This is a genomic window from Nonomuraea sp. NPDC048882 (genome assembly GCF_040649755.1).
In the GTDB taxonomy this organism is placed as follows: domain Bacteria; phylum Actinomycetota; class Actinomycetes; order Streptosporangiales; family Streptosporangiaceae; genus Nonomuraea; species Nonomuraea maheshkhaliensis.
This window is the reverse complement of sequence record NZ_JBEZGB010000004.1, coordinates 56,245-111,882: the sequence shown is the minus strand read 5'-3', so window position 1 is coordinate 111,882 and position 55,638 is coordinate 56,245. Positions and strand designations below refer to the sequence as shown.

The 55,638-nt window shown below is 71.1% G+C and carries 54 protein-coding genes and 2 tRNA genes (1 of these 56 only partly in view); 14 read left to right on the top strand and 42 right to left on the bottom strand.

Annotation, left to right across the window (positions count from 1 at the left end):
* Positions 1-1,311 precede the first annotated feature (1,311 nt).
* From AB0C27_RS14975 to AB0C27_RS14955, 5 genes are all read right to left on the bottom strand, one after another.
* Positions 1,312-2,082, bottom strand: a complete 771-nt coding sequence (locus AB0C27_RS14975) for an EI24 domain-containing protein (RefSeq protein WP_357843384.1) — start codon at positions 2,080-2,082, stop codon at positions 1,312-1,314.
* 10 nt (positions 2,083-2,092) lie between these two features.
* On the bottom strand, positions 2,093-2,674 hold the full coding sequence (locus tag AB0C27_RS14970) for a nucleoside triphosphate pyrophosphatase (protein WP_357843381.1): 582 nt from the start codon (positions 2,672-2,674) through the stop codon (positions 2,093-2,095).
* A 16-nt stretch (positions 2,675-2,690) separates the two neighbouring features.
* Positions 2,691-3,428, bottom strand: coding sequence for a DUF937 domain-containing protein (locus tag AB0C27_RS14965; protein WP_357843378.1), 738 nt, complete (start codon positions 3,426-3,428; stop codon positions 2,691-2,693).
* 199 nt (positions 3,429-3,627) lie between these two features.
* Positions 3,628-5,748: an ATP-dependent zinc metalloprotease FtsH gene (gene ftsH, locus AB0C27_RS14960; protein WP_357843375.1), complete on the bottom strand. Its 2,121-nt coding sequence runs from the start codon at positions 5,746-5,748 to the stop codon at positions 3,628-3,630.
* Between the two features lie 36 nt (positions 5,749-5,784).
* A complete protein-coding gene (locus tag AB0C27_RS14955; protein ID WP_357843372.1) occupies positions 5,785-6,615 on the bottom strand; it encodes a hypothetical protein in 831 nt (276 codons plus the stop codon).
* Between the two features lie 179 nt (positions 6,616-6,794).
* Between AB0C27_RS14955 and AB0C27_RS14950 the strand changes: the two genes are divergently transcribed.
* Positions 6,795-7,769: a DUF3616 domain-containing protein gene (locus AB0C27_RS14950; RefSeq protein WP_357843369.1), complete on the top strand. Its 975-nt coding sequence runs from the start codon at positions 6,795-6,797 to the stop codon at positions 7,767-7,769.
* Between the two features lie 37 nt (positions 7,770-7,806).
* Here the strand turns inward: AB0C27_RS14950 and AB0C27_RS14945 are convergent, their stop codons facing one another.
* Positions 7,807-8,532, bottom strand: coding sequence for a peptidyl-tRNA hydrolase (locus tag AB0C27_RS14945; protein ID WP_357843366.1), 726 nt, complete (start codon positions 8,530-8,532; stop codon positions 7,807-7,809).
* Positions 8,529-9,791 (bottom strand): MFS transporter, encoded by a 1,263-nt coding sequence (locus AB0C27_RS14940; RefSeq protein WP_357843363.1) that lies wholly within the window; start codon positions 9,789-9,791, stop codon positions 8,529-8,531. The genes AB0C27_RS14945 and AB0C27_RS14940 overlap by 4 nt, the downstream gene beginning before the upstream one ends.
* Before the next feature lie 71 nt (positions 9,792-9,862).
* On the opposite strand from AB0C27_RS14940, the gene AB0C27_RS14935 reads away from it, so the two are divergent.
* The 5 genes from AB0C27_RS14935 (at position 9,863) to AB0C27_RS14915 (ending at position 13,750) form a co-directional block, all read left to right on the top strand.
* The gene (locus AB0C27_RS14935; RefSeq protein ID WP_357843360.1) at positions 9,863-10,813 is read left to right on the top strand and encodes a helix-turn-helix domain-containing protein; all 951 of its coding nucleotides are present in this window, start codon (positions 9,863-9,865) and stop codon (positions 10,811-10,813) included.
* Positions 10,814-10,897: 84 nt separating this feature from the next.
* Complete coding sequence (locus AB0C27_RS14930; protein WP_357843356.1) at positions 10,898-11,719, top strand: SAM-dependent methyltransferase; 822 nt, start codon at positions 10,898-10,900, stop codon at positions 11,717-11,719.
* Between the two features lie 72 nt (positions 11,720-11,791).
* Entirely contained in the window at positions 11,792-12,364 is a 573-nt protein-coding gene (locus tag AB0C27_RS14925; RefSeq protein ID WP_357843353.1) for an ABATE domain-containing protein, read from the top strand.
* Between the two features lie 85 nt (positions 12,365-12,449).
* Positions 12,450-12,893 carry a VOC family protein gene (locus AB0C27_RS14920; RefSeq protein ID WP_357843350.1) on the top strand — a complete coding sequence of 148 codons (444 nt, stop codon included), beginning with the start codon at positions 12,450-12,452 and terminating at the stop codon, positions 12,891-12,893.
* Positions 12,893-13,750 carry a pyridoxamine 5'-phosphate oxidase family protein gene (locus tag AB0C27_RS14915; protein WP_357843347.1) on the top strand — a complete coding sequence of 286 codons (858 nt, stop codon included), beginning with the start codon at positions 12,893-12,895 and terminating at the stop codon, positions 13,748-13,750. Before AB0C27_RS14920 ends, AB0C27_RS14915 begins: the two co-directional genes overlap by 1 nt.
* Positions 13,751-13,774: 24 nt before the next feature.
* Here AB0C27_RS14915 and AB0C27_RS14910 read toward each other — a convergent pair whose 3' ends face one another.
* From AB0C27_RS14910 to AB0C27_RS14895, 4 genes are all read right to left on the bottom strand, one after another.
* Complete coding sequence (locus AB0C27_RS14910; RefSeq protein WP_357843344.1) at positions 13,775-14,677, bottom strand: bifunctional helix-turn-helix transcriptional regulator/GNAT family N-acetyltransferase; 903 nt, start codon at positions 14,675-14,677, stop codon at positions 13,775-13,777.
* Between the two features lie 28 nt (positions 14,678-14,705).
* Positions 14,706-14,954, bottom strand: coding sequence for a hypothetical protein (locus tag AB0C27_RS14905; protein ID WP_357843341.1), 249 nt, complete (start codon positions 14,952-14,954; stop codon positions 14,706-14,708).
* A gap of 112 nt (positions 14,955-15,066) precedes the next feature.
* Positions 15,067-15,139: transfer RNA gene (locus AB0C27_RS14900), tRNA-Ala, on the bottom strand.
* Positions 15,140-15,268: 129 nt separating this feature from the next.
* Complete coding sequence (locus AB0C27_RS14895; protein WP_357843338.1) at positions 15,269-16,765, bottom strand: von Willebrand factor type A domain-containing protein; 1,497 nt, start codon at positions 16,763-16,765, stop codon at positions 15,269-15,271.
* Positions 16,766-16,988: 223 nt separating this feature from the next.
* Between AB0C27_RS14895 and AB0C27_RS14890 the strand changes: the two genes are divergently transcribed.
* On the top strand, positions 16,989-18,659 hold the full coding sequence (locus AB0C27_RS14890; protein WP_357843335.1) for an asparagine synthase-related protein: 1,671 nt from the start codon (positions 16,989-16,991) through the stop codon (positions 18,657-18,659).
* Here AB0C27_RS14890 and AB0C27_RS14885 read toward each other — a convergent pair.
* The 5 genes from AB0C27_RS14885 to AB0C27_RS14865 are packed head-to-tail and all read right to left on the bottom strand — an operon-like array spanning position 18,628 to position 22,574.
* A complete protein-coding gene (locus tag AB0C27_RS14885) occupies positions 18,628-19,173 on the bottom strand; it encodes a TIGR03086 family metal-binding protein (RefSeq protein ID WP_357843332.1) in 546 nt (181 codons plus the stop codon). The genes AB0C27_RS14890 and AB0C27_RS14885 overlap by 32 nt on opposite strands.
* Positions 19,170-19,682, bottom strand: coding sequence for an isoprenylcysteine carboxylmethyltransferase family protein (locus AB0C27_RS14880; protein WP_357843329.1), 513 nt, complete (start codon positions 19,680-19,682; stop codon positions 19,170-19,172). Before AB0C27_RS14880 ends, AB0C27_RS14885 begins: the two co-directional genes overlap by 4 nt.
* Positions 19,679-20,770, bottom strand: a complete 1,092-nt coding sequence (locus AB0C27_RS14875) for a 3-oxoacyl-[acyl-carrier-protein] synthase III C-terminal domain-containing protein (protein ID WP_357843327.1) — start codon at positions 20,768-20,770, stop codon at positions 19,679-19,681. The genes AB0C27_RS14880 and AB0C27_RS14875 overlap by 4 nt, the downstream gene beginning before the upstream one ends.
* Positions 20,771-20,802: 32 nt before the next feature.
* A complete protein-coding gene (locus tag AB0C27_RS14870; RefSeq protein ID WP_357843324.1) occupies positions 20,803-21,909 on the bottom strand; it encodes a class I SAM-dependent methyltransferase in 1,107 nt (368 codons plus the stop codon).
* A 26-nt stretch (positions 21,910-21,935) separates the two neighbouring features.
* A complete protein-coding gene (locus AB0C27_RS14865; protein WP_357843321.1) occupies positions 21,936-22,574 on the bottom strand; it encodes a TetR/AcrR family transcriptional regulator in 639 nt (212 codons plus the stop codon).
* A 22-nt stretch (positions 22,575-22,596) separates the two neighbouring features.
* Between AB0C27_RS14865 and AB0C27_RS14860 the strand changes: the two genes are divergently transcribed.
* Entirely contained in the window at positions 22,597-23,967 is a 1,371-nt protein-coding gene (locus AB0C27_RS14860; RefSeq protein ID WP_357843318.1) for an MFS transporter, read from the top strand.
* A 5-nt stretch (positions 23,968-23,972) separates the two neighbouring features.
* On the top strand, positions 23,973-24,755 hold the full coding sequence (locus tag AB0C27_RS14855; RefSeq protein WP_357843315.1) for a DUF2071 domain-containing protein: 783 nt from the start codon (positions 23,973-23,975) through the stop codon (positions 24,753-24,755).
* Here the strand turns inward: AB0C27_RS14855 and AB0C27_RS14850 are convergent.
* The 16 genes from AB0C27_RS14850 to AB0C27_RS14775 form a co-directional block, all read right to left on the bottom strand.
* On the bottom strand, positions 24,722-26,233 hold the full coding sequence (locus tag AB0C27_RS14850; protein WP_357843312.1) for an FAD-binding oxidoreductase: 1,512 nt from the start codon (positions 26,231-26,233) through the stop codon (positions 24,722-24,724). The two genes, AB0C27_RS14855 and AB0C27_RS14850, sit on opposite strands and share 34 nt — an antisense overlap.
* A gap of 31 nt (positions 26,234-26,264) precedes the next feature.
* The gene (locus AB0C27_RS14845; protein ID WP_357843309.1) at positions 26,265-26,657 is read right to left on the bottom strand and encodes a DUF3224 domain-containing protein; all 393 of its coding nucleotides are present in this window, start codon (positions 26,655-26,657) and stop codon (positions 26,265-26,267) included.
* Between the two features lie 35 nt (positions 26,658-26,692).
* Positions 26,693-27,475, bottom strand: coding sequence for an LLM class flavin-dependent oxidoreductase (locus tag AB0C27_RS14840; protein WP_357843306.1), 783 nt, complete (start codon positions 27,473-27,475; stop codon positions 26,693-26,695).
* 91 nt (positions 27,476-27,566) lie between these two features.
* Positions 27,567-28,775, bottom strand: coding sequence for an FAD-binding protein (locus tag AB0C27_RS14835; RefSeq protein ID WP_357843303.1), 1,209 nt, complete (start codon positions 28,773-28,775; stop codon positions 27,567-27,569).
* 60 nt (positions 28,776-28,835) lie between these two features.
* Positions 28,836-30,302: an L-arabinose isomerase gene (araA, locus tag AB0C27_RS14830; RefSeq protein WP_357843300.1), complete on the bottom strand. Its 1,467-nt coding sequence runs from the start codon at positions 30,300-30,302 to the stop codon at positions 28,836-28,838.
* Positions 30,299-30,946, bottom strand: coding sequence for an L-ribulose-5-phosphate 4-epimerase (locus AB0C27_RS14825; RefSeq protein ID WP_357845251.1), 648 nt, complete (start codon positions 30,944-30,946; stop codon positions 30,299-30,301). The genes araA and AB0C27_RS14825 overlap by 4 nt, the downstream gene beginning before the upstream one ends.
* A gap of 2 nt (positions 30,947-30,948) precedes the next feature.
* A complete protein-coding gene (araB, locus tag AB0C27_RS14820; RefSeq protein WP_357845249.1) occupies positions 30,949-32,568 on the bottom strand; it encodes a ribulokinase in 1,620 nt (539 codons plus the stop codon).
* Positions 32,569-32,619: 51 nt separating this feature from the next.
* Positions 32,620-33,636, bottom strand: coding sequence for a LacI family DNA-binding transcriptional regulator (locus AB0C27_RS14815; protein WP_357843297.1), 1,017 nt, complete (start codon positions 33,634-33,636; stop codon positions 32,620-32,622).
* 51 nt (positions 33,637-33,687) lie between these two features.
* Entirely contained in the window at positions 33,688-34,947 is a 1,260-nt protein-coding gene (gene mmsB, locus AB0C27_RS14810) for a multiple monosaccharide ABC transporter permease (protein WP_357843295.1), read from the bottom strand.
* A gap of 5 nt (positions 34,948-34,952) precedes the next feature.
* On the bottom strand, positions 34,953-36,482 hold the full coding sequence (gene mmsA, locus AB0C27_RS14805; RefSeq protein WP_357843292.1) for a multiple monosaccharide ABC transporter ATP-binding protein: 1,530 nt from the start codon (positions 36,480-36,482) through the stop codon (positions 34,953-34,955).
* Positions 36,483-36,539: 57 nt separating this feature from the next.
* A complete protein-coding gene (gene chvE, locus AB0C27_RS14800; protein ID WP_357843289.1) occupies positions 36,540-37,649 on the bottom strand; it encodes a multiple monosaccharide ABC transporter substrate-binding protein in 1,110 nt (369 codons plus the stop codon).
* 195 nt (positions 37,650-37,844) lie between these two features.
* Entirely contained in the window at positions 37,845-38,828 is a 984-nt protein-coding gene (yjfF, locus tag AB0C27_RS14795; RefSeq protein ID WP_357843286.1) for a galactofuranose ABC transporter, permease protein YjfF, read from the bottom strand.
* Positions 38,825-39,838 (bottom strand): ABC transporter permease, encoded by a 1,014-nt coding sequence (locus tag AB0C27_RS14790; protein ID WP_357843283.1) that lies wholly within the window; start codon positions 39,836-39,838, stop codon positions 38,825-38,827. The genes yjfF and AB0C27_RS14790 overlap by 4 nt, the downstream gene beginning before the upstream one ends.
* Complete coding sequence (locus tag AB0C27_RS14785) at positions 39,835-41,289, bottom strand: sugar ABC transporter ATP-binding protein (protein ID WP_357843280.1); 1,455 nt, start codon at positions 41,287-41,289, stop codon at positions 39,835-39,837. Before AB0C27_RS14785 ends, AB0C27_RS14790 begins: the two co-directional genes overlap by 4 nt.
* 79 nt (positions 41,290-41,368) lie before the next feature.
* Positions 41,369-42,355 (bottom strand): ABC transporter substrate-binding protein, encoded by a 987-nt coding sequence (locus AB0C27_RS14780; RefSeq protein ID WP_357843277.1) that lies wholly within the window; start codon positions 42,353-42,355, stop codon positions 41,369-41,371.
* 77 nt (positions 42,356-42,432) lie between these two features.
* A complete protein-coding gene (locus AB0C27_RS14775; RefSeq protein ID WP_357845246.1) occupies positions 42,433-43,413 on the bottom strand; it encodes a LacI family DNA-binding transcriptional regulator in 981 nt (326 codons plus the stop codon).
* Positions 43,414-43,643: 230 nt separating this feature from the next.
* Here AB0C27_RS14775 and AB0C27_RS14770 point away from each other — a divergent pair, with 230 nt between their 5' ends.
* Positions 43,644-47,108 carry an alpha-L-arabinofuranosidase C-terminal domain-containing protein gene (locus tag AB0C27_RS14770; protein WP_357843276.1) on the top strand — a complete coding sequence of 1,155 codons (3,465 nt, stop codon included), beginning with the start codon at positions 43,644-43,646 and terminating at the stop codon, positions 47,106-47,108.
* Between the two features lie 82 nt (positions 47,109-47,190).
* Here the strand turns inward: AB0C27_RS14770 and AB0C27_RS14765 are convergent, their stop codons facing one another.
* Entirely contained in the window at positions 47,191-47,961 is a 771-nt protein-coding gene (locus AB0C27_RS14765; protein WP_357843273.1) for a metallophosphoesterase, read from the bottom strand.
* 166 nt (positions 47,962-48,127) lie between these two features.
* Here AB0C27_RS14765 and AB0C27_RS14760 point away from each other — a divergent pair, with 166 nt between their 5' ends.
* Positions 48,128-48,331: a DUF4236 domain-containing protein gene (locus AB0C27_RS14760; RefSeq protein ID WP_106250416.1), complete on the top strand. Its 204-nt coding sequence runs from the start codon at positions 48,128-48,130 to the stop codon at positions 48,329-48,331.
* A gap of 71 nt (positions 48,332-48,402) precedes the next feature.
* Positions 48,403-48,588: a DUF4236 domain-containing protein gene (locus AB0C27_RS14755; protein WP_357843270.1), complete on the top strand. Its 186-nt coding sequence runs from the start codon at positions 48,403-48,405 to the stop codon at positions 48,586-48,588.
* Between the two features lie 147 nt (positions 48,589-48,735).
* On the opposite strand, the gene AB0C27_RS14750 is transcribed toward AB0C27_RS14755, so the two are convergent.
* Positions 48,736-49,704, bottom strand: coding sequence for a WYL domain-containing protein (locus AB0C27_RS14750; protein ID WP_357843267.1), 969 nt, complete (start codon positions 49,702-49,704; stop codon positions 48,736-48,738).
* 143 nt (positions 49,705-49,847) lie between these two features.
* Between AB0C27_RS14750 and AB0C27_RS14745 the strand changes: the two genes are divergently transcribed.
* Complete coding sequence (locus AB0C27_RS14745) at positions 49,848-50,243, top strand: VOC family protein (RefSeq protein ID WP_357843264.1); 396 nt, start codon at positions 49,848-49,850, stop codon at positions 50,241-50,243.
* A gap of 63 nt (positions 50,244-50,306) precedes the next feature.
* Here the strand turns inward: AB0C27_RS14745 and AB0C27_RS14740 are convergent.
* Positions 50,307-50,379: transfer RNA gene (locus AB0C27_RS14740), tRNA-Ala, on the bottom strand.
* A gap of 75 nt (positions 50,380-50,454) precedes the next feature.
* On the opposite strand from AB0C27_RS14740, the gene AB0C27_RS14735 reads away from it, so the two are divergent.
* Positions 50,455-51,384, top strand: coding sequence for an RNA polymerase sigma-70 factor (locus AB0C27_RS14735; RefSeq protein WP_357843261.1), 930 nt, complete (start codon positions 50,455-50,457; stop codon positions 51,382-51,384).
* Positions 51,385-51,426: 42 nt separating this feature from the next.
* On the opposite strand, the gene AB0C27_RS14730 is transcribed toward AB0C27_RS14735, so the two are convergent.
* The 7 genes from AB0C27_RS14730 to AB0C27_RS14700 form a co-directional block, all read right to left on the bottom strand.
* Positions 51,427-51,957 (bottom strand): Clp protease N-terminal domain-containing protein, encoded by a 531-nt coding sequence (locus AB0C27_RS14730; protein ID WP_357843258.1) that lies wholly within the window; start codon positions 51,955-51,957, stop codon positions 51,427-51,429.
* Positions 51,958-51,961: 4 nt separating this feature from the next.
* Positions 51,962-52,177, bottom strand: a complete 216-nt coding sequence (locus tag AB0C27_RS14725) for a helix-turn-helix domain-containing protein (RefSeq protein ID WP_106250424.1) — start codon at positions 52,175-52,177, stop codon at positions 51,962-51,964.
* Between the two features lie 85 nt (positions 52,178-52,262).
* A complete protein-coding gene (locus tag AB0C27_RS14720) occupies positions 52,263-53,105 on the bottom strand; it encodes a metal-dependent hydrolase (RefSeq protein ID WP_357843254.1) in 843 nt (280 codons plus the stop codon).
* On the bottom strand, positions 53,102-54,328 hold the full coding sequence (locus AB0C27_RS14715) for an MFS transporter (RefSeq protein WP_357843251.1): 1,227 nt from the start codon (positions 54,326-54,328) through the stop codon (positions 53,102-53,104). Before AB0C27_RS14715 ends, AB0C27_RS14720 begins: the two co-directional genes overlap by 4 nt.
* Before the next feature lie 162 nt (positions 54,329-54,490).
* Positions 54,491-55,144: an SRPBCC family protein gene (locus AB0C27_RS14710; RefSeq protein ID WP_357843248.1), complete on the bottom strand. Its 654-nt coding sequence runs from the start codon at positions 55,142-55,144 to the stop codon at positions 54,491-54,493.
* Positions 55,145-55,175: 31 nt separating this feature from the next.
* Positions 55,176-55,553, bottom strand: coding sequence for a hypothetical protein (locus tag AB0C27_RS14705; protein WP_357843245.1), 378 nt, complete (start codon positions 55,551-55,553; stop codon positions 55,176-55,178).
* Positions 55,550-55,638, bottom strand: partial view of a hypothetical protein gene (locus AB0C27_RS14700; protein WP_357843242.1) — the end only. It continues 274 nt past the right edge of the window; the window shows 89 of its 363 coding nt (coding positions 275-363); the start codon falls outside the window, past its right edge; the stop codon is at positions 55,550-55,552. Before AB0C27_RS14700 ends, AB0C27_RS14705 begins: the two co-directional genes overlap by 4 nt.

Here is a 55,638-nt window from a genome sequence, read left to right as displayed (position 1 = left end):
GGTCGCCGGCAGTGCCGCCTTGCGTCTGAGTCATGGGACCGAGGTCGCCACCGGTAGCTCCCTGAGCGACAGGGTTGGGGCTGGTGGTACTGCTGCCTTGGGCAACAGGGCCGAGGTCGCCGGCAGTGCCGCCGTGAGCGATCGGGTCGAGGTCGCTGACTGTGCCGCCCGGAGCGACCGGGTTGGTGTGGCGGTCGGCGGCAGTTCCGCCGTGGGTGACGGGGCTGGGGTCACCAGCAGGGCTGCCGTTGGTGACGGGGTTGGGGCCGGTAACGGAGTCGGGGTTGGTGGTTGGGCCGCCATGAGCGGTTGAGCCGACCGTGGAGACAGAGCCGCCGTGGACGGGGTTGCCGTGGACGGGGTTTCCCTGGACGGGGCTGGTCCTGGAGGCAGGGCCTATGGGGACCGGAACGGGGTCAGGGGTGCGGGCGTGGGTTGGGGTGGGAGTGGCGGCGTGGGTTGGGGTGGGGGCGTAGCTGGGGGTGGGAGTGGCGGCGTGGGTTGGGGTGGGGGCTGGGTGGTTGGTCGTCATGGGCCGAGAGGATGCCGTGGACGAGTTGGACGGCAATGGGCCGAACGCGGTTCTGTGGATGACGGAGGGCTGTCCACAGCCGACAGGGGGCCAAATAGTAGGACTCGACCGATGGAGGGCACCGAACGGCTTCCGCTGAGGCGGATTGCACGGGCAGGGTGGCCGGGCCAGGAGGCGCGCGGGGCTTCCGATTCGGAAGGGTGACCGCGCCCAGCACACCGTCGTCCACCGCCATGGCCGGCGTCCTTCCCTCTGATCAATGCGGCTGGGCCAGGCGGACTGCTGCCGGCTGCCGGACCCAGCCGAGCAAGACTCAGCCCAGGCCGGGCGGGGCGGGGGCACGGGGGGATCAGGCCGCTCCGGGACAGGCGACGTTCAACCGAAGCGGGCGAGACTCAGACCGAGCAGGCGGGCCGGGGGCGGAGTAGGCAGGGGCAGGGCGGGGGTGCACTCAGGCCGGACCAAAGGGGCGGCGTTCAGCCGGGGCGGGCGCGTTCAGACGAGGCCGGACCGAGCAAGGCGGGTCGGGGCAGGGGGGTCGGGGCAGGGGGGTCGGGGCAGGGGGGTCGGGGCAGGGGGGTCGGGGCAGGGCGACCGCGGACGGACGGCGTTCAGCCCAAGCGTGCGCGTTCAGCTCAGGCGGGTGCGTTCAGGTGGAGCCGAGCGACGCAGACGAGGCCGGTGGGTCGGCGTGGGCGGGCGTGTTCAGGGTGAGGCCGGGTGAGGGTCGGGCCGGGGCGGTGGGGTCAGGGTGAGGCTCTCAGCCGGGACGAGTCGGTTCAGGGTGAGGGGGTGGGGCCGGGGGTGGGAGTGGGGCCGGGGGTGGGGGTTAGGTGGGTGCGTACGAGGAGGGCGGCGCCCGCCACAGCGGCCGGCATGGCCACCACGGCCACGAACGGCACCAGGAACAGCAGGAACACCGCCACCCCGAACCCCAGCGCACTCGCCTTGTTCCCGCGCAGGAGCGCGAAGCGCTGCTTGCGGGCCAGGCCGCGGCGTTCCATGGCCAGGGTCGTGAGCTCGACCGTCAGGAAGAAGCCGGACACGGCGGCCCCGAGCACCGGCACCACCGTCTGCCCCACCACCGGGATGAATCCCAGCAGGAACAGCGGAATGGTGAACATCAGTACATAGAGGAGCGTCACCAGGCTGTCCCGGATCGAGCGCGGCAGCGTACGCCACCACGGCTGCTCGTTCTCCGTCTCCAGCGGGTCCACCGCGGCCGAAAGCTTCTCGTAGAACGGCTCCCCGATCGCCAGCGTGAGCGCCGCGAACGTGATCACCGCCAGCGCCAGCCCGCCGAGGAAGAGCAGGATGCCCACCAGCGTGCGGAACAGGTCCCGCCAGCTCCACGTGTCCGCGAACGGCGTCAGGAACTCGGCCAGCTCCGACGCGTTGGTGCCGAGGAAGATCAGCGCCGCCACGTAGACGGCGAACGCGATCAACGCCGGAATCAGGCCGAACAGCCACCATCGGGTGTTCCTGGCGACCCATCCGACCCCTTGGAGGAAGAAGCCGATGCCGGCCGTGAAGTCGCGCACTGATCGCATGACCGGCAGGCTAGCGCCAGAACGACGTCACCGCGTAGCCGAGTTCGGTGAAGAGGTCGCGCAGCAGGGGAAGCGAGATGCCGAGCACGTTTCCGTGGTCGCCCTCGATGCCTTCGACGAACCAGCCGCCCCGCCCCTCGATGCTGAACGCCCCGGCCAGGTTGAGCGGCTCGTCGCTGGCGGCGTAGGCGGCGATCTCGTCCTCGGACGGCTGGCCGAAGTGCACGACCGTGGTGGCCACCTCGGCCGCCTGCCGGCCGGCCGGCACGTCGATCACGCAGTGGCCGGTGACGAGGCGGCCCGTGCGGCCGCGCATCAGCCGCCAGCGCTCCACGGCCTGCTCGCGGGTGCCGGGCTTGCCGTACGGGCGCCCGTCGAGCTCCAGGATCGAGTCGCAGCCGATGACCAGCCCCTCTTCGAGCTCGCTCGCGACAGCTTCCGCCTTGGCCTTGGCCAGCACCAGGCTGAGCGCGGCGGGAGAGTGGGCGGAGAAGGAGTCCTCGTCGACCCCGCTGACGATCACCTTCGGGTCGAGACCGGCGCTGCGGAGGAGGGCCAGGCGGGCGGAGGAAGCTGAGGCCAGAACGATCACCGGCACAGCCTACCGGTCACCAGTCGGGGTCCGTCGTGCCCGGTGCCGCCCCACGCTCGCCCCTGGAGGTCATCCCGCGTTCGCCCCGCGCCGTACCCGGCGTCAGCCCGCGTTCGGCCCCGCCCGTGGCCGGTGTCGCGCCGTGGCCCCTTCCTGAGGTGCCGCTGGAGGGGGGTATTTCGTGTTCGGTCCGGTACGGGTCGATGCGCGGCTCGTACGGCCCCAGCTGCCGCGGCACGGCCCCGCCGAAGATGTCCCCCAGGATCCCGTCCAGCAGTTCCCCCAGCCCGCCTGGCACCGAGGCGCGTTCGCGTTCGAGGTCGTCGGCCAGGGCGGTGGGGTCCATGTCGCGACTGGCGGCGCGACCGGCCAGCAGGGACATGATCATGGGGGCGATGAGGGGCATGAGCTTCATGATGGTCCCCGAGTCGACCCCGGCCAGGCGTGAGAGCTGGGACGCGGCCAGCTCGGTCCCCTGACCCCCCAGGACGTGGCCGAGGATGCTGTGCCCGTCTCTCGTCAGCGAGGCCACGTCACCGTTGAAGGGGTCGGCGTCCCTGTGGTCGTCCAGCGCTCCGAGCAGGGCGTCGGCGCCGTCCGGGTGTTCGGCGTTGCGGGCCAGGCCGCCGACGATCGTGCCCGACACGGCCTCGATGACCTTGCGGGCCGTGAGCGTGTCGGAGCCGAGCATGCCGGCGATCTGCTCCAGTCCTGAGTCTCCGAGTCCGGCGAGAAGCTCGTCATACAGTGTCACGACGGTCCCCCGATCACAGTCGTCTCGGATGACCTGCCCCTGGAGAACCAGGACCAACGTCCGGATTGTCCTAATTCTCGGAAAAGCCGCGGCCCTGGCCTCCGGAAACGCGATCGGTGTCCGGAGGCCAGGGCCGGGGTTCGAAATGAAGCCGCCTGTCCAGATATGAGGTGGCCGGCGTTCGTGCCCGACCGAAAGGTCAGCGTTGGTGCTGGGGCTGAGGGTCGGTGAAGGGGTGCTGGTCGGGGTCGCCGGCCGGCGCCGCCTGGCCCGTCTCCGTGTCAGCGGTGACCGGCTCGGACTCCGGCGTCGTGGCCGGGACGCCTTCGGCGGTAGCCACCGGATGGGCCTGGGTGAAGGCCGTCGGCCGCGCCTCGACGGCCGCGGGCCGCCGATCGGCGGAGCCGCCGGACCCGTTCGGCGTGTAGAGGCCGGCCGCCGCGTACGCCCCCGCCTCGTCCAGCGTCTCGTGCTCCAGCAGCGCCGCCACGATCGCGTCCAGCTTGTCGCGGTTGTCGCCGAGGACCTGGAGCGCGCGTTCGTAGCACTCGTCCACGATCCGCCGCGCCTCCTCGTCGACCGTGGCGAGCGTGGCGGGCGAGGCCTGCGGCTGCTGGCCGTCGTTGGGCAGGATGGTCAGCGGGCCGACCTTCTCCGACATCCCCCACCGGCCCACCATGCCGCGGGCGATCATGGTGACCTGTTCGAGGTCGTTCTCGGCGCCGGTGGTGATGACGCCGAAGACGACCTGCTCGGCCGCCATGCCGCCGAGCGCGCCGGTGATGCGGCCGCGCAGGTACTGCTCGTCGTAGGCGTAGCGGTCGGTGTCGGGGGTGGAGAGGGTGACGCCCAGGGCCCGCCCGCGCGGGATGATGGAGATCTTCCTGACCGGGTCGGCGCCGGGCTGGAGCATGCCGAGCAGCGCGTGGCCGGCCTCGTGGAAGGCGGTGCGCGTGCGCTCCTCCTCCGGCATGACGATGCTGCGGGCCGCGCCGAGCTGCAGCTTCTCCAGCGCGTCGGCGAAGTCGGCCATCGTGACCTTGTCCTTGCCGCGCTTGGCGGCGAGCAGGGCGGCCTCGTTGACCAGGTTGGCCAGGTCGGCGCCGGTCATGCCGGGCGTGGTCTTGGCGAGCTGGTCGAGGCTGACCTTGGCGTCCATGGGCACGCCGCGCGTGTGGACGGCCAGGATCGCGGTGCGGCCGGCCGCGTCGGGCAGGCCCACCTGGACCGTGCGGTCGAAGCGGCCGGGACGCAGCAGCGCGGGGTCGAGGATCTCGGGCCGGTTGGTGGCCCCGATGACGATCACGCCCTCGGCGCCGGAGAAGCCGTCCATCTCGGTGAGGATCTGGTTAAGCGTCTGCTCGCGCTCGTCGTGGCCGCCGATGCCGCCCGCGCCGCCGCGGGCCCGGCCGATGGCGTCGATCTCGTCGATGAAGACGATCGACGGCGCCACCTTGCGCGCCTCCTCGAACAGGTCGCGCACCCGGGAGGCGCCCACGCCCACGATCATCTCGATGAACTCGGAGGCGCTGGCCGAGAAGTAGGGCACCTTGGCCTCACCGGCGACCGCCCTGGCCAGCAGCGTCTTGCCGGTGCCCGGAGGGCCGGCGAGCAGCACGCCCTTGGGCAGCTTGGCGCCGAGCCTGCGGTATTTGCCGGGATCCTTGAGGTAGTCGACGATCTCGACGAGCTCGTTCTCGACCTCGTCGATGCCGGCGACGTCCTCGAACGTGACCCGCACCTGCCCGGCCTCGACCGGCTTGGCCGCCTTGGACTTGCCGAGCCCGCCCAGGCCGCCGCCCATCATGCTGGCGCCACGGCGCATGATCCAGATCCACAGGCCGGCCAGGAGCAGCACGGGCAGCAGCGACAGCAGCAGGTTGGAGAAGAAGCCCCGGGTGATCGGCTTGCTGGTGATCACGACCTGGCCGGTGGACAGCTGCTGGTCGAGCTGGTCGGTGTTGGCGAAGGCGGGGATCTCGGTGGCGAAGCGCGTGTAGGAGGCGCCGCCGTCGGGGTTCTTCACCGCCGAACGCAGGTCGCCCTCGACCGACAGGCCCTCGGCGTAGATGTCCTTGACGTTCTTGGCGTTCACCTGGTTGGTGAACTCGGTGTACGAGATCGTCTCGACGGATCCGCTGTCGACGAACGACGACACGACGAAGAAGCCCGCGTACACCACGAGCAGCGTGACGACGAAGCGCCACCAGTTGATCTTCGGCCGGCCGCCGGGCGTGCCCGGCAGCCCTTCGGAGCGCCAGGGCGGCTTGCCTTTGCCCTTGTCCTTCTCCGGAGCTTGCGGCGGTCCAGAGCGTTCCACGGCGTCACTCCCCCACATCGCCGCACACATGATCTTCTAGCCTAGAACACGTACCCCTGAGGCCACGCGGCCGATGTCGCGCCACTGCTTTCGCCGCGAATCCGGCACTGTGACGAACGCAAGTCCCGGCTTGCTCATTCCCCCGTCCATGATCACGACGGCGGCGCGCGAGGTGTGCTTCCCGTACGTGACGCGGTAGACGAGCATCCAGCCGCGCTTGACCGGCTGCGAGGCCAGCCAGGTGATCCTGGAGCCGTCGGGGTGATGGTTGAGCGTCCAGCGGGCGGCCAGCAGGGCGGTGTCGCGCGGGGACTTCTGCGCCAGGATCGGCAGCGGGCAGGTGACGAACATGCCGCGCACGTCCGCGCCGCGCGTCCTGGGCAGCACCTGCTTGGTGGTGAACGGCGCCGCCCCGTGCGGCTTCCACGGGCCGGACAGGCGCGGCACCGCGAGCCCGGTGCGGGCGTCCTTGACGAAGCGCTTGCCCGGGGAGCGCAGGGGGATGCGCTTGACGCCCCGGGAGAGCTTGGGGACGCGCGGGTCGGCGTGCAGGGCCTCCATGGCCGTGTAGCCGGGCGCCAGCGACCCACTGGGTGACGGCGTCGGCTGCTGCGCGGGAGCGGCGCTGGCGGGCGGATCAGAAGGCCCGGACGAAGGCTCCTGCGAGGGCCCCGCGGACGGCTCCGGCGACGGCTCGGACGACGGTTCGGACGACCGGGCGGAGCCGGACGAGGGCGGTGCGGCCGGCGGCGCGGTGACCGGCCCCGCCGCGACCTCGTCCGGCTCCGACGGGAGCACCATGACCAGCGCAGCGACTACCGCCGCGACGGCGGTGGCCATGGCCAGCCCCCGGTACACGTCCCGCATCCGCAGATCGCCGATGCGGGAGCGTCTGGGCGGAGAGGCAGGGATCCCATGCCGTGCGGCCGTTATCACTCGGGAACCCTTGATCTCATCTTCCCCATGGAGCACGACGGGAGCGTACGACATATCCCGCCATCGCGTCCGGGAAGCGACCGAAGTGCAATCATGGCGTGGTGGAACAGGTGGAGTTGCGATTCAACCATGCTTCGCAAGCGGCGCAAACACACACAAATCTCTCAGCGATCCGCCAGAGTTCCACCGGGCTCTGGGTCGCCGGCGACGAGACGGCGACCTTCGAACACCTCACGTGGACCGGCGACCACTACGGCGCCCAGCGCACCTTCCGCCTGGCCGACTACGTCAGCCTGCCCGCCGGTCCGGACGACGAGGCCGACATCGAGGGTCTGGCCAGGACGGACGGCCACCTGTGGCTGGCCGGCTCGCACAGTCTCAAGCGCAAGCGGGTCAAGTCCAAGGACCCGGCCAAGGCCGCCGACCGGCTCGCCACCGTGGTCAGGGAGGAGAACCGCTTCATCCTCGTCCGCCTGCCGCTCGACGAGGCCACCGGGACGCCCCTGCCCGGCGCGATCCTCTCCGGCCGGGACAACCTCGCTGAGGCGCTCAAGGACGACCGGCACCTCGCGCCGTTCCTGGCGCTGCCGGGCAAGGACAACGGCCTCGACGTCGAGGGCATCGCCGTCACGGGGGACCGCGTCCACCTCGGGCTGCGGGGTCCTGTGCTGCGGGGCTGGGCGGTGGTGCTGGAGCTGCGGATCGAAGACGCGGGCAAGGGACGGCTGCGGCTGCGCGAGCCGTACCGCAAGCACTTCCTGGACCTGGGCGGGCTGGGCGTGCGGGACATGTGCCCTGACGGTGACGCGCTGCTGCTGCTCGCCGGGCCCACCATGGACCTCGACGGTCCGGTACGCGTCATACGGTGGCAGCCGGACCGGCAGAACGACAGGCGGCCCGGCGTCGTGCCGGAGGGCGAGCTGGAGGTCGTCGCCGACCTGCCCTACGGCGTCGGCTGCGACCACCCCGAGGGGCTGGTACGGCTGGCGGACGGGCGGCTCATGGTCGTGTACGACAGCCCTTCGCCCGCGCGGATCACCCCGGCGGGCGGCGTGCTGGCGGACGTCTTCACCCCGCGCCCATAAAGCCCGGAGCAAAGCCCGTAGCGCCGGGGACGTGCGTTCAGGCGCCGCTGGTGGGGACGCGGCCGTAGAGCCAGGGCGCGTCCGCGACGAACGTGCACGAACCCGGCTCGATCTCCGTGAACCCGGCGTCGCGCACCACGGGCAGCCCCGCCGCCACCATGGAGTCGAACTCCTCCTGGGTGCCGGCCGTGCGCACGGACACCGCCAGCCCCCGCTCACGCCACGCGGCCCGCTCGTCCGCGTCGCTGGCCCACCAGGCGAGCTGGGCGGCGTGCCCGGCCTGAGCCATGGCCTTGCCCGCGGACATCTCCAGCGCCGGGTTGGCCCACAGGATCGGCGGCTCGGCGGGCCTGGGCGGGGCGGTGTCGGTCAGCTCGGTGCCGGAGACCTGCAGCCTGGCCAGGTCGCGCGGCCAGTCGTCGAGCGGCACGGGCGGGTGCACGCGCACCTCGGCCGTGCGGTGCTCGATCGTCCGGCCGGGCAGCGCGAGCGCCCTGCGCCACTCGGCGCCCCTGGCCCGGCGCACGACCTTGCGGATCTTTCCGGTGGACTGCCAGGCGTGCAGCTCGCCGGTCCACTCCCCCGGGTCGTCGAGGAGGCTCAGCACGGCCATGGCGGCGGCCTCCAGCGCGTCGGTGCGCTCAGGAGGCCCTTGGCGAGGTCCCTTCGCTGGGCCAGGGACAAGGCCGGAGTCGGGTGCGGTCTGGGGTGCGGCGCGCTCGATCCTGACGACGAGGGGCAGCACGTAAAGCTCGCTGTTCATCGTCTCCTAGCATGCCCGATGGCCAGGGACATGCCGGCGGCGAGGAGGCAGAGGGCGCCGGAGACGTACCAGGCCAGGTCGTACGCGCCCAGCTGGTCGCGGGTGAGCCCGGCGCCGACGGCGGCGATGGCGGCCCCGACCTGGTGCGAGCCGAACACCCAGCCGAACACCACGGCCCCGTCGGCCCCGTAGATCCGCCGGCACAGCGCCACCGTGGGCGGCACGGTCGCCACCCAGTCCAGGCCGTAGAAGATGATGAAGATCAGCATGCTGGGCTCGGCGGTGGCCGCGAACAGGCCGGGCAGCACCATCAGCGACAGGCCGCGCAGCCCGTAGTAGACGCCGAGGAGCACCTTGGGGTCGATCCTGTCACTCAGCCAGCCGGACGCGATCGTGCCCGCGATGTCGAAGATGCCGATCACGGCCAGCAGGCCCGCGGCGACGGGCTGGGCCATGCCGTGGTCGTGGGCGGCGGGGATGAAGTGAGTGCCGACGAGGCCGTTCGTACTGGCTCCGCAGATCGCGAAGCCGCCCGCCAGCAGCCAGAACGGGCGCGTCCGCGCGGCGGAGGCGAGCACCGAGACGGCCCGCACCGCCGCGTTGACCTTCGCGGCCGGCGCGGCGGGCGCCGCCTCAGGATCGGCCCCGAGCGCCGTCGTGCCGACGTCCTCGGGCCGGTCGCGCAGCAGCCACCACACGAACGGCACCACGGCCAGCGCCGCGACGGCCACGGTCAGCGAGGCGAAGCGCCAGCCGGGGCCCTGCGCGAGCTGGGCCAGCACGGGCAGGAAGACGAGCTGCCCGGTGGCGCCGGCCGCGGTGAGCACGCCGGTGACCAGACCGCGGTGCCGGACGAACCAGCGGTCCACCACGGTCGCGGCGAACACCAGCGCCATCGACCCCGTGCCGAGTCCCACCAGCACGCCCCAGAACAGCAGCAGCTGCCAGCTCGCGGTCATCAGCACCGTCAGCCCGCTGCCCGCGGCGATCAGCAGCAGGGCGACGGCGACCACGCGGCGCATGCCGAAGCGGTCCATGAGCGCGGCGGCGAAGGGGGCGGTCAGGCCGTAGAGCACCAGGTTGATCGAGACGGCCAGCGAGATGGTGCCCGCCGACCAGCCGAACTCCTCCTGCAGCGGCGTGATCAGCACGCCCGGCGTGGCCCGGAACCCGGCGGAGCCCAGGATGGCCACGAAGGCGACGGCCGCCACGTACCAGGCCCGGTGGAGTCGGCGCGTGGGGGTGGTGCTCAAGGTCATGCGCCCATCCTGGGATATCCCGCCACACGGCCACGAGTGGCCGGAAAGCCAATATGTGTAAGAATCCGGCCATGGTGCATCGTGTCGCGGTCGTCGTGCTCAACCATTTCGCCCCGCTCGACCTCGGCGTGCCCGGCCAGGTGTTCTGGGCGGCGGAGACGCCGTCGGGCGAGAAGCTGTACGAGGTGGTGACGTGCTCGGAGGGCCGCATGCCGGTGCGGTGCAACGCGGGCTACAGCGTGCTGCCCGACCACGACCTCGACGTGCTCGACACGGCGGACACGGTCCTGGTGCCCGGCATCCACGCGGGCCGGGCGCTGCGCGACGGCACGATCTCGGACACCTTGCGGCGGGCGTTGCGGGGGCGCCCTCGGACGATGTCGATCTGCACCGGTTCGTACGTGCTGGCGGCGGCGGGTCTGCTCGACGGCCGCCCGGCCACCACGCACTGGCGTGAGGCGGCCCGCTTCGCCCGCTTGTTCCCCCAGGTCAAGCTGGATCCCGACGTGTTGTTCGTGGACGACGGCGACGTGCTGACCTCGGCGGGCGTCGCCTCCGGCATGGACCTGTGCCTGCACGTGATCAGGCGCGACCACGGCAGCGAGGTGGCCAACAGGGCGGCGCGGCGCTGCGTGATGCCGCCGTGGCGGGAGGGCGGCCAGGCTCAGTACATCGACCGGCCACTCCCGTACGGCGACGGCGGCGGCACGGCGGCCACCCGCGACTGGATGCTCGCCCACCTCGACGCCCCGCTCGACCTCACCGCGCTGGCCGGGCACGCCAGGATGAGTGTGCGCACGTTCACCAGGCGCTTTCGCGAGGAGACCGGCATGAGCCCGGCCAGGTGGCTGAACGGGCAGCGGGTGCAGCACGCCAGGCGGCTGCTGGAGACGACGGATCTCGGTGTGGAGGAGGTGTCCAGGCGGGCGGGCTTCCGTTCGGCGGTCTCGCTGCGCCAGCACCTGCACGCGGCGGTCGGGGTGTCGCCGCTCGCCTACCGCCATACCTTCCGGCGCACCTGATCGGCCGCTCGCCGCATGACCCCCCGGAACGCTCCGGCATGGCTCGTAGACTTCGCGGCAGCGAAGCCACCGGGAGGGCGGGAGATGACCGAGGCGGACCGCGCACCAGCCGGGATCGACCCCACCGTGCCCAGCGTCGCCCGCATGTACGACTACTACCTCGGCGGCCGCGACAACTTCGCCGCCGACCGCAGGGCCGCTGAAGAGATGATCAGGCTCGGCCGCAGGATGGGCAACGACACCCGGCGGATCGCCCTGGCCAACCGCGCCTTCCTCGGCCGCGCGGTGCGCTCGATCGCCGAGGCGGGCGTGCGCCGGTTCGTCGACATCGGCGCCGGGCTGCCCACCCAGGACAACGTGCACCAGGTGGCCGCGCGGCACGTCTCCGGCTCCCGCGTCGTCTACGTGGACAACGACCCGATCGTGCTGGCCCACGCCCGCGCGCTGCTGGCCAGGCAGCCGGATGTCATCGCGCTGGAGGGCGACCTGAGGGACCCCGACGCGATCCTCGACGATCCGCTCGTCACGGGGCATCTCGACCTCTCCGAGCCGTACGCGGTCCTCATGGTGGCGGTGCTGCACTTCATCACCGACGACGCCGAGGCGGCCAGGATCGTCGCCCGCGTGCGCGAGCGGCTGCCGCGGGGCTCCTACCTGGTGCTCTCCCACCTGTACGCGGGCGACGTCACCGACGAGGAGGCGCGGGCGGGCCAGCAGGTCTACGCCGCGACCGACTCAGGTGGCCTGGCCAGGCGCGGCTACGACACCATCGCGTCCTATTTCGGGGGGATGGAGCTGGTCGGTCCCGGTGTCGTGCCGGTGGCCGACTGGACGCCCGACGGGACGCCCGGGGAGGCGTACGACCTGGTCAGGTCGGGCATCCTCGCCGGAGTCGCCCGCGCCTGACCTCAGGAGCGGACGGTAGTTCCCGGCTTCTTTCTCACGGCAAGACAGTCGGACAGGCGTTAGGTTGAACAGGTGCCGCATCTCAGTCTGGACTTCGTCAGCACGGTCAGAGCCGACCGTTCCGGCCTGGTCGACGCCCTGTCGGACGCGGACGGCCTGACGGCCTGGGCCCGCGAGCACGCGGCCGAGCTGGGCCTGGATCCCGGCTTCACCGCCTCCGACGAGCTGCGGGATCAGGTCGTACGACTGCGTCAGGCCGTACGCGCCCTGTTCGCCAGGGCCGTGACCCCGGAGCCGCCGAGCCGGGCGGACGCGCCAGAGCTGCCCGGGTTCGAGGAGTCGCTGGCCCTGGTCAACGCCACCGCCCTGGCGGCCCCCACGGCCGCGCAACTGTCCTGGAACGGAGAGCCGTCCCTCGTCGTCACCCCCGCCAGGGGGACGGATGAGCCGGCCCGGCTGTGCGGGCGGCTGGCGACGGCGGCGGTGGAGTTCCTCGCCGGCCCGGACCGGGCTCTGCTGCGCACCTGCCGGGCGCCGCGTTGCGTGCTCTATTTCGTCAAGGAGCATCCGCGTCAGGAATGGTGCTCGACGGCCTGCGGCAACCGCGCCCGCGCGGCCCGGCACTACCGGGAGCACAAGAGGTGACCCACTTCTAACGCCATAGACGCAAATTTGCCGTTATAGTTCTTCTAACGGCAAACCAGCACCGCATGCGTTAGAGGAGTGAGGCATGTCCTTCCAGACCGGGCATATCGGGCTCAACGTCGCCGACGTCGAGGCGTCCAAGGAGTTCTACCGGCGCGTCTTCGGGTTCACGGTCGCCCGCGAGTCCGAGGAGGACGGCCGGCGCTACGTGTTCCTGGCCCAGGACGGCACGCTGAAGCTGACCCTGTGGCAGCAGAGCGAGGGCCGCTTCGCCACCGCCCGGCCCGGGCTGCACCACCTGTCGTTCCAGGTGGCGGACCTGGAGGCGGTCCAGCGGGCCGAGCGGGCGATCAGGGAGCTGGGCGCGGTCGTGCACCACGGAGGCGTGGTGCCGCACGGCGAGGGCGCCACCTCGGGCGGCGTCTTCTTCGAAGACCCCGACGGCATCCGGCTGGAGATCTTCGCCCCGGACGGCGCCGGCGACCGCCCCGCACCCACGACCGGCGCGCCGACCTGCGGATTCTTCTAATGCGCGCACACCCTGGCGAGGTCGCGGTGCAGCGGCGCAACGGCGTCGCGCACGATCGCGGCAGCTCGCGGACCAGGCCGGAGATCCCCGAGGTCGCGGCCGCGTTCCTGCGGGCGCAGCGCATGATCCTGATCGGCGCCGCCGACGACCTCGGGCGGCCGTGGGCGAGCGTGCTCACCGGCCCCGCCGGGTTCGCCACGGCCGCGGGCGAGCGCACGATCGTGCTGCGCGCCCTGCCCGGCGCGGGCGATCCCCTGCACGGGCTGTTCGAGTCCGAACGGGACATCGGCCTGCTGGCCATCGAGCCGCACACGCGGCGCAGGATGCGGGTGAACGGCGGCGCCGTACGGGACGGGGACACGCTCGTCGTCAGGACCGAGCAGGTCTACGCCAACTGCCCCAAGTACATCCAGACCCGCGAACCCACCTCGGCCCCCGGCACCCCGGCCGTCCTCGGCCACGGCACCACCCTGGACCTGCGGCACTCGGACCTGATCGCGGCGGCCGACACGTTCTTCATCGCCACGCGCGCCGAGGGCTACGGCGCCGACGTGTCGCACCGGGGCGGCAACCCCGGCTTCGTCCGGGTCACCGGCCCGCGCTCACTGGAGTTCCCCGACTATCCGGGCAACACCATGTACATGACTCTGGGCAACCTGGAGCTGGATCCGGCGGCCGGGCTGCTGTTCCCCGACTGGGAGCGCGGCGGGACCCTGCAGCTCACCGGGCGGGCGCGGGTGGAATGGGGCGCGGAGCCGGTGGTGCGGTTCGAGCTGGACGCGTACGTCGACCGCGCCGGCACCCTGCCCGCCGGCTGGACCGCCCCCGGCTACCACCGCTTCAACCCGCCCGCCTGATCGCACCCCTGATCGGGGGCCCGCTCATCGCAAGAGGCGTTTCTCGAACCAGTGATGGGCGTACGGCTCGTCGTTGAACGCCGCCACCTCCTCGTAACCGGCCGCCCGGTAGAGGGCGACGGCCTCGGTGAGCGCCCGGTTGGTTTCCAGCCGCAGCGTACGCGCGCCGTGGCCGGCCGCCCGCCCCTCCGCCTCGGCCAGCAGCCGCCGCCCGAGACCGAGCCTGCGGGCCGTCGGGTCCACCCACATCCGCTTGATCTCCGCCCACCCGGAACCGGCCCTGGAGGCGGGGTGCAGCTTCACCGCGACGCACCCCACCGGCTCGGCGTGGAGCATCGCGACCAGGAACATCCCGGCGGGCAGCCGCACCTCCTCGTCACCGGCCGGGATGCCGCGCGCGGGATCGTACCCGTCGTCGAAGCGGCGGGCCAGCTCGGCGAAGTAGGCCCGCAGGCAGTGGCGGGCATGGGGGTGGCGGGGGTCGAGCACCTTCACCTCGACCATGGAGGCGATCAGCAGTCGCTCGACCTCCGACATCGCGGCCACCAGGCGCTCGCGCTGGGTGCCGGAGAGCGGCCGCAGGATCGACGCGGCCACCTCGTCGGAGCGGCGGTCGAGCTCGGCCCGCTCGGCCAGCCCGGCGGCGGTGAGGCGGGCCGTGCGGACGCGCCCGTCGGGGCCCGCGCCGCCGACCTCCACCAGCCCGTCGGCCTCCAGCGAGCGCAGCAGCCTGCTCATGTATCCCGAGTCGAGCTCCAGCCGGGCCCGCAGCGCGCGGATCTCGCTGCCTTCCGCGCCGATCTCCCACAACACCCGCGCCTGGCCGAGGGCTCGCCCCCTGGCCAGGAATCCGTCGTTGAGCGCCCCTATCCGCTGGGTCACGGTCCGCTGGAAGCGGCGGACCCGTCCGATCGCCGTGTCGTCCATTATCTGACTCTAGTCAGTATCAGCCGGTTCACAGGAGCGGATCCGCGATGGGGACCGCGCTGTAATCCTCGCCCGCGACGGGGCGGATCTCCTTCCAGTGCACCCAGCGCGCGCTCGCGTCGTGCCGGGCCCGCGGCGGCCACAGCAGGTATCCCCACCGCGCCCCCTGGGCGTCGTCACCCCAGGCGAGCAGGTAACGCTCCGCGCCGTCGCGGATCGCCGCGGCATGCTCGACGACGGGCGGCCTCCAGATCTCAGGCAGTTCCACAGGGTTCATGTCTTCTATTATACGAACAATTGTTCGATAGATCCACGATATCGAGGGATCCATCCTGACTCCGGACACACGAAAGGCCGCCCCCGATCGCGGGAGCGGCCTTCGCCGAGAGTGGAGCTATGGGGATTCGAACCCCAGACCTCCTCCATGCCATGGAGGCGCGCTACCAACTGCGCCATAGCCCCTCGTGCCAGTCAAAAGTGTAGCCGACTCCGGGACTTCCGGCGCACACTCGCCGATCGGGCCGGCGGCCGGCACAGGGAGGCAGACAGGGAGGCAGACAGGGAGGCCCGGTCCGGGCCGCCCTGCCGGTGTCAGCGGATCGACTTCGCCCGGTCGATCAGCGTGGCCAGCTCCGACACCATCGGGTCCTCCGAGGTGGCGGCCAGCCGGGTGGCGTGCTCGCCGAGCGAGCCCAGGTCCATGCCGAACGCCTCCTTGTCGCGCATGTAGCCGGCGAACGCGGCCACCACCACGTCGACCTGCAGCCGTACCGGCGCCTTGTCCCAGACGGAGGCGGCCAGGTCGCCGGAGCGCAGGGACTCGCTCGTCTCGGACGCGGCCCTGGTGTCGGGGTCCTGCCAGCGCACGGTGGCCTGGGCGAGCTGGCCGTCGGCGCCGGGCTTGAGCTTGAGCGCGTACAGGGCGGTGACGGAGTGGCCGGGGCCGATCTCGCCGCCGTCGCGGCTGTCGTCGCGGAACTCCTCGGCCGACAGCGCCCGGTTCTCGTAGCCGACGAGCCGGTAGCTCTCCACCACGGACTGGTTGAAGACCACCTGGGCCTTCGCGTCGCGCGCCCGCAGCTCGATGGTGGCGGGCAGCTGGGTGGTGAAGATCTTCTCGGCCTCCTCCTCGGAGCTGACGTACACGGCCATGCCGTCGCCGTTGTCGGCGAGCTGCTCCATCAGCTCGTCGCCGTACTCCCTGCCGACGCCGACGGTCAGCAGCGTGACCTGCTTGCCCGCGTGCTCCTTGACCCGGTCGAGGAGGGCCTGCCACTGGGTGCTGCCCTGGTTGGCCAGGCCGTCGGACAGCACGATGACCCGGTTGGTGGCGGCGGGCCTGAACGCCTTGGAGGCCTCCTGGTAGCCGGTGACCAGGCCGGCCTCCAGGTTGGTGCCGCCGGCGACGGTGAGCTCGTTCACCGCCCGGCGCAGTTCGTCCCTGGCGGTCAGCGGCGTCATCGAGGCCAGCACGCTCGCCTCGTCGCTGAAGGAGACGATCGAGACCTGGTCGCCGGGCGCGAGCTGGTCGAGCAGCTTCTGCAGGGCGGACTTGACCAGGTCGAGCCGGCCGGCCTCGGCCATCGAGCCGGACACGTCCACCACGAACGTGAGGTTGGCGGGCCGCCGCTCGGCCGCCTGGCTGGCGCGGGTCTGCAGGCCGACCCGCATGACGGCCTCGTCGCGCGCGGGCAGCCTGGCGCCGTCCACGTGCACGGTGAATCCGTCGTCCGGCGGCTGCGCGTAGTCCTGCCTGAAGGCGTTGACCCATTCCTCGGGGCGGATCTCGGCCGGCGCGGGCCAGCGTCCCTCCTTGAGGGTGCGGCGGGCGTAGCCGTACGAGGCGGTGTCCACGTCGAGGGCGAACGTGGAGATCTGCGCCGCGGTCGTGTCCTGCTCGCCGTCCTCGCGCGCGGCCTGTTCGTCCTGCTGCTTCGGCGAGGCGCTGGGCACGGCGGGGCGACGCTGCCTCTCGTCCTCTTGCACGGGAGCGGCCGCTCCGCTGGTGCCGCTCTCACCGCCGCCGCAGGCCGCCAGACCGAGCAGGGCGACGAGGCCGACACCGACGATCAATGGGCGAAATCTCATTTCAACCACCTCCGAGTCGTACGACGGAATGTGGTTCGAGGCGGCCGGGTCGGTGACATAAGCGAGTACAAACCGCGATCAATGCGTGATCAGTTGTAACAAATGTGGCAATTGGGATAAATATCTACATGTGCGTGTTTATCTCGGCTTGGCCGCGAAACGGGGGGAAATCCCCGCCAGTGCCCTGGACCGGGTTCGTTCACTGATCGAATCCGCTTTTCCGGTGCCGCCCGAGGTCATCCGCGGGCGTGAATGGCACGGCCGCGGCGTCTCCCTGTTCGCCTGGACCAACGAGCCGGACGACTCCCGGCAGCCGCCGCTGCTCACCGAGCACGACGGCCGGATCATCGGGCTGAACGGCCACCTGGCCGACCCCGCCGACGTGACCCGGCTGCCCGACGACTCGGCGGGCGGCTGCTTCTCGGCCTGGATCGCCCGCGACGGCGAGCTGTCGGCGAGCACCGCGATCAACCGGGTCTGTCCCGTCTTCCACACCGAGACCCCCGACCTGCACGTGGCCGGCAGCCGGGCCCTGCTCGTGCACCTGGCGGCCCGGGACGACGACCGGGTGGAGCACGACGTGCTCGCCCTCCAGACGATGGTCAGGCAGGGGTTCTTCCTGTCGGACGAGACGCCGTACAAGGGGGTCTCGGCTCTGCGGCCGAGCTCACGCCTGCTGGTACGGGACGGCGCCCGCACCGTCACCGAGACCCCGCTGCCGCAGGCGGCGCCCATGCCCACCTCGGCGCGGCGCAAGCGGGCGGCGATCGGCGAGCTGGCCGAGGCGCTGCTGGCCACCGTCGAGCCGCTGCGCGACCTGGGCGAGCCGGTGAACCTGGCGCTGACCGGCGGGCGCGACACCCGGGTGCTGGCGGCGCTGCTGCACGCGGCGCGGGTGCCGTTCCGGGTGACGACCAACGGGCTCGACACGCATCCCGACGTGATCATCGCGCGCATGATCGCGGCCAGGCTGGGCGTGGAGCACACGGTCATCGCCCCGCCGCAGACCGCCGCGAAGGACGCGGTGCTGGTGGAGCATCCGCTGAGCCGGGCCTGGGAGACGCTGCGCACGTGTGAGGGGATGACCTCGGCGTACGAGACGATCGTCAGCTATCTCCCCTACTCCGGCAAGCCCACCATGTCGGGGCAGAGCGGCGAGACTCTGCGGGCCGGCAGCCTGAACCTGCTCCAGACCGACCTCGGTGACAAGGCGCTGCGGCGGCGCATCGAGACGACCTTCGGCAAGGACGCCAAGCTCTTCACCGCCGAGGCCAACGAGCACGCCCGCGAGCTCGCCCGGCCGTGGCTGGCGCGTACGGACCGGCTGGAGGCCCTTGATCACCTTTACATCTGGTACAAGGTCGGCCGCTGGCAGGCCAGCGCGCGGGCGGGTTCGCTGCGGCGTGGTGATCCAGTGCGGCCGTTCCTGGACAATCGGGTGGTACACGCGGCGCTGAGCCTTGATCAAAGCTGGCGACTCTCCGAAGAAGTGATTTATACCCTCATATTGCGGCTAGCCCCGAAATTGCGGGATGTGCCGATCGAGGGAAAGCCGTGGCGCTTCGCCGCGAACCAGACTCCCTCACTGTTCAGGAGACGCCTGCCCGAGCACCTGCCCACCGCCAGGACCGCGGGCGGGTGGAGCTGGCGGACCAGCCCCGGCCCCGCGCTCACGGACCTGCTGCGCGAGCAGGTGCTCGGCAGCCTCGACGCGCTCGCGCCGATCGTGAACCCCGACGAGGTGCGCGCGCTGTTCGCCGCCCCCGTCGTGGCCAAACCCGCCCTGGCCTGGCATCTCTACACGGTCAGCACGCTGCTGACCGGCCTTTATCCGGGCAAGCAGCCCGAGGGCCTGCCGCGGATCACGGTCTCCAGGCCGGATCCCGGCCGATGAGGCCCAGGAAACGATCCAGCGGGGGTGCGTCGTCCGGCACCGCCACCTCCGCGCCGAAGGCACCGCGCTCGCGGCCCGTGGGCGCCATCCGCGCGGAGAAGGCGAGCAGCACGCCGGCCGTCTCCTCGTCCACCTCGTAGGGCAGGCCGGTCGCCCGGGACAGGTCCCAGCCGTGCGCGACGAGGTCGGTCAGCGCCATGTTCGCGAGCGCGACCTTCGGCAGCCCGCCCATGGCCTCGCTCGTGCCCTCCCAGGCTTCGGGGCGCTCGTAGACGGCCAGCATGCGCTCGACCCGCTCGGGGAAGTCCCCGGTGTACTCCTTCGGCGGCGTGAACGGGCCGCCCACCACGACGGACTCGAACAGGGAGGCGCCCCACTCCAAGTGGTTGAGCAGCTCCTTGACGTCGTACTCCGCGCAGGGTGTGGGCAGTCCCACGTGCTCGTCGCCGACCTTCTGTACGAGTGCGGAGGTGCGGTCGGCCGCCTGTCTCATGAGGGGGAGGATCTCGGTCATGGTGCCCAGCCTGCCAGAGCCGCGTTCTCCACGCGGATCCGTACCGTGAGCAGCGCCGCGTTCGCCGCCGTGAACGCGAGCGCGGTCAGCCAGGCGGAGTGCACCAGCGGCAGCGCGATCCCCTCCGCGACCACGGCCACGTAGTTGGGATGCCGCAGCCACCGGTACGGCCCTCGGCGCACCAGCGGCAGCCCCGGCACCACGACCACGCGCGTGTTCCACCGCCGGCCCAGCGTGCCGATGCACCACCAGCGCAGGCCCTGGGCGAGCACGACGACGGCGAGCATGGGCCAGCCGAGCGCGGGCACGAAGGGGCGTCCGAGCAGCCACACCTCGGCCGGGGCGGCGATCAGCAGCGCCACGTGGGCCAGGACGATCCAGGGATAGTGCCCACCGCCGTGCTCGACACCGCCGCGCGCCAGAGCCCAGGCCAGGTTGCGCCGGGCCACGACCAGCTCGGCCAGCCGTTCGAGCACGACCGCGCCGATCAGCAGCAGGTAGGCCGTCACCAGTGCAGCAGGAGCAGTTCGGCGGAGAACCCTGGCCCCAGCGCCATCAGCAGGGCGGGGGTGCCGGGCCGGCCGCGCGTCTCCTGGAGGACGTGGAGCACCGAGACCGAGGACAGGTTGCCGTGCTCGCGCAGCGAGCGCCAGGTGACGTCCAGGGCCTTGGGCTCCAGGTTCAGCGTCTGGAGGATCTTGTCGATGACCTTCGGGCCGCCGGGGTGACAGACCCAGCTCGCGACCTGCTCGGGTGTCAGGCCGTAGTCGGCCAGGAACGCCTTGATGTCGGCGGCCAGCACCTGCTCGACGAAGTCGGTCAGGTCCGCGTCGAGCACGATGCGGAAGCCGTGATCGCCCACTTCCCAGCCCATGAGGTGCTCGGTGCCGGGATAGAGGCGGCTGCGGGTGGCCACGACCTCGGGGCCGCGCCCGCGCCCCGTCGCCACCACGGCCGCCGCGCCGTCGCCGAACAGGCCGCTGGCGACCAGGTTGGCGATCGAGGTGTCGTCGCGCTGGACCGTCAGCGAGCACAGCTCCACGCACACCAGCACCGCGACGTGGTCGGGCCAGCCGCGCAGGTAGTCGTGCAGGCGGGCCAGCCCGGACGCGCCCGCCGCGCAGCCCAGCCCGAAGACCGGCAGCCGTTTCACGTCGGGCCGCAGCCCCATTCGCTGGGCCAGCCTGGCGTCGAGCGAGGGCGTGGCCAGACCGGTGGTGGAGCAGAACAGCAGATGATCAACCTTTTCCGGGGATATGTCCGCCTTGCGCAGCGCGCCCGCCATGGCCTGCTCGCCGAGTTCCAGGGCCAGCTCGACGTAGGTGTCGTTGGCCCGGCCGAACGAGTCGAGCTTGGCGTAGTCGGCCAGCGGCAGCACCAGGTTGCGGCCCTTCACCCCGGTGGCCGTGTGGAAGCGCCGCAGCAGGTCCTCGTCACAGCTGGTCAGCCGGGAGAACGCCTCGGTGATCTCCGCCTGCTCATAGCGGTGATCAGGCAGAACGGTCTGTACTCCCGAGATATGCATACACCTCTCCTGCCGCTGAGAGGACCCGGCTAACCTGCGCGCGCCACTGCCGGCCCCTCGCGGTCGGACCACCGTGACCGCCGGCGCGCCGAAGGCGCGGGCGCTCAGCGGGTGAGCCGCCAGAGCGAGGTCACCTCGGCGGCGCGGGCCGCGTGCAGCGGGTCGGCCACGTCGGCCGGCCGGTTGTGGCGCGGGGCGACGTCGAGGCGGGCGGCCACCCGCAGCCCCGCCCGGTCGAACTCCGCCAGCAGCTCCGCCCGGGTGCGCAGCCCGAGGTGCTCGGCCAGGTCGGACAGGATCAGCCAGCCCTCCCCCGCCGGCTCCAGGTGCTCGGCCAGCCCGCCCAGGAAGCCGCGCAACATCCGCCCGCCGGGGTCGTAGACGGCGTGGTCGAGGGGCGAGGCGGGCTTGGCGGGCAGCCAGGGCGGGTTGCACACGACGAGCGGTGCCCGCCCCGGCGGGAACAGGTCGGCCCGCACGACCTCCACCTGATCGGCGAGTCCCAGGCGGGCGACGTTGTCACCGGCGCACTCGACGGCGCGGGGGTCGAGGTCGGTGGCCACGACGTGGCGGACGCCGCGCCCGGCCAGCACGGCCGCCAGCACGCCGGTGCCGGTGCCGACGTCGAAGGCCAGCCGATCGTCCGCCGGCAGCGGCGCCTGGGCGACCAGATCGACGTATTCGCCCCTGATCGGGGAGAAGACCCCGTGGTGGGGGTGGATGCGGGCGCCCAGCGCGGGAACGGGCACGCCCTTCCTGCGCCACTCGTGCGCGCCGATCAGCCCGAGCAGCTCACGGAGTTGCCCGGCTCCTGGCGGGGCGTCGGGGCCGTACACCTCGGCGCAGGCCGCGCGCACGTCGGGCGCCCTGCGCAGCGGAATGACATTGCCTTCGGCGTAGGGGACGAGCAGCATGCCGAGCGTGCGGGCGCGCTGGGACCTGGCCTGGCGGTGGGCGTGGAAGCCGCGGGCGGGATCGGCCGGCTTGCAGCGCCGGCCCATGGCGCTGAGCAGCCGGCGGGCGTTGTGGAAGTCGCCGCGCCACAGCAGCGCGGTGCCCTCGCAGGCCAGCCGGTACGCGGTGGCGGCCGGCATCCGGTCGTCGGCCACGACGACGCGCGCGGGAGGGGCCACCCCCGACGCCGTACGCCAGACCGCCGACCGTTCCTGCCCTGCCTCGCTCCACCGGATCATGGCAACCGACCGTTTCACGGGCCGCGCCTTCGCGGCCACCTCTTTTACGGTAGGAGCCCCACGGCCAGCGCGCGAACGCCCTTGGCGTACGTGTCGCGGGCGGTCAGCTCCTCCCACCGGCTCCCCACCTGGCCCAGCCGCGGGAACCGCCCGGCGTCGATCTCGGTGAACACCCGCTCCCTGTAGATGCTCCCGCCCTGCTCGCGCCGCTCGCGCGCGGCCGCCCGCCCGCCGATCTCGCCGCTGGTGTAGTGCCAGACGATCCGGTACACGTCCACCGCGTCCTCGATCGTCAGCCCCCCGCGTACCGCCGCGTCGATGATCTGCTCCGGATACCACAGCGCCCCGACCGCGAACAGGTCGTCGGCCCGCAGCACGTCCACCGCCCACGGGTGGCGGGCCAGCGCGTCGCGCATGGCCGTGGCCGCGGTCACCAGCCGCTCGCGCGGGTCGTCGGGCAGCTCGGGCCTGGGCGTGGCGGCGGCGTAGTCGTCGAGCAGCAGCAGGAGCAGCTCGTCCTTATCGCGGACGTGGTGGTAGATCGCCATCGCCGTGGTGCCGAGCTCTCTGGCCAGCCGGCGCATGGTCAGTGCGCCCACCCCGTCCGTCTCGATCACCCGCAGCGCGGCGGCCACGATCTCGGCCCTGGTGATCTTCGGCGGTCGTCCCGTTCGCGTCGGCATCCTGTCATGCTACTTTCTATACATGTATAAAAACTCCTGGGTCGTGGCGGTCCTCGCGTTCGCGGTGGCCGTGGGCTCCCTCCAGATGACCGTGGTCGTGCCGCTGCTGCCGGGTCTCGAACGGCAGTGGGGGCTCTCCTCCACCACCGCCTCATGGGCGCTCACCGCCGGGCTGCTGTCCGGGGCGGTGTCCATCCCGCTGCTGTCGCGGCTCGGCGACATGTACGGCAGGCGCGCCGTCTCGCTGGTCGCCCTCGGCCTGCTCGTCGTGGGGTCGGTGCTCAGCGCCGTGGCCGGCACGCTGCCCCCGCTCATCGCCGGCCGGGTGCTCCAGGGCGCCGCCGCGCCCCTGCTCGCCCTGGCCATCGGCCTGGTCAGGCAGATCGTGCCCGCGCACCGCCTGCCGGGCGCCATCGGCGTGCTCAGCTCGACCATCGGCGTCGGCAGCGGCGGTGGCGTCATCCTGGCGGGGCTGGTCGGCGGCGACCATCGTGCGGTGTTCTGGCTGCTGACCGGGCTCGGGCTGCTGAGCTTCGCCCTGGTCGCGGCCGTGGTGCGGGAGGAGCCGGCGCGCGGGGCCGGGCGGCCGGACCTGGCGGGGGCGGCGCTGGTCACGGTGTGGCTGGTCTGCCTGCTGCTCGCGATCAGCAAGGGTACGGACTGGGGCTGGACATCGCCGCTGACGCTCGGCCTGTTCGCCGCGGCCGCGCCGGTCGCCGCCGTCTGGGTGGTGACGGCCCGGCGCACGGCGGCGCCGCTGATCGAGATCCCCATGCTGCTGCACCGGGGGACGGTGGGGGCGACCGTGGCGTCGTTCCTGCTGGGGTTCGCCCTGTTCGCGCTGCTCACCACGGTCTCGGCGCTGGCCCAGGGCGCGCTCGGGGCCTCGGTGTTGCAGGTCGGGATCTACCTGCTGCCGACGACGGTGCTGATGCTCGTGGTCTCGTTGCTGGCGGGGCCCCTGATGCGCCGGTTCACCGCCTCCGCCCTCGTCGCGGGCGGCTCGGCGCTGGTGACGGCCGCCGCGCTGTGGCTGGCGCTGTCCGGCCCCTCCAGCCCCGCCCTGTACGGCGCCGCGACCGTACTCGGCGTGGGCATGGGCCTCGGCTACGCGGCGCTCGGCACGATGGCCGTCGAGCACGTGGAGCCCGCCAAGACCGCGGCGGCCGGCGGCGTGAACGCCCTGGTCAGGGTGGTGGGCGGCAGCGTGGCAGGAGCCGTGGGCGCGGTGATCCTGTCGAGCGGCGGGACCGGCTGGAGCTTCGCCGTCGCGGCGGCGGCGGCCCTGCTGGCGGCCCTCTTCGCCGCCGGCTACGGACGCCTCGCCATGACCGACCGGCAGCGCCCCGAGAGCGGACAGGCGCGCGAGCGGCCCCGGCGGGTCGTACGGTGACCTTCATGACCTTCGCCGGCACCCCCCGACCGCGCCCGCGCTGGTACCACGCGGTCACCGACCTCGACGACTTCGCCATCGTCAGCTACCGGGTCGACGCCGCCGCCCTGGCCGCGCACCTGCCCAACGGGTTCGCCCCGATGGAGATGACCTTCGCGGACGGCCCCGGCGCGCTGGTCTCGGCCGTGGCCTTCACCGACCGCGACTTCCACTTCCGCTTCCTGCCCCAGGTGGGCATCGACTGCGGGCAGATCAACTACCGGGCCTACGTCACGGCGTTCGGCAGGCCGGGCGTCTGGTTCTTCGGCACGGTGCTCGACCATCCCGTGGCGGCGATCCCCCAGCACCTGTGGGGCATGCCGTGGCGGCGCGACCGCATCCACGTCGAGGCCGACTGGGACGCCGCGCCCGCCCGGTGGGAGTTGTGGGCCGGCGACGCCCGCTGCGTGGCGACCGAATCGCCGGAACCGGGTTTGCTCGACGGGTTCGACGGCGAGCAGGACTGGCTCGAACGGCTCACCCACCCCACCCTGGGCTGGTACCGGCGCAGGGACGGGCTGGTCGGCACCTACAGCATCTGGCACCCGGTGATGCGGCCCCGCCACCTGACGGCGACGGAGGCCAGGTTCCCCGTCTTCGAGCGGCTCGGCCTGATCACCGAGGCGAGCCGCCCCCACTCGGTGCTGGCCCAGCCCAGCCTGCGGTTCGACATCCACACCCCGCCGCGCCGCTTCCGCCCTCGGATCAGCGCCCGTCAGATCAGCACCCCCGGGTTCAGCACCCCCTGAGGGTCGAGCGCGGTCTTGGCCGCCTTGAGCGCCAGCGCGAACGGGTCGGGCCGCTGCCGGTCGTAGAAGGGCCGGTGGTCGCGGCCCACGGCGTGGTGGTGGGTGATCGTGCCGCCCATGCGCAGCACGGTCTCCGAGACGCGCCGCTTGAGGTCGTCCCACTGCTCCAGCTCGGCGCCCTTCTCGGCGGGCACGATGATCGTGTAGTACGGCGCGGGCCCGTCGGGGTAGGCGAAGGCCAGCCGGCAGGTCGTCGTCCCGGCCTCGCCCTCCGCCATGACGGCCTCGTGCAGGGCGGGGAAGCGGTCCCAGGTGACCGCCGTCTCGACGGTCTCGGCGATCACGCCCAGGCCCGGATAGGCATTGCGCAGGTACGGCATGCGGGTGAAGGCCCCCTTCCACACCTGGTCCTGGCCCTGTTCCTGGCGGGCGGCCCCGGCCACGCCGCCGTGCCACGAGACGATCTCCAGCGCCCGCGACATCCAGGCGTCCACGGGATGCACGGCCGACTCGAACCCGACGATGAGCAGGGCGTGCCGTCCGTCGCCGCCGGAGGCCAGCGCGGCCTCGCGGGGGTCGAGCAGCCGGCAGTTGGCGGGGTGCAGGCCCGACTGGGCGAGGTCGTGCACGGCCGCCACCCCCGCCTCCCACTCGGCGAAGCGCACCGGCACCGAGACCTTGTGCACCGGCCGCCGGTGGACGCGGACCCAGGCGCGGGTGATCACGCCCAGCGCGCCCTCCGAACCGAGCAGCCAGCGGTCGGGCGACGGGCCAGCGCCCGAGCCGGGCAGCCGGCGCGACTCCCACATCCCGGCGGGCGTGCTGGCCCTGATGGACTCGACCAGGTCGTCGATGTGGGTGTGCAGGGTGGCGAAGTGGCCGCCGGCCCTGGTCGCGATCCAGCCGCCCAGCGTGGAGAACTCGTACGACTGCGGGAAGAAGCGCAGTTGCAGCCCGTCGGGCAGCCCCGCGTTGATCTCCGGCCCCGTCGCGCCCGCCTCCACCAGGGCCGCCTGGGAGTCGCGGTCCACCTCCAGGACCCGGTTCATCCGGCCGAGGTCCAGGCAGAGCGACGGGCCGTCGAAGCGCGCCTCGACACCGCCCACGACGCTCGTGCCGCCGCCCCTGGGCACGACCGCCACGCCCTGGTCACTGGCCCATTCCAGGACCCGCGCGATCTCGTCCTCGTCGCGCGGCAGCGCCACCAGGTCGGGGGCGTTGGCGAAGTCGCCCCGGTAGGCGCGGATCAGGTCGCGGTAGGCCTGACCGTAGGTGCGCACGGCCCGCTCGTACGGGTCGCTCGTGCAGAACGGCGGCGCCGGCACCCGCGAGGCGGGCACGAGCGCCGGCGAGAACGGCACGGGAGGCTCCCACGCGGCCGGTTCGCCGAGACCCGTGTGCTCGGTGAACAGCCGGGCGATCTCCCGTAATTCGGGCTCGGCGGGCTCAGGCCCCCATGCCCAGTGACTCTTCGGCATACGACGATTGTCGTCCCTGGGCGGCCGCGCGTCACAGGGTGTAGTCGAAGGTGTAGGAGTGACCTCCGTCGGGGGCGATGACGATGCCCATCTCCCCTCTGAGCCCCGTCAGCTCCCCCGTCGCCGAGTCGGCGACCACCCGGATCCGCAGCGACTGCTCTCCCTCGTCGGCCGTGGCGTCGTGCTGGACGACGAAGCTGCCCGTGCGCCCGTCGAGGGTCCCTTCGATCCGCTCGATCGCCACGTAGGAGCGCGACTCCGCCACCGGGGTGGTGGCGATCAGCATGGTGACGACGCTGGTGCCGGTCAGGTCGCCGTGCCAGGTCTTGTCCAGGGTCACGAGCCCGAGGGTGACGCCGTCGCGGTCGTCGAAGGGCGGCTGGGGCGTCCAGTTGGCGGTGTCGAAGGTTCCCTTTGCGGTCATGGGGCCAGCGTGACAGGCATACCTGTCAGGCCGTGTCAGGTACCGGCGAGCCGTTCCACGACGGGCGCGAACTCCTCCATGAACTGGGCGTTCACCGAGATGTAGGAGATGCCCAGCCGGTCCCTGCGGCGGCGCAGCGTGTCGGCCATCTCCTCGAGGGTGCCGGTGAGGATCCCGGTGCCGGTGCGGCCGAACCGGCGCAGCGCCCACTCGGGCGGCGCGGCCCCCGCGCAGGCCAGGTTCATGCCGAGCTCCAGGTCGTGGAAGCGGTCGCCGGCCAGTTCGTACAGCTCGTCCAGCTTGGCCGCGACCTGCTCCTCGGTGTACTGCGGCGGCACGCCGAGCGCGACCGTGTCGGCCTTGCGCGCGGCCAGCCGCAGCAGCCTGGTGCCGGACGCGGCCACCAGGATCGGCACGTCCTTGACGGCGTCGATGGTCTCGGCGACCCGCGAGACGCGCTGCCCCGGGGTGCCGAAGCGCACGCCCAGCGTGGCCGCGTCGCGCTCGGCGTCGGGCCGCCCGGCGCCGAGGCCCAGCTCGAACCGGCCGCCGGTGAGCGTGTGCAGGGTGGCGCACTCCCACGCCACGGCCGCGGGCGTGCGGTTGGCCGCGCTCAGCACGTACGTGCCGACGCGCAGGGTCGTCGTGGCCGTGGCGGCGACGGCCGCGGCCGTGAACGGCGACAGCGTGCCCAGCGTGTCGGGCACCAGCAGGGTCGCGTAGCCGAGGCTCTCGGCCCGGCGGGCCAGGCCGGTCCACGCGCCGGCGTCGGGGGCTTGTCCGGCGACCGCGCCGAACCTGAAGGGGTGATCGGTCATGCCCTTCACGATCGCCGACGAGCGGGCCCGGCACATCGTCCCGGGGACCGGTGAGCCGGTACGTCAGGGGGAGCAAGCCCCAGGCCGCGCCCTACTCCCCCAGCAGTACCCGGGTGAACTCGCTGCCGAACTTGCCCGCCGGGTCGAGGCGGCGCACCAGATCGCGGAAGCCCTCGGGGCACTCGGGCCAGCGGGTGAACAGCTTGCCCCAGTGCGGCCGCGGGTCGAACGGCGCCAGCGTCCGCTCCACCAGGTCCAGCACCGGCAGCACGGCGGGGACGTCCTTGACCCAGGTGAAGTGGATAGCCACGCTGTCGCGGCCCCTGAAGGGGCTGAGCCACAGGTCGTCGGCGGCGATCGTGCGGATCTCGGAGATCTGCAGCACCGGCCGGATGCGATCGCCGATCGCCCACAGCTCGCGCAGCGCCTTGACCGCGTGCTCCCTGGGCAGCAGCAGCTCGGACTGCAGCTCGTCGCCGGCGCCGCTGGGCGGAAAGTCGGCGCGGAAGTGCGGCAGCCGCTCGTACCAGGCCCCTGGCACGCCCAGCTGCGCGGTGCAGCTGTCGGCCGGCATGTCCGGGAGCGGGTGCTGGGGGGCCTCGGCCGGGGTGGTGCCGTACCAGTCGGGGTCGGTCAGCTCGTCCTCGCGCTTCAGCCAGACGCGGGTGTCGCGGAAGTCGGTGAAGAGGCTGACGCTGTAGCCGCTCGACATGATCGCCTCGAACTCGCCCAGGGCGTCGGCGGGCAGGCCCACGCGGACGTACTGGCGCAGGTCGAAGGCGGGCACCAGGTCGAGCGTGAGCGACGTGACGACGCCGAGCGCGCCAACGGCCACCACCGCGCCGGCGAAGTCGGCGTCCTCGCGGGTGAGCGACAGCGTCGAGCCGTCGGCGGTGACCAGGTCGATCCCGGACACTGCGGCGGCCAGGCCGGGGATGGACGGGCCCGAGCCGTGCGTGCCGGTCGCGACGGAGCCGGCCACGGAGATGTGCGGCAGCGAGGCCATGTTCGCCAGCGCGAAACCGGCCTCGTGCAGCAGCGGCGCGAGCCGCGCGTACGTCATGCGCGCCCCGACCCGCACCTTGGCCGCCGCGCCGTCGATCTCCGCCAGGTCCGGCATCCGGTCGAGCACCACGAGGTCGCCGGTGGTGTCGGCGACGTGGTTGAAGGAGTGTCCGCTCCCCAGCGCCCGCACCCGGGAACTGGCGGAGACGAGCCGCTGGAGCTCGTCGAGCGAGGTCGGATGGTGGACGTCTCGTGCCTGAAAAGTGGTGTTTCCTGCCCAGTTCGTCAGCGTCACGGCCTTACCATCCCACACCATCGCCCGCCCGGTCCGCCCAGGGGCGGACCGGGAGCGATCCTAGAAGCCCTGCGCCAGCCGGTAGTACGCCTGGTTCCAGCGCAGCTCCTTGGCGAAGCGCTCGGTCGTGGTGGCCGAGTCGATGACCACCAGCTCCACGCCCAGCATGTCGGCCAGGTCGGTCAGCTCGTCCCGGCCGACGGCCTTGGACAGCACCGTGTGGTGCGGGGCTCCGGCGGTCAGCCACGACTCGGTGGAGGTGCGCAGGTTGGGGCGCGGACGCCACACCGCGCGGGCCACCGGCAGCTTGGGCAGCGGCTGCGGCGGCGTCACCACGTCGATCTCGTTGGCGACGAGCCGGAACCGGTCGCCCATGTCGGCCAGGCCGACCACGATGCCGGGTCCCGGCTCGGCGTCGAACACGAGCCTGACCGGGTTCTCCCTGCCGCCGATGCCGAGGGGGTGGATCTCGCAGGACGGCGTGCCGGACGCGATCGACGGACACACCTCCAGCATGTGGGCGCCGAGGATGAGCTCCTGGCCCGGCGTCATGTCGTAGGTGTAGTCCTCCATGAAGGAGGTGCCGCCGGCAGCCCCGGATTCAGGCATCGCCTTCAGAGTGCGCAGCAGCACCGAGGTCTTCCAGTCGCCCTCGCCGCCGAAGCCGTAGCCGTCGGCCATGAGCCGCTGCACGGCCAGGCCGGGCAGCTGGCGCAGGCCGCCGAGGTCCTCGAAGTTCGTGGTGAACGCCTTGAAGCCGCCCTCCTCCAGGAAGGCGCGCAGGCCCAGCTCGATCCTGGCCGCGTAACGCAGCGAGTCGTTGCGCTCGCCGAGCAGCTCGGGGGTCACGGTGTACTGCTCGGCATATTCCTTGACCAGCGCCGTCACGTCGGCGTCCGAGGCCGCGTCCACCACCTCGACCAGGTCGTTGACGCCGTAGGTGTTGACCGAGACGCCGAAGCGCAGCTGCGCCTCCACCTTGTCGCCCTCGGTGACCGCCACGTCGCGCATGTTGTCGCCGAAGCGGGCCAGCTTGAGCGTGCGCACCTCGGCCAGGCCCTTGGCGGCGCGCAGCCAGGTCAGGATGCGCGCGCCCACGGCCGGATCGCTCACGTGCCCGGCCACGGTCTTGCGCGGCACGCCGAGCCTGGTCTGGATGTGCCCGAACTCGCGGTCGCCGTGCGCGGCCTGGTTCAGGTTCATGAAGTCCATGTCGATGGTGGCCCACGGCAGCTCGACGTTGGCCTGCGTGTGCAGGTGCAGCAGCGGCTTGCGCAGCGCGTCGAGCCCGGCGATCCACATCTTGGCCGGGGAGAAGGTGTGCATCCACGCGATCACGCCGGCGCACTCGTCGTCCGCGTTGGCTTCGAGCATGATCCGCCGGATGGCCGCGGCGTCGGTCAGGACGGGCTTCCACTCCACCGGCATGGGCAGCTGCTCGGCGATGCGCCGCGACTGCTCGGCCACCTGGCGCAGCGTGTCCTCGCCGTACAGTCCCTGGCTGCCGGTCAGAAACCAGATGTTCAACGCGGGCTCCTCTGTCCGTAGACGTTCTGATAGCGGTCGTACAGGCGGTCGATGTCGTCCTGCGGGATGGGCAGCGGCTCGCCGAGCTGGCGGGCCACGTGCACCGTACGCGCCACGTCCTCGCACATCACGGCGGCCTTGACCGCGGCCCTGGCGTCCTTGCCGATGCTGAACACCCCGTGGTTGCGCATCAGCACGGCCTTGGAGCGGTGGCCCTTGAGCGTCTCGACGATGCCCTGCCCGATCGAGTCGTCGCCGATGAGGGCGAAGGGCCCGATCGGGATCTCGCCGCCGAACTCGTCGGCCATCGCGGTCAGCACGCACGGGATGGCCTCGCCGCGGGCGGCCCAGGCCGAGGCGTAGGTGGAGTGGGTGTGCACGACGCCGCCCACGTCCGGCATGTTGCGGTAGACGTAGGCGTGCGCGGCGGTGTCGCTGGACGGGGAGTGCTCGCCCTCCACCAGGTTGCCGTCGAGGTCGCACACGACCATGTTCCGCGGCGTCAGCTCGTCGTAGGAGACGCCCGACGGCTTGATGACGAACAGGTCCTCGCCGGGGATCCGCCCGGAGACGTTGCCCGCCGTCCAGGCCACCAGGTTGTAGCGGACCAGCTCCGCGTGCAGGCCGGCGACGATCTCTCTCATGGTCATGACGTGTGTGCCTCGTTCCTGATCGCGCGCAGCGCGTGCAGCATCTGTCCGTCTCCGAAGAAGTCGTGGAGCCTGCGGTACTCGGCGTAGAGCCGGTCGTAGGCGTCGGCGCGGACCTCGTCCGGCACGTACGCGTTCTCGGTGCGCTTGCCCATCGCCGCGGCGGCCTCCTCGATGGAGGCGTAGGCCCCGGCGGCCACGGCGGCGTGGATGGCCGAGCCGAGCGCGGGCCCCTGATCCGAGCCGATGACCGACAGCGGGCGGCGCAGCACGTCGGCGTAGACCTGCATGAGGAAGGGGTTCTTCAGCAGCCCGCCGGCGACGACGAACTCCTCGACCGGCACGCCCGACTTCTCGAACGTCTCCACGATCATGCGGGCGCCGTACGCGGTGGACTCGATGAGCGCCCGGTAGACGTCCTCCGGCCTGGTCTGCAGGGTCTGGCCGACGATCACGCCGGACAGGTTGTGGTCGACCAGCACCGAGCGGTTGCCGCCGAACCAGTCGAGCGCGACCAGGCCGTGCCCGCCCACGGGCTGCTTCTCGGCCAGCTCGGTGAGCCGCTCGTGGCCGTCGGTGCCGAAGTTGTCCACGTACCAGGCGAAGATGTCGCCGACCGCGGACTGCCCGGCCTCGTAGCCCCACAGGCCCGGCACGATGCCGTCGCGGACCACGCCGCACATGCCGGGCACCTCGGCGAGCTGGTCGCTGGGCATGATGTGGCAGGTGGAGGTGCCCATGATGGCCACCATCTGGCCGGGCCTGACGGCGTCCGCGGCGGCGGCCGTGACGTGCGCGTCCACGTTGCCGACGGCCACGGCGACGCCCTCGGGCAGGCCGGTCCAGGCGGCCGCCCGCGCGGTCAGGCGCCCGGCCAGGCCGCCGAGCGCGGCCAGCCGGACGCCGCCTGCGTCGTCGCCGACCTGGCCGGTGGCCAGCTTGCCGACGAAACCGGCGAAACCGGGGTTCAGCTCGGCCAGGAACTCCTCCGACGGGTAGCTCCCGTCCTGGAAGACGCCCTTGTAGCCGACGGTGCAGATGTTGCGGCTCTCGACGCCGGTGAGCTGCCAGATGATCCAGTCGGCGGCCTCGATCCAGCGCTCGGCCCTGGCGTACACCTCGGGGGCCTCCTCCAGGAGCTGCAGGCCCTTGGCGAACTCCCACTCGGAGGAGATCTTGCCGCCGTAGCGGGGCAGCCAGCTCTCGCCCCTGCGCGCGGCCAGCTCGTTGATCCGGTCGGCGTGCGGCTGGGCGGCGTGGTGCTTCCACAGCTTGGGCCAGGCGTGCGGCTCGCCCGGCGTCTCGTCGCTCAGCGGCGTGCCGTCGGCCCTGGTCGGCATGACGGTGCAGGCGGTGAAGTCGGTGCCGATGCCGACCACCTCCTCGGGCCGCACACCCGCGGCGGCGACCGCCTCGGGGACGGCGGTCCGCAGCACCTCGATCCAGTCCTGGGGAGACTGCAGCGCCCAGTCGGGGCCGAGCCGCTCGCCGGTCGGGAGCGTCTGCTCCATGACGCGGTGCGCGTACTCGTGCACGGCGCTGCCCAGCTCGGCGCCGTCGCTCACGCGGACGACCACGGCCCGCCCTGAGAGCGTGCCGAAGTCCACTCCGACCACGTAGGTGTTAGCGTTCACATTGAACTCCAGGGTTTTCCGGGGGCATGCCCATCATCTACTGACCGCAGCGGTGCTCGACCGCACCACGAAGCTGGGCCGCACGACCAGCCGCTCGTACGCGGTGGCCCCCACGTCGATCTGCCGCAGCAGCACCTCGATGCAGTGCCGGCCCACCACGTCGAAATCCTGCCTGACCGTGGTCAGCGGCGGCGAGAAGAACTCCGACTCGGGGATGTCGTCGAAACCGACCACGCTGATCCGACCGGGAACGGGCACGCCCTTCTCCGACAGGGCGCGCAGCACGCCCAGCGCCATCTGGTCGTTGGCCGCGAAGACGGCCGTGACGCCGTCCATCGCGGCCAGGCTCATGCCGGCCTCGTAACCGGCCCGCGGGCTCCAGTCGCCGGCCAGCGGCTCGGGCACCGGCCGGCCCGCCTCCATCAGCGCCGAGCGCCAGCCCTCCAGCCTGCCCTCGGTCTCCAGCCAGTCGGCCGGGCCGCTGACGTGCCAGACCGTCTCGTGGCCCTGGTCGAGCAGGTGCCGGGTGGCCAGCCTGGCGCCCTCCATCTGATCGATGCACACCACGGACACATCGGCCCGGTGCGTGCCCTCGACCGCCACGGCCGGCATGCCGACGGGCAGGTTCTCCAGGGCGCGCCCGGCCGAGCGCTGCGGCGCGACGACCACCACGCCGTCCACCCCCTGCTCGGCGAGGTAGTCGATGGCGTCGCGCACGTTGTCGGTGTCGAGCGATTTCAGGCTGACGATGCTGACGAAGTAGCCCGCGGTCCTGGCCGCCTGCTCGATGCCGTAGATGGTGCTGGCGGGGCCGTACAGCGTGGTGTCGAAGCTGACCACGCCGAGCGTCCTCGAGCGCTTGGTGACCAGGGCGCGGGCGACGAGATTGCGCCGGTAGCCCAGCCGGGAGATCGCCGCCTCCACCCTGGTGCGGGTGTCGGCCCTGACGTTCGGGTGGTCGTTGAGCACCCGGGAGACCGTCTGATGCGACACGCCCGCCTCCTTGGCCACGTCGGCCATGACCGGCAGGCGGCGCTTGGGGGTCGTCACGGTCTCTCCTTTCGCTGGAGCTCCCGATCACCGGGGCTTCCGGGATCTTACCTAGCGGGCGGCGCCTGCCCTGCGCTTGGTCCACACGTCGAACGCGACCGCCGCCAGCAGCACCGCGCCCTTGACGAGCATGACCCGCTCGCTGGGCGAGCCGATCAGGGACATGCCGTTGTTGATGACCGCCATGATCAGACCACCGGTGATGGCGCCCACGACCTTGCCGACGCCGCCCTGCACGGCCGCGCCGCCGATGAAGGCCGCCGCGATGGCGTCCAGCTCGAACGCGTTGCCCGCCGTCGGGCCCGCCTGGTTGAGCCGGCCGGCGAAGATGATGCCGGCGATGGCCGACAGCACGCCCATGTTCACGAAGATCCAGAAGACCACCGACTTGACCTTCACGCCGGACATGACCGCCGCCTGGAGGTTGCCGCCGATGGCGTAGATCTGCCGGCCGAAGACCGTGCGGTTGGCCATCAGCGAGTACGCCAGCACGAGGATCGCCAGCAGCACCAGCACCCACGGCAGGTTCTTGAACCGGGCCAGCTGCACGACCAGGAAGAGGATCAGCGCCGCGCCGGCCGCCATCTTCAGCACGAACAGCGCCATCGGCTCGACCGTCTGGCCGTAACCCTTGCGGGCGCCCCTGGTGCGCCACTGCGCCGCGACCATGCCGGCGATGGCGACGACGCCGATCAGCAGGCTGAACAGGTCGGCGCCGCCGAGCGGGCCGAGGCCGATGTTGCCGAGATAGCCGTCGGTGAAGCCGTTGGCCAGCGTACGGACCTGGTCGGGGAACGGGCCGATGCCCTGGTTTCCCAGGACGGTGAGGGTCAGCGCGCGGAACAGCAGCATGCCGGCCAGCGTCACGATGAAGGCCGGGATGCCGAAGTAGGCGATCCAGTAGCCCTGCCAGGCCCCGATCAGGGCGCCGGCCACCAGCGTGGCGAGCAGGGCCAGCGGCCACGGCCAGCCCATGTTCACCATGAGCACCGCGGCCAGCGCTCCCGTGACCGCCACCACCGAGCCGACCGACAGGTCGATGTGCCCGGCGATGATGATCAGGATCATCCCGATCGCGAGGATCAGAACGTAGGAGTTCTGGACGATGATGTTCGAGATGTTCTGCGGCGTGAGCAGCGCGCCGTCCGTCAGCACCGAGAACAGCACGATGATCAGCGCGAAGGCGATGTAGATGCCGCTGGATCGCAGGTTGAGCGAGATGCCGCCCAGAGACACCCGGCCCGGCTGCCGCGGCCCTCCCCCGTCGCCCGTGGTGCCGACCGCGACGTCGGCGGGCGTGATGCTGCTCATCGAAGCTACTCCTGTCCCTTGGTCATGAGATGCATGAGGCTTTCCTGGGTGGCCTCCTGGCGGGGCACCTCGCCGGTGATGCGACCTTCCGAGAGCGTGTAGATGCGGTCGCACAGGCCGAGCAGCTCAGGCAGCTCAGAGGAGATCACCAGTACGGCCTTGCCCTGGTCGGCCAGCCGGTTGATGATCGTGTAGATCTCGTACTTGGCCCCGACGTCGATGCCGCGCGTGGGCTCGTCGAGGATGAGGACGTCCGGCTCGGTCAGGATCCACTTCGACAGCACGACCTTCTGCTGGTTGCCGCCGCTCAGCTTGCCCACGATGCTGTCCACGCCGGGGGCCTTGATGTTCATGCTCTTGTGGAACTGCTCGGCGACCCGGTATTCCTCGTTCTCGTTGACCCAGCCGCGCTTGGACAGGCCGGTGAGCCCGGCCGCGCTGATGTTGCGCTTGATGTCCTCGATGAGGTTGAGCCCGTAGCGCTTGCGGTCCTCGGTGGCGTAGGCGATGCCGTGCCTGATCGCGTCCTGGACGTTGCGGACCTCGACCGGCTTGCCGTCCTTGAAGAGCTTGCCGGTGATGTGCACGCCCCACGTCCGACCGAAGACGCTCATGGCCAGCTCGGTGCGCCCGGCGCCCATCAATCCCGCCAGCCCGACGATCTCGCCGCGCCGCAGCGTGAGCGAGGCGTTGTCGACGACCTTGCGGCCGGGCTGGCTCGGGCTGTAGACCGTCCAGTCCTCGATCCGCAGCGCCTCGTCGCCGATGGTCGGCTCGTGCGGCGGGAAACGGTTGTCGAGGGCGCGGCCGACCATGCCGGAGATGATGCGGTCCTCCGTGACGTGGTCGCCGGCCATGTCCAGCGTCTCGATCGTGCGGCCGTCACGGATGATCGTGACGGCGTCGGCGATGGCGATCACCTCGTTGAGCTTGTGCGAGATGATCACGCAGGTGATGCCCTCGTCACGCAGCCCGCGCAGCAGGTCGAGCAGGTGCGCCGAGTCGTCGTCGTTGAGCGCGGCCGTCGGCTCGTCGAGGATGAGCAGCCGCACCTCCTTCGACAGCGCCTTGGCGATCTCGACGAGCTGCTGCTTGCCCACGCCGATGTCGGCGATCGTGGTCGTCGGGTTCTCCTGCAGCCCGACCCGCTTCATCAGCGCGGCGGCCTCGAAGTTGGTGCGGTTCCAGTCGATGACACCGCGCTTGGCGCGCTCGTTGCCGAGGAAGATGTTCTCCGCGATCGACAGCTGCGGGCTCAGCGCCAGCTCCTGGTGGATGATGACGATGCCGGCGTGCTCGCTGTCGCGGATGCCGCCGAACTCGCAGCGGTTGCCCTCGAAGAAGATCTCGCCCTCGTAGTCGCCGTGCGGGTAGACCCCGGACAGCACCTTCATCAGCGTCGACTTGCCGGCGCCGTTCTCGCCGCAGATGGCGTGGATCTCACCGCGCCGGACCGACAGGTTGACGTCCTGCAGCGCCTTGACGCCGGGGAACGTCTTCGTGATCCCGCTCATCCGCAAGATGTGCTCGGTCATATGCCCCTCGCTCAGGGAGAACCCCGGGAACGCGGTCTGCGTCCCCGGGGCGGGCCCTTACTTGAGCTGGTCCTCGGTGTAGTAGTTGCCGCCGATGATGACGTCCTTGTAGTTGCTCTTGTCGACGATCACCGGGTCGAGCAGGTACGAGGGGACGACCTTGTTGCCGTTCTCGTAGTCCTTGGTGTTGTTCACCTCGGGCTGGCCGCCCTTGAGCACGGCGTCGGCCATCTTCACCGTCTGCTCGGCGAGCTTGCGGGTGTCCTTGAAGATGGTGGAGTACTGCTCGTCGGAGATGATCGACTTCACCGACTGCAGCTCGGCGTCCTGGCCGGTCACGATCGGGTACGGCTTGCCGTAGCCGGAGCTCTTCAGCGCCGACAGGATGCCGATGGACAGGCCGTCGTACGGCGACAGCACGCCGTCGACCTTGGTGCTGCCCGTGTAGGTCTTGGTGATGATGTCCTCCATGCGCTTCTGCGCCGTGGCGGGGTCCCACCGGAGGATGGCGGCCTGCTTGAAGTCGGTCTGGCCGCTCTTGATCACCAGGGTGCCGTCGTCGATCTTCGGCTGGAGCACCGACATGGCGCCGTTCCAGAAGAAGGTGGCGTTGTTGTCGTCGGGCGAGCCGCCGAACAGCTCGACGTTGAACGGGCCCTTCTTGCCGTCCTCGACGCCGAGACCCTTGAGCAGCGAGCTGGCCTGCTGCACGCCGACCTTGAAGTTGTCGAAGGTGGCGTAGTAGTCGACGTTCGGGCTGTTGCGGATCAGCCGGTCGTAGGCGATGACCGGGATCTTGGCGTCGGCGGCCTGCTGGAGCTGGGAGGTGATCGCGGTGCCGTCGATCGAGGCGATGATCAGGAGCTTGGCGCCCTTGGTGATCTGGTTCTCGATCTGGTTGGCCTGCGTCGGGATGTCGTTCTCAGCGTACTGGAGGTCGACCTGGTAGCCGAGCTGCTCCAGCTGCTTCTTGACGTTGTCGCCGTCGTGGATCCAGCGCTCGGAGGACTTGGTGGGCATCGTGACGCCGATCAGAGCCCCCGCGTTGCCGGCGGCGGCCGAGGTGGAGGCCTCGGCGTCCACGGTCTTGGTGCTGGAGCCACAGGCCGTCATGGTCGCGGCGAGCGCGATGGCGGACACCACGCCCCCGATCCGTCCCAACCTCATGTGCATCCCTTTCCATGGGGGTCGCGGCGGCGCTGGACGTGGCGCCTGCCGGTATAGCGAAGGATTTTCGATCACAGAACGTGACGAATCAGAACAAAGTTCACACCTGGTTCAGGCTGATTGTTATCGCTAACAACGACTGTGTCAACGTTCAACCATAACCGGACGGAAACTTTCACGTAACTTCGGCGCAGGTCAGCGCCGTGAACGGGCCGAGAACATGCGCTGCAGCAGGATGAAGACGAAGAGCAACATTCCGATGAAGATCTTGGTCCACCAAGACAGAAGCGTCCCTTCGAAACTGATGATCGTCTGGATCAGGCCGAGCACGAGCACACCGAGCACCGTCCCGAGCAGGAAGCCACTGCCGCCGGTCAGCAGGGTTCCGCCGATGACCACCGCCGCGATCGCGTCGAGCTCCATGCCCACGGCGTGCAGCCCGTAACCGGAGAGCATGTAGAACGACAGCAGCACCCCGCCGAGCGCCGAGCAGAACCCGCTGACCGTGTAGACGGTGATCTTGGTCCGGCCCACGGGCAGCCCCATGAGCAGCGCCGACTGCTCGCTCCCGCCGGCCGCGTAGACCGAACGGCCGAAGCGGGTGTAGTGCAGCACGTACGCCGCCACCCCCACGACCAGCACCGCGATGACCACGCTCGGCGAGATCCACAGATCGGCGAACAGATCGATCCTGGTCTGCGCGAACGCCGTGAACGTCGGGTCGCGGATCGGGATCGAGTCGGTGCCGATCGTGTAGCACAGCCCCCGCGCCAGGAACATCCCCGCCAGCGTCACGATGAACGGCTGGATGTCGAAGGCGTGCACGATGTAACCCATCACCAGCCCCAGCCCGGAGCCGATGGCCAGCACCAGCGGGATCACCAGGTACGGCGGCCACCCCGGCCCCTCCATCAGGCTGGCCGAGATCATCGTGGACAGCGCCACCACCGACCCCACCGACAGGTCGATGCCCCCGGTCAGGATCACGAACGTCAGCCCGACCGCCACCACCAGCAGGAAGGCGTTGTCGATGAAGACGTTGAGTATCACCTGCCCGCTGGCGAACCCCTCGTAGCGGAACCCGCCCACCGCGAACATGGCCACGAACAGGCACCCGGTCACCAGCACCGGCAGATACTTGGCCGGCACCGCCGTCCGGCCCAGCGTCAGCGTGCTCACAGGCTCACCCGCACCTTCTCCTCGGACGCCGGGCCCGGCACGGCGGGCCGGGCCCTGCTACGCAACACCTTCGCGCGGAAGGACGGCGACTGGATGAGGCACACCGCCGTGACCACCAGCGCCTTGAACAGCAGCGTGGTCTCCGGCGGCACGCCGATCGAGTAGATCGTCGTGGTCAGGGTCTGGATGATGAGCGCGCCCAGCACGGTCCCGCCGAGCGAGAACCGCCCGCCGGACAGCGCCGTGCCGCCGATCACCACGGCCAGGATCGCGTCCAGCTCGATCCACAGGCCGGCGTTGTTGCCGTCGGCGCTGGAGACGTTCGAGCTGATCATCAGCCCGGCCACGCCTGCGCACAGGGCGGCGAACGCGTACACCATGATGATGATCCCGCGCGCCCTGATGCCCGCGAGCCGGCTCGCCTCGGCGTTGCCGCCGACCGACTCGATCAGCATGCCCAGCGCCAGCCGCCTGGTCAGGAACGCGGTGACGGCCAGCACCACCAGCACGATCAGGATGCCGAACGGCACGGTCAGCCAGTAGCCGCCGCCGATCACCTTGTACGCCGGGCTGTTGACGGTGATGATCTGGCCGTCGGTGATGAGCTGCGCCAGCCCGCGACCGGCCACCATGAGGATGAGGGTGGCGATGATCGGCTGGATGCCGATGCCGGCGACCAGGAACCCGTTCCACGCCCCCAGCACCAGGCACAGGCCCAGCGCCAGCGCCACGGCGGTGAACAGGCTGGCGTCCTGGCTGATCTGCAGGCACGCCAGCGCGCCCGAGATCGCCACCACCGACCCCACCGACAGGTCGATGCCGCCGGTCGCGATGACCAGCGTCATCCCGAGCGAGACCAGGATCAGCGGGGCGCCGAAGCGCAGGATGTCGATCAGGCTGCCGTACAGGTGCCCGTCGCGCACCTGGATCGAGAAGAAGCCGGGCGCGAAGAACACGTTCAGGACCAGCAGCAGGGCCAGCACCACGACCGGCCACAACAATCGCTTCATCCCGCCCTCCCTCCGCTCGCGATCGTCTCCATGAGCACGTCGGTGGTCAGCGCCTCGTCGTTGGGCAGCTCGGCGACGAGCCGCCGGTCGCGCAGCACCTCGACCTTGTGGCTGAGCCGCAGCACCTCCTCCAGCTCGGCGGAGATGAACAGCACCGCCACGCCGCCGTCCGACAGCTCGGCCACCAGGCGCTGGATCTCCGTCTTGGCCCCGACGTCGATGCCCCGGGTGGGCTCGTCGAGGATGAGCAGCCTGGGCTCCAGGATCAGCCACCTGGCCAGCACCACCTTCTGCTGGTTGCCGCCGCTTAGGTTGCGTACCAGGTGCTCGGGGTTGGGCGGGCTGATCTTCAGCGCCTTGATGTAGCCGCCGACCAGCTCGTCCTGCTGCTCACGCGGAACCGGTCTGGTCCAGCCCCTGGTGGCCTGGAGGGCCAGGATGATGTTCTCGCGCACGGTCAGGTCGGGGATGAGCCCGTCCTCCTTGCGGTTCTCCGAGCAGAACGCGATCTTGTGGGTCATGGCCGCGCGCGGCGTGCGTAACGACGCCGGCGACCCGCTCACCGCGACCTCGCCCGTGCCGGCGTGGTCGGCGCCGAACAGCAGCCGCGCGATCTCCGTACGGCCCGAGCCCAGCAGCCCCGCCAGGCCCACCACCTCGCCCTCGTGCACGGTCAGGCTGAACGGCTCGATCGCGCCCGCCCGGCCAAGACCGCGCGCCTCGATCAGCGGCCGGTCGAACACCTTGGCCTCGCCGTGCAGCCGCTCCAGCGCCGCCAGCTCCTGGCCGATCATCTTGGCCACCAGCTCGACCTGCGGCAGCCCTTCGGTCATGAACTCGCCCACGAGCCGCCCGTTGCGCAGGATCGTCATCCGGTCGGAGATCTCGTACACCTGGTCGAGGAAGTGCGAGACGAACAGGATCGCGATGCCCTCCTCCTTCAGCCGCCGCATCACCCGAAACAGCTGCAGCACCTCGTCGGCGTCCAGGCTGGAGGTCGGCTCGTCCAGGATCAGCACCCTCGCGTCCACGTCGATCGCCCGCGCGATGGCCACCATCTGCTGGATGGCCAGCGAGTACGACGACAGCGGCGCCGACACGTCCAGGCTCAGCTCCAGCCGCGCCAGCAGCTCGCCCGCCCTGGCCCGCATCCGCTTCCAGTCGATCCGCCCCCAGCGGCGCGGCTCGCGGCCGAGCAGGATGTTCTCCGCCACCGAAAGGTTCGTGCAGAGGTTGACCTCCTGGTAGACGGTGCTGATCCCGGCCTGCTGCGCCTCCAGCGGGCTGCCGAACGCGACCGGCGCGCCGCCCAGCTCGATCGTGCCCGCGTCGGCGGTGTGCACGCCGGTGAGCACCTTGATCAGGGTGGACTTGCCCGCGCCGTTCTCTCCCATGAGCGCGTGCACCTCGCCGGGCAGCAGCCGCAGGTCCACGCCGTCCAGGGCCTTCACCCCCGGAAACTGTTTCCCGATCCCCCGCATCGTCAAGACCGGCACAGGCAAATCCCTTCAAGGTCCCTGTCTACGTTGATCAGTACTGACGGCTGGGGAGGGCCTGCTTGGCCTGCTCCTGGGTGAAGGTGGTCTCCTCGGTCACCACGCGGGCCGGCACCTGCTCGCCCTTGACGACCTTCTTGGCCAGGTCCATGAGCTGCGGGCCGAGCAGCGGGGAGCACTCGACAATGAAGTTGATCTTCCCGTCGGCGAGCGCCTGCATCCCGTCCTTGACCGCGTCCACCGTGATGATCTTGATGTCCTTGCCGGGCACCTTGCCCGCGCCCTCGATGGCCTCGATCGCGCCCAGGCCCATGTCGTCGTTGTGCGCGTAGAGCACATCGATGTCCGGGGTCGACTTCAGGAACGCCTCCATGACCTCCTTGCCCTTGGCCCGGGTGAAGTCACCGGTCTGCGTGGCGACGATCTGGAACTTCGTGTCCGCCCCGATGACCTCCTGGAAGCCGGCCTTGCGGTCGTTGGCCGGGGCCGAGCCCGTGGTGCCCTGGAGTTCGACGATGTTCACCTTGTCCGTCGAGTCCTTGTACTCCTCGACCAGCCACTGACCGGCCTTCTTGCCCTCCTCGATGAAGTCAGAGCCCAGGAAGGTCTTGTAGAGGCTCGTGTCCGTGGAGTCCACGGCGCGGTCGGTCAGGATGACCGGGATCTTCGCGTTCTGGGCCTCCTTGAGCACCGGGTCCCAGCCCGACTCCACCACCGGCGAGAAGGCGATGACGTCCACCCGCTGCTGGATGAAGGAGCGGATGGCCTTGATCTGGTTCTCCTGCTTCTGCTGGGCGTCGGAGAACTTGAGCGTGATACCGGCGCTCTTGGCCGACTCCTGCACGGACTTGGTGTTCGCGGTCCGCCAGCCGCTCTCCGCACCGACCTGGGAGAAGCCCATCGTGATCGTGCTGTCGCCACCACCGCCGCTGCCCGCGCTCGTGCTGCCGCCACCGCCGCAGGACGTCACCGCCATGGCGGTGAGCCCAGCCAGCACCAACGCCGAGATCCTCTTTAACACGTGGGGGGTCCCTTCCTTGAATGTGAACGCTAACAACCCTGGTCGGATGCCAGCGCCTCCTGCCTTCCGTTACGGCGTCAGGCCCGGGCCGTGCTGACCCTGGCGACGAACACCGGCGGCACCACGAGCCGCTCCCGCTCCTGCGGACCGCCTTCGAGCTGCCGTACGAGAACCTCGATGCTGTGTCTGCCCACGGCGCCGAAGTCCTGCCTGATGGTCGTGAGCGGCGGCGAGAAGAACTCCGACTCGGGGATGTCGTCGAAACCGACCACGCTCACCCGCTCGGGCACTCTCACCCCCTGCTCGGTGAACGCCCGCAGCACGCCGAGCGCCATCTGGTCGTTGGCGACGAAGACCGCGGTGACGTTCCTTATGCTCGCCAGGCTGCGCCCCGCCTCGTATCCGGAACGAGGGCTCCAGTCCCCGGCGAGCGGGCGCGGGGCCTCGCGGCCCGCCTGCTCAAGCGCGGCCCGCCACCCGGCCACGCGACCTTCGGCCTCCAGCCAGTCGGAGGGGCCGCTGACGTGCCAGACCGTCTCGTGACCGAGCGAGAGCAGGTGCTCGGTGGCGAGCCTGCCTCCCTCGACCTGGTCCACGCTGACCACCGACACCTCGCCCGCCTCGCCGCCCTCGACGGCGACCGTGGGGACGCCGAGCGGCAGGTCGGCCAGGGCGCGGGCGGCCGAGCGCTGCGGCGCGACCACCACGATGCCGTCCACGCCCTGGTCGGTCAGGTAGTCGAGGGCGTCGCGCACGCCCGCTCTGTCGATCGACTTGAGGCTGACGATGCTGACGAAGTAGCCGGCCGCCCTGGCCGCCTGCTCGATGCCGTAGACGGTGCTGGCCGGGCCGTACAGCGTGGTGTCGAAGCTGACCACGCCGAGCGTCCTGGAGTGCTTGGTGACCAGGGCGCGGGCGACGAGGTTACGGCGGTAGCCGAGCTTGTCGATCGCCTGCAGCACCCGGGTGCGGGTCTCGCTGCGCACGTTCGGATGATCGTTGAGCACGCGCGAAACCGTCTGATGCGACACGCCGGCCTCCTTGGCCACGTCGGCCATGACCGGCAGGCGGCGCCCCAGGGTGGATCCCACGGCCGTGCTCCCTTCCTGGCTTGGCCCCGACTGTGAACGCTAACAACCCGTCCCGTCAAGGGTCCGCCGGATTACGGTCGGGTTACACGGAAGGCCCTTGACGGAGCCCCTGAGGGGTCCTTAACTTGTCGCGAATCGCCGTTGTTAACGCTCACTTCTGTGTTAACGCTAACAACAGTTGAGGAGCTCCCCCACTCATGTTGCGCATCGCGTTATCCGCCCTGCTCGTCGCTGGTTCCCTGGTGGCGCCGCCGCCTTCCCCTGCTCCTTCCTCGGCCGCCTCCACGCCGACGTCCGCGCTCGCGGAGCCGATCCCGGAAGGCGCCGTCGTCGACCAGTTCGACGGCACCACGCTCGGCCCGGACTGGACGGTGCTCTCACCGGACGACTCCCGCTACCGCCTGTCGGACGGCGCGCTGCGGCTGGACACGCTCACCGGCGACACCCACCAGGGCACCAACAACGCCAGGAACCTCTTCCTCGTGGACGTGCCCGACGGCGACTTCGAGATCGTCACCAAGCTCAGCGCGCCGGTCGCGCTCGACTTCCAGAGCGCCGGGCTGCTCGCCTGGCAGGACTGGGACAATTACGTACGGGCGGGCCTGGCCCACGTCGGGTTCGCCGGTGGGCCGGTGATCGAGACGGCCACCGAGGTCGGCGCGGCCTTCACCTCGGCCTTCGCGGCCAGGCCCGGCTCCACCGCCGAGATCGTCAAGCTGGCCGGGACCGGCGACGAGTTCGTCTCCTCCTACTGGGACGGCTCGGCGTGGGTGCAGGCGTCCAGGATGACCGCCCGGCTCACGGTGGGGCAGGTCGGGCTCTTCGGGCTGTCGGCGCAGAACGGCACGTCCATGGGGGTCGCGTTCGACTACCTCGCGATCAAGGCGGCCGAGGGCGGGCCGGTGGTGCCCGAGGGCACGTTCACGCTGCGGTCGGCGGCGCGGCCGTACCTGTCGGCGGACCGCTCGGGGACGGTGCGGGCCTCGGCCGAGGCGCCGATGACCGGCCTGGCCGTCACCGCCGAGCCCAACGGCGACGGCGACGGCGACGGCGACGGCGACGGCGACGGCGACGGGATCAGGCTCAAGGACGTGACGAGCGGCAGGTACCTGGAGGCGTCGGCCACGGTCCGGCTGAGCGCGCGCGGCTCGGTCTTCCAGCTCAAGGACGCCGGGGGCGGCAAGGTCACCATGTCCTCGGGCGGCCGGAACGTCTCGGTCTCCGGCGGAAGACTCGTCATGGGCGCGGACGCGACCAAGTTCCGGGTCGAGGGCTACACCTCGGGCGAGCTGGGCGTGGACACGAGGGCGAAGGGCACGAAGGTCAGCCCCGACCTGTACGGCGTCTTCTACGAGGACATCAACCACGCCGCCGACGGCGGGCTCTACGCCGAGCTGGTGCAGAACCGCTCGTTCGAGTTCAACGCCACCGACGAGAGCTCCTACACCGGGCTGACCGCCTGGAGCAAGGTCGAGCGCGGCGCCACCGCGGCCCTGACCGTCACCGGCGAGCAGCCGCTGAACGCCGCCAACCGCAACTACCTGCGGCTGGACGTGACCGGCGACGGCACGGCCGGGGCGGCCAACGCCGGCTTCAACCGCGGCCTGCCGCTGAAGCAGGGCGCGCGTTACGACCTGTCGCTGTGGGCCAGGCGGGCTCAGCCCGCCACGCTGACGGTCACGGTCGAGGACGGCGGCACGGTGCTCGGCCAGGCCACGTTGCGGGTCAAGGCCGGCGGCTGGGCCAGGTACAAGGCGTCGTTCACCGCCTCAGGCGGCACCGACGCCGGCCGGCTGGTCGTGCGGGCGCCCGCCGGGCGGACCGACCTCGACATGGTCTCGCTGTTCCCCCGTGACACCTTCAAGGGGCACGGCATGCGGACCGACCTGGCCGAGATGATCGCCGATCTGGAGCCGCGGTTCCTGCGCTTTCCCGGGGGCTGTGTGACGAACGTCGGCACGTACGAGCCGTACTCCGCCGCCCAGGACCGGCGGCGCATCTACCAGTGGAAGGAGACGATCGGCCCGGTCGAGGAGCGGCCGGCGAACTTCAACTTCTGGGGCTACAACCAGAGCTACGGCATCGGCTACTTCGAGTACTTCCAGTTCGCCGAGGACATCGGGGCCAAGGCGCTGCCGGTGCTGTCGGTGGGCGTGAACGGGTGCGGCGAGAACCGGCCGCTGACCGACGAGACCGGGCTGGCCCGATGGGTGCGCGACACGCTGGACCTGATCGAGTTCGCCAACGGGCCGGTCAGCTCCCCCTGGGGGAGGAAGCGGGCGGAGCTCGGGCATCCGAAGCCGTTCGGGCTGGAGTACATCGGGCTCGGGAACGAGGAGATCTATCCGGAGTTCTTCGCGAACTATCCCAAGTTCGCCGACGCGATCAGGGCCAGGTACCCGAAGATCAAGATCATCAGTAACTCGGGGCAGACGTCGCAGGGGGCCTGGTTCGACCGGATGTGGCAGTTCGCCCGCGACCAGAAGGCCGACCTGGTCGACGAGCACTACTACAACAACACCGACTGGTTCCTGTCCAACGCCCGCCGCTACGACTCCTACGACCGCGAGGGGCCGAAGGTGTTCGTGGGCGAGTACGCCTCCAGGGGCAACACGTTCTTCAACGCGCTGTCCGAGGCCGCGTACATGACGGGGCTGGAGCGTAACTCCGACGTCGTGCGACTGGCGTCGTACGCGCCGCTGCTGGCCAACGTCGACTACGTGGACTGGACGCCGGACCTGATCTGGTTCGACAACGACCAGGCGTACGGGTCGCCGAGCTACCACGTCCAGCGCCTGTTCGCCACGAACGCCGGCGAGCGGGTGGTGCCGAGCACGTTCGAGGGCGAGGTCAGGCCGGTCGATGACATCAGCGGCGGCGTCGGGCTGGGCGCGTGGAACACCGCGGTCCGCTACGACGACGTGAAGGTGACCGCGGCGGACGGGACCGTGCTGCTGTCCGAGGACTTCTCCGCCGGAGCCCCCGGCTGGACGCCCGGCCTCGGCACCTGGGCCGTGCGGGACGGCGGCTACGAGCAGACCGCCCAGGTCGAGGACGCCAGGTCGACGGCGGGCTCGGCCGGCTGGTCGGACTACACGATGGAGGTGACCGCCCGCAAGACCGCCGGCGCCGAGGGCTTCCTGGTCATGTTCGGGGTACGCGGCACCGGCGACTTCTACTGGTGGAACGTCGGCGGCTGGGGCAACACGCAATCCGCCGTCGAGAAGGCGGTCAACGGCGGCAAGGCCCAGATCGCCACCTCCTCCCACACCGTCGAGACGGGCCGCGACTACCGCCTGAAGGTCCAGGTCAGCGGGCGCACGATCACGACCTGGCTGGACGGGGAGAAGGTCAACGAGTTCGTGGACAGCTCACGGGTGGAGCCGCTGTACCAGGTGGTGTCCAGGGACGGGAGGAAGATGACGGTCAAGGTCGTCAACGCGCAGGACACGGCGGTGCGCACCCGGGTGGACCTCGGCTCTGCGCGGATCCGGCCGAACGCCACGGTGACCTCGCTGACCGGCTCGCCCTCCGACATGAACTCGATCTCCGAGCCGGAGCGGGTGGCGCCGCGGCGGCAGCAGGTGGACGGCTTCTCCTCGGCCTTCACCTACGACTTCCCGGCGTACTCGGTGACGTTCATCGAGCTCACAGAGCGGTGACGACGGTCGGGGCGGGCTCTTCCTTGGGCCCGCCCCGACCGTCGGGCTCTTCACGCGCGGCCCGCCCCCGCCGCCGGTCCGGCTACTGGACGACGCGGTAGTGGGTGGTCAGCCGGCCCTCGTCGTCGAGCACGTGGAAGGCGACCATCGGCGGCTGGTCGTAGGAGATGCCGGTGTCGAAGCTGACGGCGCCCTCCCACGGCAGCTTCAGCGTGGACACCACACCCCCGCCCACCAGCAGCGGCCGACCGGCGAACGTGGTGACAGCGGCCATGTGGGAGTGGCCCACCAGCACGGCGGGCACGCCGGCGCGACCGGCCAGCAGCCGCTCCAGCCGCCCGGTCTCGTGCAGCCTGATCGCGTCGATCGGCGGGCTCTGCAGCGTCACCGGCGGATGGTGGAAGGCCACGAACACCGGCAGGTCCGCGCCGTCCAGCACGCCCTCCAGCCAGTCGAGGGTCTCGTCGTCTAGGTGGCCGTCGTCCCGGCCGGGGATGGACGAGTCGCACATCGCGTACACCGCCCTGCCGGTGCGCAGCACCTGGTTGACCGGCCTCCCTGTGGACTCGTCTGTGGACTCCTCTGAGGGCGCCTCGCCCAGCAGGAATTGGCGGAACTCCGGCCTGCGGTCGTGGTTGCCGGGGCCGATCAGGATCGGATGGCGTGAGGTGAGCAGCTTGGCGGCGGCCTCGTACTCGGCGGGCAGCGCGTGGTCGGCGATGTCGCCGGTGACGAGGACCGCGTCCAGGTCGCCGGGCAGCGCGTCGAGGTAACGCATGACGGCGTCGCACCGGCCGGCGCTCTCGGGTGTGGCGCCGATGTGGACGTCGCTCAGGTGCGCGATCACGATCATCAGGTGGGTCCCTCCTGTCCAGGCTGCCCACCACCGTACGCCGGGAGCCCCAACCGGACGTGAGTTCAGGGGCCGCCGGGCTCGGACGGCGTGTCACCGGTGCCGGGAACCCGGTCGTCGTCCCGGACGTTCTTCCCGGTGAGCGTACGAGTGGCGGAGGAGCGACATGGGCTGGCACTACCGCAAGTCAATCAAGGTCGGGCCGTTTCGGATCAATCTGTCGCGGCACGGTGTCGGCTCCAGCTTCGGCAACCGGCGTTTCCACGTCTCGGCCACCCCCGACGGCCGCCGCCACGTGACCGTGCGGCTGCCGGGCGGCTTCCACGTGGGTAAGACCTTCGGCTCCCGCCGGTATCACGGACCTTACTAAGGCGCGAGAAAACCGGTAGACGCGCCGTCTCCGGGGTAGCGGGACCTCCTCGCGATCTCTGGAGGAAAGCGATGGGTTGGAGCTATCGCAAGTCGATCAAGGTCGGTCCGTTACGGCTGAACCTGTCGCGCCGCGGTGTCGGACACAGCTGGGGCAACCGGCTGTTCCGGGTGACGCGGGCGGCGGACGGCCGGCGGACCTTGACGATCAACCTGCCCGGCGGCTTCCACTGGCGCAGGACACTCGGCGGTCGCTGACCGCTTGAGATAGAACGGGCCGGAGGGGAAACCCTCCGGCCCGTCCCCTTTCGTCCGCCCTGTCGCCAGGACGCCCTCGCGGAGAGCCGCCCGAGAACGCACGGCCGGGGAACGCGACAGTTCGGGAACGCACTGTGCGGAGACGCGTCACCCGCCTGCGTCGTCTCGGGGACGGTTGTGTTCGACCAGTTCGGCGCCGATCCTGGCCAGCTCGGCCCTGACCTCCTCCGGCTCCACGACCTCGACCCGCGCGCCCCACCCGGCCAGCTGCTCGGCGATCGTCAGCGGCATGGGAGCGGCCACCCGGACCCTGACGCGGCCGTCCGGCTCGTCCCCCACGACCTCGAAGTGACGCCCGAAATGGTCACGCAGGACGGGCAGGAACCTGGCGGAGATGAGCACGGTCGCCGAGACCGTCGAACGCCGCCGCTCCATCTCCGCGACGACCTCCTCCCACTCCCGCGCGAGCGCGAAGTCGTCCGGCCGCTCGAACTCCAGCTCCGTCACCTCGGCCCCGGCGATCCGGTCCACCCGGAACGTGCGCCGGCCGCGCTCGGTCCCGGCCAGCAGATACCAGACGTCGTCCTTGGCCACGAGCCCCCACGGCTCGACCACCCGCTCGGCCCGGGACCCTCTCCCCGACCGGCCCTCGTACGCGAGCCTGACCTTGCGCCGCCGTACCACCGCGTCCTGGAGGACGCGCACCAGCGCGGGCCGTTCCTTCTCCGGCTCGCCCCAGCGCGTGGGATCGACGACCACCGCCCCCGCGGCGGCCTCGGCGTCCGCTCTGAACGTCTGGGGCAGCGCCCGCAGCAGCTTGCGCAGTGCGGACCTGACCTCGGGGGCGGCGGGCGCGGCCGGGCCCGCGAGCAGGAACAGCGCCTGCGCCTCGTGCGCGGTGAGCCCGCTGAGGTCGGTCCGCGCGCCACCCAGCAGCGACCATCCGCCGCCCCTGCCCGCCTGCGGGTAGACGGGGATGCCGGCCGTGGACAGCGCTTCGAGGTCGCGGCGCGCCGTCGCGACGGACACCTCCAGCTCCTCGGCCAGCTCCGCCGCGGTCACCCGGCCGCGCGCCTGCATGAGCAGCAGGGCGGCCACCAGTCGATCGGCTCGCATGCCCGCCATTCTCTCCGGAAAAGTAGTCATTCGATGAGCACTTTCCGGGCGCATCATAGTTCCGACCCACCGGACGACCACCGCACAACCACCGCACAACCACCGCACAACCACCGGACGATCACTGGACGAGAGGAACCGAGATGCTCCGCGGATTCGCCACCCTGACCTTCTGGGCCGCCGACCTGGAGGCCGCCACGGCCTGGTACGCCGAGTTCCTCGGCGTCAAGCCCTATTACCGCAGGCCCGGCTACGTCGAGTTCCGCCTGGGCGACTATCAGCACGAGTTCGGCCTGATCGACAGCCGGTACGCCCCGCCCGGCGCCACGGACCGGCCCGCGGGCGCGGTCATGCACTGGCACGTCGACGACCTCGACGCCACCTTCGAGCGACTGCTGAGCATGGGCGCGAAGGAGTATCAGCCGATCACGCACCAGGGTGACGGCGAGGGGTTCGTCACGGCGTCGGTGGTGGACCCGTTCGGGAACGTGCTCGGGATCATGCGCAACCCGCACTACCTGGCCGTCCTCGGCGAGTGACCCGCCAGGGGAAATGCGAAACGGCGGCGCCCGGAACGGGCACCGCCGTCGTGCTCAAGTGGGTGGAGCTATGGGGATTCGAACCCCAGACCTCCTCCATGCCATGGAGGCGCGCTACCAACTGCGCCATAGCCCCTTGCGATCAACAAGTGTAACGGAGATCGGCACCGCTCGTGTCACGCCGGAAGCCGCATGATACGTCTTAAGAGTCATGACGACCTTTGAAGATCATCGAAGCCTGCTCACCGGAGTCGCCTACCGCATCCTCGGCAGCGTCGCCGACGCCGAGGACGTGGTGCAGGAGGCCTGGCTGCGCTGGTCGAAAGTGGACGAGGCGGGCGTCGACGATCCCAAGGCGTACTTGATCAGGGTAACCTCGCGGCTGGCCATCGACCGGCTGCGCTGGGCGAGGTCGCGGCGGGAGTCGTACGTTGGGCCGTGGCTGCCCGAGCCCATCGGCACCACTCCCGACGCCGCCGAGCACGCCGAGCTGGCCGACTCCGTCGAGATGGCGCTGATGGTGGTGCTGGAGACGTTGTCGCCGCTCGAACGGGCGGTGTTCGTGCTGCGGGAGGCGTTCGACCTGCCGTTCACCGAGATCGCGGAGATCATCGGGCGGGCCGAGCCGGCCACCAGGCAACTCGCGCGGCGCGCCCGCGACCACGTGCGCGACAAGCGGCCCCGCTTCGAGGTGAACCAGGAGGAGCGCCGGCGGATCACCGAGCAGTTCATCAGGGCGGCCACCGACGGCGACGTGGACGGGCTGATCTCGCTGCTGTCCGACCAGGTGAACATCATCTCCGACGGCGGCGGCAAGGCCAAGGCGGCGCTGCGGGTCATCACCGGCTCCGACAACGTCAGCCGCTACCTGATGTCGATCAGCTCCCCGGTGAACATCGCCCGTTTCATGGCTTCGATCGGCATGTCGGACATCCACGACCTGTCGTTCGGGGTGGCGATGCTGAACAACGCGCCCTCCCTGACCATCTCGGCGGGCGGGCGCGTGGTCACCGTCATGACGCTGCTGGTGGTGGACGGCAGGATCGAGACGATCTACCTGATCGCCAACCCGGAGAAGGTGGCCCACCTGCAGCCGGTTCCAGCCGACGACAACCCCGGCGACGACGACCCGGCCGCCTGACGGCTCCTCCACCCAAGACGCACCGCCCGCGGAACGGGGTGGTCAGGCGGCGCGGCGGGTGGGGATGTGGGCTTCGCGGGCCAGTTCGCGCAGGTCCACGCCGGTCTCGTGGAGGATGCGGGCGGCGCCGTTGCGGTGGTCGGCCAGCAGGCCCCACAGCAGCCGCTCCCCCGTGACCGGCCCCGGCCGCCACTGCGCCACCTCGATCACCTTCCTGGCGTGCATGGCCAGCGGGATCTCCCCCAACGGCCCGTACAGGGTGACGCGGAAGGGGCGCAGGGCCGAGCGGCGCAGAGTCCACAGTTCCGGGTCGTCCGTGCCGCCCCTGGTGCGGCGGCGTACCTCGTCGAGGTCGATGCCCAGCGTGGCGAGCAGGGCGCGGGCGTCGCCGACGCCGACGCGTTCGCGCACGCCGTCCGCCGTGGCGGTGAAGGACCGCAGCGAGAACGGCCGGGTCTCGGCCACCCCCAGCAGCATCAGGCCGGCGTCGAGCGCGGGCCGCCCGGCGTCGAGGGCGTGGATCCCGGCCCTGACCACGGCCCGGCGGGCATCCTGGGTGAACCTGGCGAACATGCTCCTACCTCCCCGTCCGCCGGGCGTGCTTGCGGTGCGCCGACTGGCGTCGCACCCCGAGCGCGTCGGCGATCTGCTCCCACGACCAGCCCTGGGCGCGGGCGCTCGACACGTGCACCGCCTCCAGCTCCTCCAGCAGGGCCCTGAGCGCGGCCACCGCCGCCAGACCCGTGCCGGGATCGTTTCCCGCCGCCGCCTCGGCGAGCTCCGTGACTTCCATGGTGTCAGCATGTGCTGACAAGCACCCGCTTGTCAACAGATGCTGACAGATGATGAGCCTTCAGTGGCTCGCGCAGCGGTCCGCGTCACGGCTGGACGGCGGTCCGTACGGTGGTTCGCATGGTGAGGGTCGCCTCTTCCGGCGCGAACGCGAGGGAGACCTCGACCCCGCCCAGCTCCGAGGTCCGGCTCACGTGCGTGCCGCCGCACGGGATGGACGCCTCGCCCTCCGGCAGCGCGCAGTGCCAGGTCCTGCGTGCCGTGAGCTCGGGCCCCGGCGCCTCCAGCCGGACCGGCGCGCCGGCCGTCACCCATGCCGTCAGCCGGTCGTTCACCTGGCCGGCGACCTCGGCGGGATCGAGATCCTCGGCCGAGAAGCCCTTCTTCCGCAACGACTTGCCCAGACGGTAGACGTCGACGCTGCCGCCGGGCACGATCCGCGAGGAGGTGATCGCCGCCTGGTCGAAGTCGGGACGGCCGAGCGAGTCGGGCCGCACCTCCTTGCGCCAGCGGCCGGCCAGCGCGGCGTTGAGCGCGAGCGCGGCCAGATGGCAGGCGGTGTGGCCCGCCGAGAGCGCCGCCCGGTAGGCCGGGTCCACGGACAGCTCCACCTCCGCCCCTTCGGGCAGCGGTTCCTCGCTCACGTGGACGACCAGCCACTCCCAGCCCTCGGCGCCCCTCCGTGCGGGGATGTCGGCGCCGAGGAAGACCTCACCGGTGTTCGACTGGGCCCCTGTTACACAGTCGACGACCGGCAGGCCCCCGATCGTGCCCCGGTCTGCGGGCTGGTCGGGCCAGGTGTGGTCGAGGGGATGGAACGGCGTCTCGGCGACGACGAGACCGTGCCGGTCCCCCACCGGCACGATCCCGGCGATCGTGGAGCGGCCGCTGGTCAGGCCGCTGGGGAAGGTGACGACGGTGGATTTCACCCGGTCATTGTTCCAGCCGGTCTCCGTTCGTCCTCCAGGTAACGGTCGCGCCCCGCGTACAGACCGGTGACGAGCTGCGCGACCAGCACCACGAAGATCATCGTGTACGGCAGCGCCCATCCCCCGGTCGTCTCCCGCAGCACGCCGACCAGCAGCGGCCCCGCGCCCGAGATGAGATATCCGGCGCTCTGGCCGAACGCCGACAGCGCCGCCGTGGACTCCGGCGTACGGGTGCGCAGGGCCAGCATCATCAGCGCCAGCGGGAACGAGCCCATCCCGATGGCCACGAACACCACCCAGATCATCGCCGTGGAGGCCGGGGCGAACCACAGCCCGGCGAAGCCGGTCGCGTAGAACACGACGAGCCCCACCACAGTGGGCCGCTGGTCGCGGAAACGCGAGGCGATCAGCGGCACGAGGATCGAGACGGGGATGTTCAGCGCGGTGAAGACGCCGAGGATCAGCCCGGCCTGCGAGGTGCTGTAGCCGTTGTCGGTGAGGATCGTGGCGAGCCAGCCGAACATGATGTACGCGATCATCGACTGCGTGCCGAAGTAGATCGCCACCATCCAGGCGAGCCTGCTGCCGACCATCCGGCGCATGCCCACGTTCCGGCCGCCTCTGTCCCGCTCCGGCTCACTGCGCAGCAGCGCAAGCCACGGAATGACGGCGACGGCGGCCAGCGCCGCCCACACGCCGAGCGCGATGTGCCAATCCCCCGACGCGCGCTCGATCGGCACGGTCGCGGCGGCGGCCAGCATGGTGCCCGCCGCCAGGGCCGTGGTGTAGACGGTGGTCATGATCCCGGTACGGGCCGGGAAGTGGCGCTTGATGAGCGTCGGGATGAGCACGTTGCCGACGGCCCCGCCGGACAGCGCGACCGCGCTGCCCAGCAGGAACACCGGGGCCGAGTCGACCATCGACCTGACCAGCAGCCCCACGCCCAGCGTGACGAGGGCGAGCAGCAGCAGGCGGTGCTCGCCGAGCCGCCTGGCCAGGGTCGGGGTGATCGCTCCGACACTGGCGAAGGCCAGTACGGGTAGTGTGGTGAGCAACCCCGTGCCGACGCTCGACATGCCGAGCGCGCCGGCGAGCTGATCGAGCAGCGGGCCCACGCTGGTGACGGCGGTGCGCAGGTTGAGCGCGGCGAGCACGATTCCCAGCACGAGCAGCCAGGCCAAAGGGGCGGTTCTGCCTCGGGACTCTTGGGCGAGCACGGTCATGCGGGGAAGGTCCTCCACTCATCAAGTCATGGGATGAATGCTCACCTTAACAGGGACGAAATATGCGTTTATTCCTGGTCATGACATGAGAAGACCCCCAGATCGCGTTCCGGGGGTCTTCGATCGATCAGCTGGGAGCTATGAGCCCCTTGTCCGGCGGCCCTACATCACGGGGCGGGGGCCCTCCGGGGGCTGTCCGCCGGGAGGCACGGACCCGGGAGCGCCGGGGGTCGCCGGGCCCGGCGTGCCGGGAACCGCGGGCCCGGGAGGCGGAAGCGTTCCGCCGGGCCGGGGGGCGCCGCCGCCCACGGTGCCGGGCGGCACCGGCCGGTCGCTCTCGCCGAGGCCGGAGCCCTGCTGGTGCGGGCCGGGCACATCGCCGCGCCAGCCGCCGCTCTCGCCGCCCCGCGACTCGATGAACGTCTTGAACCGCTTGACGTCACCGACGACGCGCATACGGACGAGCTGCAGCCAGTCGCCCGCCGTCTCGATGAAGCCGTCCGGGTCGTACTCCATCTGGAGCGTGACCCTGGTCGTGTTGTCGTCGAGGCGGTGGAAGGTCACCACGCCCGCATGGTGCGGCTTGTCGGTGCTGCGCCAGGCGACCCGCTCGTCGGGGTGCTGCTCGGTGATCTCGGCCTCGAACTCGCGGCGCACTCCCGCGATCTCGGCCACCCATGCCGTACGGGTGTCACCGATCTGTTTGACCGACTCCACTCCTTCCATGAACTCGGGGAAGCCCTCGAACTGCGTCCACTGGTTGTAGGCCGCGCGAACGGGGACATTGACATCTTCGGAGTGTTCGATCGTGCTCATGGGTTCAAGCACTGCCCATGCGGTTGACGCGTTAACGCCGGCGCCACAGCCAGTACAGGCCCACCAGAGGCAGAACAAGGGGGATGAACAGGTAACCCTTGCCGTACGCCGACCACACGGTTTCGTCGGGAAAAGCCGCCGGATCGATCAGACTGGCCGTGCCGATGAGCAGCACGCCGCCCAGTTCGATGCCGAGCGACATCAGCGCGAGCCGGCGCGCCCCGCGCCAGAGCGCGACCGTGAGCAGGATGTAGACGATCGCCGCGAACGCCGACAGCGAGTACGCCAGCGGCGCCTCGCCGAACCTGCCCGCGATCTGCACGGCCGCCCGCGCCCCCGCTGCCAGGGCGAACAGCCCGTAGACCGCGATCAGTGCCCGTCCGGGCCCGGTGCCGATCGAGCTCGTCACGCCGTCCCCTGCCAGATCTGCAGCAGCCGGGCCGTCATCACGGCGATGGCGAACCCGGCCACGGTCAGGATCGCGGGCCCCCACC

What these genes read in the sequence shown, in the direction of transcription:
- AB0C27_RS14910 (WP_357843344.1), bottom strand. Translation starts at nt 14,677, where the DNA reads ATGGACGACACGGCGATCGGACGGGTCCGCCGCTTCCAGCGGACCGTG.
- AB0C27_RS14755 (WP_357843270.1), top strand. Translation starts at nt 48,403, where the DNA reads ATGGGTTGGAGCTATCGCAAGTCGATCAAGGTCGGTCCGTTACGGCTG.
- AB0C27_RS14735 (WP_357843261.1), top strand. Translation starts at nt 50,455, where the DNA reads ATGACGACCTTTGAAGATCATCGAAGCCTGCTCACCGGAGTCGCCTAC.
- AB0C27_RS14895 (WP_357843338.1), bottom strand. Translation starts at nt 16,765, where the DNA reads ATGAGATTTCGCCCATTGATCGTCGGTGTCGGCCTCGTCGCCCTGCTC.
- mmsA (WP_357843292.1), bottom strand. Translation starts at nt 36,482, where the DNA reads ATGACCGAGCACATCTTGCGGATGAGCGGGATCACGAAGACGTTCCCC.
- AB0C27_RS14760 (WP_106250416.1), top strand. Translation starts at nt 48,128, where the DNA reads ATGGGCTGGCACTACCGCAAGTCAATCAAGGTCGGGCCGTTTCGGATC.
- AB0C27_RS14765 (WP_357843273.1), bottom strand. Translation starts at nt 47,961, where the DNA reads ATGATCGTGATCGCGCACCTGAGCGACGTCCACATCGGCGCCACACCC.
- AB0C27_RS14825 (WP_357845251.1), bottom strand. Translation starts at nt 30,946, where the DNA reads ATGAGAGAGATCGTCGCCGGCCTGCACGCGGAGCTGGTCCGCTACAAC.
- AB0C27_RS14845 (WP_357843309.1), bottom strand. Translation starts at nt 26,657, where the DNA reads ATGACCGCAAAGGGAACCTTCGACACCGCCAACTGGACGCCCCAGCCG.
- AB0C27_RS14975 (WP_357843384.1), bottom strand. Translation starts at nt 2,082, where the DNA reads ATGCGATCAGTGCGCGACTTCACGGCCGGCATCGGCTTCTTCCTCCAA.
- chvE (WP_357843289.1), bottom strand. Translation starts at nt 37,649, where the DNA reads ATGAGGTTGGGACGGATCGGGGGCGTGGTGTCCGCCATCGCGCTCGCC.
- AB0C27_RS14945 (WP_357843366.1), bottom strand. Translation starts at nt 8,532, where the DNA reads ATGAACAGCGAGCTTTACGTGCTGCCCCTCGTCGTCAGGATCGAGCGC.
- mmsB (WP_357843295.1), bottom strand. Translation starts at nt 34,947, where the DNA reads ATGAGCAGCATCACGCCCGCCGACGTCGCGGTCGGCACCACGGGCGAC.
- AB0C27_RS14865 (WP_357843321.1), bottom strand. Translation starts at nt 22,574, where the DNA reads ATGCCGACGCGAACGGGACGACCGCCGAAGATCACCAGGGCCGAGATC.
- AB0C27_RS14775 (WP_357845246.1), bottom strand. Translation starts at nt 43,413, where the DNA reads ATGGCCGACGTGGCCAAGGAGGCCGGCGTGTCGCATCAGACGGTTTCG.
- AB0C27_RS14745 (WP_357843264.1), top strand. Translation starts at nt 49,848, where the DNA reads ATGCTCCGCGGATTCGCCACCCTGACCTTCTGGGCCGCCGACCTGGAG.
- AB0C27_RS14750 (WP_357843267.1), bottom strand. Translation starts at nt 49,704, where the DNA reads ATGCGAGCCGATCGACTGGTGGCCGCCCTGCTGCTCATGCAGGCGCGC.
- AB0C27_RS14840 (WP_357843306.1), bottom strand. Translation starts at nt 27,475, where the DNA reads ATGACCGATCACCCCTTCAGGTTCGGCGCGGTCGCCGGACAAGCCCCC.
- AB0C27_RS14730 (WP_357843258.1), bottom strand. Translation starts at nt 51,957, where the DNA reads ATGTTCGCCAGGTTCACCCAGGATGCCCGCCGGGCCGTGGTCAGGGCC.
- AB0C27_RS14955 (WP_357843372.1), bottom strand. Translation starts at nt 6,615, where the DNA reads ATGCGGGACGTGTACCGGGGGCTGGCCATGGCCACCGCCGTCGCGGCG.
- AB0C27_RS14915 (WP_357843347.1), top strand. Translation starts at nt 12,893, where the DNA reads ATGCGCGCACACCCTGGCGAGGTCGCGGTGCAGCGGCGCAACGGCGTC.
- AB0C27_RS14710 (WP_357843248.1), bottom strand. Translation starts at nt 55,144, where the DNA reads ATGAGCACGATCGAACACTCCGAAGATGTCAATGTCCCCGTTCGCGCG.
- AB0C27_RS14905 (WP_357843341.1), bottom strand. Translation starts at nt 14,954, where the DNA reads ATGAACCCTGTGGAACTGCCTGAGATCTGGAGGCCGCCCGTCGTCGAG.
- AB0C27_RS14790 (WP_357843283.1), bottom strand. Translation starts at nt 39,838, where the DNA reads ATGAAGCGATTGTTGTGGCCGGTCGTGGTGCTGGCCCTGCTGCTGGTC.
- AB0C27_RS14885 (WP_357843332.1), bottom strand. Translation starts at nt 19,173, where the DNA reads ATGACCGAGATCCTCCCCCTCATGAGACAGGCGGCCGACCGCACCTCC.
- AB0C27_RS14860 (WP_357843318.1), top strand. Translation starts at nt 22,597, where the DNA reads ATGTATAAAAACTCCTGGGTCGTGGCGGTCCTCGCGTTCGCGGTGGCC.
- AB0C27_RS14855 (WP_357843315.1), top strand. Translation starts at nt 23,973, where the DNA reads ATGACCTTCGCCGGCACCCCCCGACCGCGCCCGCGCTGGTACCACGCG.
- AB0C27_RS14930 (WP_357843356.1), top strand. Translation starts at nt 10,898, where the DNA reads ATGACCGAGGCGGACCGCGCACCAGCCGGGATCGACCCCACCGTGCCC.
- AB0C27_RS14935 (WP_357843360.1), top strand. Translation starts at nt 9,863, where the DNA reads ATGGTGCATCGTGTCGCGGTCGTCGTGCTCAACCATTTCGCCCCGCTC.
- AB0C27_RS14770 (WP_357843276.1), top strand. Translation starts at nt 43,644, where the DNA reads ATGTTGCGCATCGCGTTATCCGCCCTGCTCGTCGCTGGTTCCCTGGTG.
- AB0C27_RS14920 (WP_357843350.1), top strand. Translation starts at nt 12,450, where the DNA reads ATGTCCTTCCAGACCGGGCATATCGGGCTCAACGTCGCCGACGTCGAG.
- AB0C27_RS14940 (WP_357843363.1), bottom strand. Translation starts at nt 9,791, where the DNA reads ATGACCTTGAGCACCACCCCCACGCGCCGACTCCACCGGGCCTGGTAC.
- AB0C27_RS14725 (WP_106250424.1), bottom strand. Translation starts at nt 52,177, where the DNA reads ATGGAAGTCACGGAGCTCGCCGAGGCGGCGGCGGGAAACGATCCCGGC.
- AB0C27_RS14850 (WP_357843312.1), bottom strand. Translation starts at nt 26,233, where the DNA reads ATGCCGAAGAGTCACTGGGCATGGGGGCCTGAGCCCGCCGAGCCCGAA.
- AB0C27_RS14715 (WP_357843251.1), bottom strand. Translation starts at nt 54,328, where the DNA reads ATGACCGTGCTCGCCCAAGAGTCCCGAGGCAGAACCGCCCCTTTGGCC.